This is a genomic window from Marinoscillum luteum (assembly GCF_044005705.1).
GTDB classification, from domain to species: Bacteria; Bacteroidota; Bacteroidia; order Cytophagales; family Cyclobacteriaceae; genus Marinoscillum; species Marinoscillum luteum.
On record NZ_JBIPKE010000005.1, the window covers coordinates 1 to 50,749 of the forward strand.

General features: G+C 45.3%; 35 protein-coding genes. 5 read left to right on the forward strand and 30 right to left on the reverse strand.

The genetic code is table 11. From position 1 onward, the window contains the following. The 24 genes from ACHKAR_RS00235 to ACHKAR_RS00350 all read right to left on the reverse strand — a co-directional run. Positions 1-5,223, reverse strand: a 5,223-nt coding sequence (locus tag ACHKAR_RS00235) for a beta strand repeat-containing protein (protein WP_395415688.1), incomplete at its 3' end; no start/stop codon positions are given. A gap of 220 nt (positions 5,224-5,443) precedes the next feature. Then, the gene (locus tag ACHKAR_RS00240) at positions 5,444-7,009 is read right to left on the reverse strand and encodes an OmpA family protein (RefSeq protein ID WP_395415689.1); all 1,566 of its coding nucleotides are present in this window, start codon (positions 7,007-7,009) and stop codon (positions 5,444-5,446) included. After that, positions 6,969-7,571 carry a tetratricopeptide repeat protein gene (locus ACHKAR_RS00245; protein WP_395415690.1) on the reverse strand — a complete coding sequence of 201 codons (603 nt, stop codon included), beginning with the start codon at positions 7,569-7,571 and terminating at the stop codon, positions 6,969-6,971. Before ACHKAR_RS00245 ends, ACHKAR_RS00240 begins: the two co-directional genes overlap by 41 nt. A gap of 159 nt (positions 7,572-7,730) precedes the next feature. Beyond that, on the reverse strand, positions 7,731-8,096 hold the full coding sequence (locus ACHKAR_RS00250) for a DUF2200 domain-containing protein (RefSeq protein ID WP_395415691.1): 366 nt from the start codon (positions 8,094-8,096) through the stop codon (positions 7,731-7,733). A gap of 43 nt (positions 8,097-8,139) precedes the next feature. Continuing rightward, positions 8,140-9,042, reverse strand: a complete 903-nt coding sequence (locus tag ACHKAR_RS00255; RefSeq protein WP_395415692.1) for an NAD-dependent epimerase/dehydratase family protein — start codon at positions 9,040-9,042, stop codon at positions 8,140-8,142. A gap of 164 nt (positions 9,043-9,206) precedes the next feature. Next, a complete protein-coding gene (locus ACHKAR_RS00260) occupies positions 9,207-11,204 on the reverse strand; it encodes an OmpA family protein (protein ID WP_395415693.1) in 1,998 nt (665 codons plus the stop codon). Next, positions 11,201-13,795, reverse strand: a complete 2,595-nt coding sequence (locus ACHKAR_RS00265; protein WP_395415694.1) for a ligand-binding sensor domain-containing protein — start codon at positions 13,793-13,795, stop codon at positions 11,201-11,203. Before ACHKAR_RS00265 ends, ACHKAR_RS00260 begins: the two co-directional genes overlap by 4 nt. Beyond that, the gene (locus ACHKAR_RS00270) at positions 13,785-14,765 is read right to left on the reverse strand and encodes a hypothetical protein (RefSeq protein ID WP_159584382.1); all 981 of its coding nucleotides are present in this window, start codon (positions 14,763-14,765) and stop codon (positions 13,785-13,787) included. The genes ACHKAR_RS00265 and ACHKAR_RS00270 overlap by 11 nt, the downstream gene beginning before the upstream one ends. Continuing rightward, positions 14,762-15,298, reverse strand: a complete 537-nt coding sequence (locus ACHKAR_RS00275) for a PKD domain-containing protein (protein ID WP_395415695.1) — start codon at positions 15,296-15,298, stop codon at positions 14,762-14,764. Before ACHKAR_RS00275 ends, ACHKAR_RS00270 begins: the two co-directional genes overlap by 4 nt. 151 nt (positions 15,299-15,449) lie before the next feature. Beyond that, a complete protein-coding gene (locus ACHKAR_RS00280) occupies positions 15,450-16,745 on the reverse strand; it encodes a TRAP transporter large permease (RefSeq protein ID WP_395415696.1) in 1,296 nt (431 codons plus the stop codon). After that, complete coding sequence (locus tag ACHKAR_RS00285) at positions 16,732-17,202, reverse strand: TRAP transporter small permease (protein ID WP_159584388.1); 471 nt, start codon at positions 17,200-17,202, stop codon at positions 16,732-16,734. Before ACHKAR_RS00285 ends, ACHKAR_RS00280 begins: the two co-directional genes overlap by 14 nt. After that, positions 17,192-18,169 (reverse strand): TRAP transporter substrate-binding protein, encoded by a 978-nt coding sequence (locus tag ACHKAR_RS00290; protein WP_159584390.1) that lies wholly within the window; start codon positions 18,167-18,169, stop codon positions 17,192-17,194. Before ACHKAR_RS00290 ends, ACHKAR_RS00285 begins: the two co-directional genes overlap by 11 nt. Positions 18,170-18,221: 52 nt before the next feature. Then, on the reverse strand, positions 18,222-19,238 hold the full coding sequence (locus tag ACHKAR_RS00295; RefSeq protein WP_159584392.1) for a sugar kinase: 1,017 nt from the start codon (positions 19,236-19,238) through the stop codon (positions 18,222-18,224). A 103-nt stretch (positions 19,239-19,341) separates the two neighbouring features. After that, on the reverse strand, positions 19,342-20,736 hold the full coding sequence (uxaC, locus tag ACHKAR_RS00300; protein WP_395415697.1) for a glucuronate isomerase: 1,395 nt from the start codon (positions 20,734-20,736) through the stop codon (positions 19,342-19,344). Between the two features lie 111 nt (positions 20,737-20,847). Further along, positions 20,848-21,612, reverse strand: a complete 765-nt coding sequence (locus ACHKAR_RS00305; protein ID WP_395415715.1) for an SDR family NAD(P)-dependent oxidoreductase — start codon at positions 21,610-21,612, stop codon at positions 20,848-20,850. Positions 21,613-21,614: 2 nt separating this feature from the next. Then, positions 21,615-22,451, reverse strand: a complete 837-nt coding sequence (kduI, locus tag ACHKAR_RS00310; protein ID WP_395415698.1) for a 5-dehydro-4-deoxy-D-glucuronate isomerase — start codon at positions 22,449-22,451, stop codon at positions 21,615-21,617. A 186-nt stretch (positions 22,452-22,637) separates the two neighbouring features. Continuing rightward, on the reverse strand, positions 22,638-23,312 hold the full coding sequence (locus ACHKAR_RS00315) for an NUDIX hydrolase (RefSeq protein ID WP_370519078.1): 675 nt from the start codon (positions 23,310-23,312) through the stop codon (positions 22,638-22,640). A gap of 189 nt (positions 23,313-23,501) precedes the next feature. Next, on the reverse strand, positions 23,502-25,256 hold the full coding sequence (locus tag ACHKAR_RS00320) for an Ig-like domain-containing protein (RefSeq protein ID WP_395415699.1): 1,755 nt from the start codon (positions 25,254-25,256) through the stop codon (positions 23,502-23,504). A 6-nt stretch (positions 25,257-25,262) separates the two neighbouring features. After that, complete coding sequence (locus ACHKAR_RS00325; RefSeq protein ID WP_395415700.1) at positions 25,263-26,174, reverse strand: alpha/beta hydrolase fold domain-containing protein; 912 nt, start codon at positions 26,172-26,174, stop codon at positions 25,263-25,265. Continuing rightward, on the reverse strand, positions 26,155-27,465 hold the full coding sequence (locus ACHKAR_RS00330; protein ID WP_395415701.1) for a pectate lyase family protein: 1,311 nt from the start codon (positions 27,463-27,465) through the stop codon (positions 26,155-26,157). The genes ACHKAR_RS00325 and ACHKAR_RS00330 overlap by 20 nt, the downstream gene beginning before the upstream one ends. Positions 27,466-27,585: 120 nt before the next feature. Continuing rightward, on the reverse strand, positions 27,586-30,804 hold the full coding sequence (locus ACHKAR_RS00335) for a T9SS type A sorting domain-containing protein (protein WP_395415702.1): 3,219 nt from the start codon (positions 30,802-30,804) through the stop codon (positions 27,586-27,588). Between the two features lie 81 nt (positions 30,805-30,885). Next, positions 30,886-32,436 carry a DUF5123 domain-containing protein gene (locus ACHKAR_RS00340; protein ID WP_395415703.1) on the reverse strand — a complete coding sequence of 517 codons (1,551 nt, stop codon included), beginning with the start codon at positions 32,434-32,436 and terminating at the stop codon, positions 30,886-30,888. Between the two features lie 12 nt (positions 32,437-32,448). After that, a complete protein-coding gene (locus ACHKAR_RS00345; protein WP_395415704.1) occupies positions 32,449-34,236 on the reverse strand; it encodes a RagB/SusD family nutrient uptake outer membrane protein in 1,788 nt (595 codons plus the stop codon). Positions 34,237-34,253: 17 nt separating this feature from the next. Beyond that, on the reverse strand, positions 34,254-37,484 hold the full coding sequence (locus tag ACHKAR_RS00350; RefSeq protein ID WP_395415705.1) for a SusC/RagA family TonB-linked outer membrane protein: 3,231 nt from the start codon (positions 37,482-37,484) through the stop codon (positions 34,254-34,256). A 554-nt stretch (positions 37,485-38,038) separates the two neighbouring features. Here ACHKAR_RS00350 and ACHKAR_RS00355 point away from each other — a divergent pair. Beyond that, positions 38,039-38,983 carry a pectinesterase family protein gene (locus tag ACHKAR_RS00355; protein WP_395415706.1) on the forward strand — a complete coding sequence of 315 codons (945 nt, stop codon included), beginning with the start codon at positions 38,039-38,041 and terminating at the stop codon, positions 38,981-38,983. Here the strand turns inward: ACHKAR_RS00355 and ACHKAR_RS00360 are convergent, their stop codons facing one another. Continuing rightward, positions 38,984-40,180 carry a DUF4861 family protein gene (locus tag ACHKAR_RS00360; RefSeq protein ID WP_395415707.1) on the reverse strand — a complete coding sequence of 399 codons (1,197 nt, stop codon included), beginning with the start codon at positions 40,178-40,180 and terminating at the stop codon, positions 38,984-38,986. 276 nt (positions 40,181-40,456) lie between these two features. Here ACHKAR_RS00360 and ACHKAR_RS00365 point away from each other — a divergent pair, with 276 nt between their 5' ends. From ACHKAR_RS00365 to ACHKAR_RS00380, 4 genes are all read left to right on the forward strand, one after another. Continuing rightward, positions 40,457-41,494 (forward strand): LacI family DNA-binding transcriptional regulator, encoded by a 1,038-nt coding sequence (locus tag ACHKAR_RS00365; protein ID WP_159584419.1) that lies wholly within the window; start codon positions 40,457-40,459, stop codon positions 41,492-41,494. Between the two features lie 99 nt (positions 41,495-41,593). Continuing rightward, positions 41,594-43,009 (forward strand): tagaturonate reductase, encoded by a 1,416-nt coding sequence (locus ACHKAR_RS00370; RefSeq protein WP_395415708.1) that lies wholly within the window; start codon positions 41,594-41,596, stop codon positions 43,007-43,009. Continuing rightward, complete coding sequence (locus tag ACHKAR_RS00375) at positions 43,009-44,670, forward strand: UxaA family hydrolase (protein WP_159584424.1); 1,662 nt, start codon at positions 43,009-43,011, stop codon at positions 44,668-44,670. Before ACHKAR_RS00370 ends, ACHKAR_RS00375 begins: the two co-directional genes overlap by 1 nt. 29 nt (positions 44,671-44,699) lie before the next feature. Continuing rightward, a complete protein-coding gene (locus tag ACHKAR_RS00380; protein ID WP_395415709.1) occupies positions 44,700-45,890 on the forward strand; it encodes a glycoside hydrolase family 88/105 protein in 1,191 nt (396 codons plus the stop codon). A 34-nt stretch (positions 45,891-45,924) separates the two neighbouring features. Here ACHKAR_RS00380 and ACHKAR_RS00385 read toward each other — a convergent pair whose 3' ends face one another. The 5 genes from ACHKAR_RS00385 to ACHKAR_RS00405 all read right to left on the reverse strand — a co-directional run. Next, on the reverse strand, positions 45,925-46,875 hold the full coding sequence (locus ACHKAR_RS00385) for a pectinesterase family protein (RefSeq protein WP_395415710.1): 951 nt from the start codon (positions 46,873-46,875) through the stop codon (positions 45,925-45,927). 13 nt (positions 46,876-46,888) lie between these two features. Continuing rightward, entirely contained in the window at positions 46,889-47,665 is a 777-nt protein-coding gene (locus ACHKAR_RS00390; RefSeq protein WP_395415711.1) for a rhamnogalacturonan acetylesterase, read from the reverse strand. Between the two features lie 4 nt (positions 47,666-47,669). Further along, a complete protein-coding gene (locus tag ACHKAR_RS00395) occupies positions 47,670-48,428 on the reverse strand; it encodes a rhamnogalacturonan acetylesterase (RefSeq protein WP_395415712.1) in 759 nt (252 codons plus the stop codon). Continuing rightward, positions 48,425-50,092 (reverse strand): glycoside hydrolase family 28 protein, encoded by a 1,668-nt coding sequence (locus ACHKAR_RS00400; RefSeq protein WP_395415713.1) that lies wholly within the window; start codon positions 50,090-50,092, stop codon positions 48,425-48,427. Before ACHKAR_RS00400 ends, ACHKAR_RS00395 begins: the two co-directional genes overlap by 4 nt. Before the next feature lie 220 nt (positions 50,093-50,312). Next, a partial coding sequence (locus ACHKAR_RS00405) for a carbohydrate kinase family protein (protein WP_395415714.1) occupies positions 50,313-50,749 on the reverse strand: 437 nt, incomplete at its 5' end.

Sequence of the window (50,749 nt, forward strand, 5' to 3'; positions counted from 1 at the left end):
TGTCCCATCAGGGGTGATCTCTACAGTGTAGGTACCATCGCCATTGTCAGTGAAGTCCGTCGCACTTCCATTGGCTACATCTACTTCACCAATCACAAAACCGGTTACCACCTCACCAAAGTCTACGGTAACATTGTAAGGCGTCGTACTGTTGACTGCTACAGGTTGTCCACTGATCGTAGCAGCAGGGGCAACAACATCTTCAGTGATTATTTGCTGTGCAGTAGTAGTACAACCATTGTCTGGATCGGTGATCGTTACCGTATAAGTGCCTGGATCACTTACAGTGGCTGTGGCGGTTGCCGCACCTGAATCGATCGTGCCATCACCTGTTGTCCATGCATAAGTCAAATTACTGGTACCACTGTTGTCTGTGGCACTCGCTGTAAGGTCGGCAGTGGTTGTCGTATTGGATAATATAGTAGTAGTGGAGCTAATGCCCTCACCACTCGGCGCTGGCTTGTCTTCAGTAATAACCTGGGTATCGGTTACCGAACAGCCATTGTCAGGATCGGTGATCGTCACTGTGTAGGTGCCTGCTGCACTCACTACCGCTGTGGCGGTTGCCGCACCTGAATCGATCGTGCCATCACCTGTTGTCCATGCATAAGTCAAATTACCTGTCCCACTATTGTCTGTGGCACTCGCTACCAAATTGGCAGTCGTCGTACAGGTAACTTCGGTGGTGCTTGGGGTAATGCTCTCTCCACTTGGGGCAGACTTGTCTTCGGTAATAACCTGGGTATCGGTTACCGAACAGCCATTGTCAGGATCGGTGATCGTCACTGTGTAGGTACCTGCTGCACTCACTACCGCTGTGGCGGTTGCCGCACCTGAATCAATCGTGCCATCACCTGTTGTCCATGCATAAGTCAAATTATCTGTCCCACTGTTGTCTGTGGCACTCGCTACCAAACTGGCGGTCGTCGTACAGGTAACTTCAGTGGTGCTCGGGGTAATGCTCTCTCCACTCGGGGCAGCACCCACTGTCGTGGAAGTACTAGAAGTAGCACTAGCTGCTGTACAACCGGAACTCGTGTAATTAACACTTACAGTTTTGCTTCCGGGTGTAAGATACTGCAGGGTCACAGTGTTATCAGATGCAGTACCTCCGGAGGTGATGGTATAGTCAGTACTTTCAGTTCCTGGAAAAGTCCAGACATAACTTGACTCTCCCGATTGTGTGGTATAAGTAACGTCCGCTCCTGTACAAGCCGCTGCTCCAGGTTGGGCTGTAAACGTCACAGTAGGTCTCAAACTTACCGTAGTAGCCGAACTGGAAGTGGCGCTAGCCGCACTACACCCCCCAGCATTCTCATAATTCACTGCTACTGTCTTGCTTCCCGCTGTAAGATATTGCAGCGTGACAGTGTTATCTGATGAAGTACCTCCAGAGGTGATGGTATAGTCCGTGCTTTCTGTGCCCGGAAAAGTCCATGCGTAATTACTCTGCCCTCCCTGAGTTGTATAAGTGACATCAGTTTCAGTACAAGCAGCAGCACCAGGTTCCGCTGCAAATGTCACTGTAGGCAAAGCTGAAACAGTTATAGCATCCGTATTGCCTGAAGATGCACTTGTAGAATTTCCACTTAGCGTAATCGAATTAATCGTAAGGTTCGTAGTACCTGCTGAAGTTAGTACTGGTGTATTAAATGTCCCACTATTCGTACCACCACTAACAGTCATCGCCACATCAGTAGCAGCCTGTGGATTGGTAGTAGTAAGTGTATAATTTATTGTGTATGCTCCATCAGCCAGGCTCGTGGCACTAACGGTAACCGTTGATGCACTTCCCGCACAAACATCAGTAGCCGTAGTGCTTAAACCCGTAAGGTCCGGACCTGCCCCTGAAACTGTAATGGTAACAACATTACTTAAATCGGAGCAATTGTAACTCCCAGCTGTGGTTATGGCTTCTCTTACAAAATAGGTTGTTTGGGTTAAGCTTCCCGGACTATACGTATTGGAAGTAGCTCCACTAATATTGGTATAGCTGGCTCCATCTGTACTGGACTTCCATCGATAGGTTATGGCTGTTCCGGTTGCGTCAACTGATGATGTTAATGCTGCGGGGGTGTTTCCACTAGTTATTGCCTGATCATTTGCGATCGTTCCGGGGTTAATTGCCAAAACGGTTAAGGTCACACCTGAAGAGGTTACCACCCCGGCATCATACCCGGTGACCAGTACCTGATATAAATAACCATCCATGCCAGTTACATCAGAAATCGCAAGATTAGCGGTAGTTGCCCCTGAATAAACCCCACCATTGGTTACATTAACATAGCCACTTCCCGTATTAACCTGCCATTGGTAACTTTGAGCATTAGAAGCACTTACAGAGAAGGAAGTGCTTTCACCTGAACATTTGGTGGATGCAGCCGGCTGGGAATTAATAACCGCCGCAGCTCCTGCATTATAAATCGTTATTGAAATGTTATATACGCTCTCGCAAGAAGTGGCTCCGGTTATGGTAAGCTGGCCGGTATAAGTGCCCGTTGCGGCAGCACCCGGTACGGTGACACTGATCGGAGAAACAGGCAACGTCGTTGAAGCCACATCCACAAAACTTTCATTTTCCGCAGAAATGGGAAAAGCTATCGAATAATTTGTAGGAGAATTTTGAGCATTGGTATAAGCAAAGCTGGCCGATGTGGAGCCGCTCACCACAGAAACATTCGTGGATGTGAGGTCCACTGTTGGCGAAGGCAGTTGATTATCAAAATCAACACTATTAGAAGAAATAGCATAACAACTGGCATCAAGGAGCCTAAATGCTTTTACGTATACCTCGATCAAATCCGAAGTGAGTACATCACTGTATAAGGTAATAGCGGAGCCATTGCCTATGGCTTGCTGACCGACTGAAACCCCGGTGTTATCGACCATTTCGTATATAACCAACGACTGAGAAGTCGTTAAAGTGAGCTCACCCTGAGTACCATAACAATAAGAAAGATTGGTATCGGAAAAAACAGGTTCAGAAGGCGCACTACAAACCACCTCTACTCCTGTGCTTGGTGAGCTTTCACAACTTGCACCAGTAGTGGCCGTAACAGTCACCTCTGCTCCTGAGTACAGGCTGTAAGACTCGATTCCTGTAATCGTCCACTGTCCTGTTGTGACTGCACCCACAGTAGCTGTCTTGCCGGAAATTTCTGCTCCATCCACATATAATTTGATCAAATCCCCATCTACACCCGTACCAGAAATACTGGAAGAACCTTCGACAATGGGATCAGTGGTTATCGCTATTGCATTGCTATTGACAGCTAAAACCGTGACAGGATCAGAATTGGTAGTTAAGGAGCCAATGGTAGCTCTCGCTGTAATAACATTTGATGCAGAAAAACTACCACTTGCCGACCAGGTTCCGGAGGTAACGGTGGTGGCGCTCCCTTCGGCCACCCCATTTTTATAGAGTTGAATACTTGTCCCATCCGCATCAACCGACGTACCCGTGATGGTTAGCGCTTGAGTGCCTGTGACACAATAAGTACCAGTAATCGTTGGTTTTTTAGGTGTGACAGGATCAGCCTGAACCGTTTTTGCTGCTGAAGTAGCCGGACAGGATGTAGCGGTGTTGACTGCCACTATTGTTAAAGATTGACCTGCTGCAAGGCCTGAAACTGTCAGGTTTTGAGCACTTCCTGTACCTGTGGCGGTGAAACTGCTCGCCACACCATTCACCCAAAGCCTGAGTGATGCGCCACTTGCTCCTGTTATGGAAATGGTAGTGGTGGACTTGTAAACAGTGGCTGTATTGATAGTGGGTACTGTAGAAGCCGTACAGTTATTGTTTTGAACCGCAGAAGGCAGTGAGTTACAGCCCGACAAACTAATCACTACATAATAAGCACCATCTGGTACTTTGACACTACCAGAACCATGGGTATAGGTAAAAGTAGTCCCTGTTGCCGAGAAAGGGTTTGAGGTAGTCCCCCCGGTCAATAGAGTTCCATTAGCTTTATAAATGTATACATCGTGGGTTCCTGTCACTTTGGTTCCAGTAAGGACCTTATCACCATTACCAATTGCATCTAAAGTGGGAGTAGCTGGTGGCGTACAGGAGGTAATCACTGTTTTGGAACTACAGTTGGCTATAGAAGCTCCTTCATCTGGGGCGGTAGCCGTTGCCGTGATAACATCTCCATTGACTAATCCCGAAACTCCAGTCAAGGTCCAGGATTCATTATCCACTGTGGTAACAATAGGCGAACCTAAGACTGATCCATTTTTATAAACCTGAATGCTGGTCCCGGCGAGTTCGGTTGTAGTTCCACTAATGGAAGTAGAAGAAACTGTTACTGGCCCGGTAAGCGTTGGGCAGTCTGACCGGTCCTTTGGGGTGACCCCATTCTGAATATCGTCAGCAGATGTGGGCGTATAATTATCAATAATATCTACCAGGCACCCAAATAGGCTTCCACAAGCTGAGTCGTCCACTCCTCCAAGGTCAGAGGTGGCGTTGTTACAAAGTGCTGGTGAGGGATTCATCTGCGTGATAATAACCATTCGTAATGGTGTGCTACTGGTGATCCCAAGCCCGAGCCCTTCAAGATCTGAAAAAGGGATGTAAAAGTCGTAAAATGAGTTGCGGGTACCCGTAATGGTCGAAAGGGTAAAGGATTTCTGATAATTTGTGTGTCCCGTATGAGAAACAGCTGCAGCTCCGGGGCATCCTCCGTCTACATTGTAAACGTACACTCCAAAATTAGTTTGCAAATTAACCTCCACTTCAAACCCCGGATTACTTGTCGTTGCAGTGGGGTCTGCGTTGGGTCCTGTAAAACCAAACTTCTGATCGGTATCGATCAGAATACTATATCCTTTTGAGTTGGGTGCACTGCTTCCTATTCGTAACCTGAACATCAGGTTATTGCTCGCATCGAGGTAGTATTGGGCTGGATCCTCTACCCCACTGTCCACAAAGTCTGAGAACCCACCGGATGGACCTTTCGTCAAATCCGCAACTGGCTCAGCACCAGGAAATATCATTTTTTGATAAGGGATTTCACTTTCCGATTGATCGCTGTACACAAATCCTTTGGTGGGCGCATTGATATTGATGGAAACGAACCCGTCTCCGTCCGGATCCAACACCGCGTTTCCGGGAGAGGTTGCCGGATCATAAATGAGTCCTGGAGTCTGAGATAAGGCTCCGTAGAAGATCCCGAATGTAAAAACAACAGTGAGTAAAGATAGCTTGTTGAAGTGCTTCATATGGTAAAGAGATCAGAATCTCGAGTGTACATTTCCAATAGTAAAGGTACAGCCTCTAATGTGATGAAATCAGAGCTTTTTGATGACTTCACTTAAAAACTAGACAAAGAGATGCTATGTACCGCCCAATGTGTTAAATCCATCGCCCAATACAGCTCTAATCCTGCTGAACCGAAATAGTGTGAGTCACAACTCACAAAAGACCTCACAAGACATCATTCTACAGGATCCTAATCTCTGTTCTACGGTTTTCCTGATGTTCCTCGGCTGAACAGTTCACCCCATTTACGCAACGATTGACTGGTTTGGATTCCCCATAACCTTTCGGAGTGATCCTTGTTTTGTCGATTCCTTGATTGATCAGGTACTGAGTAGCAGACTCTGCCCGCCTCTGTGAAAGTCGTAAGTTATAAGCATCCGACCCACGTGAATCTGTATGTGAGCCAAGCTCTATTTTGAGATGGGGATTGTCTGTCATGAAGCCAACCACTTTATCCAGCTCCACCTCGGATTCATCCCGCAAATCAGCGCTATTCACATCGTAGTAGATATGATCCAGGCGAATACTTTCCCCTACCACCACCTTCTTGAGACGTACCTCGTGCGCTTCATTCCCCTGATAAGTCTTGGCTACTTGAAAGGTGTCACGTTTGGAGTAAAATCCATCTGCGGCAGCAAACAATTCATAAGTTTCTCCGGGTGTGACTTCATAAACATGCTCACTTTTCGAAGGCTGAAGAGTCTTATGAGCGTCAATCGATTTTAAGTAATACACAGCATGGCCGATTTCCTGGCCCGACTCATCCAATACTTTGATCTCCAAATCAGGTACAAAAAGGAATAATTCTATTTTCTTGGCGCCTTTAAAATCAGGGTCGATATGAATCCTGAGGCTATCCTGAACCAGTAACCCACTTTTAACCGGAAAAGCTATTAACGTACCTGTATAGGTTGAATTGATAGAGAAGGTATTGGACATTCCGGTATTCACAGACTCAAAAACCCTACCCAGAGAGTCTAGAAATATTACATTTGATTCGTCCACAGGCGCATCGCTTACTAGGTCCTTAACCACTCCCGAAAGTGTATAAAACTGAGACTGAAATGAATAGATATCATCATTTCCCATACGATCCGATGAAAAATAGCCACTACTGAATGTTTCATCGGTGATTAGTCCAAAATCATCCTGGCTACTGTTAATTGGTGCTCCCAGATTTACCGGTTTCTCGGAATCACCCCAGGGATTGATAACAAACACATCCAATCCACCAAGTCCTGGCCAAAAATCGCTAGCAAAATAAAGTCTCTCCCTCTGAAGGAACGGAAACATTTCGTTTCCTTGGGTATTAATCCTTTCACCAAGATTGACAGGCACTGACCAACCAGAATCCTGAGCTACAGAAAAGTATAGGTCAGTTCCTCCAAAACCTCCAGGTATGTCAGAAGCGAAAATGAGTGTGTCTCCGGTAGGATTTATCGTCGGGTGACCAAAAGAATAACTCGTGATATTGTGTTCGAATGGTTGTATATCCACCCAAGACTGATTCTCTGAACGAGTGGCAAAATAAAGTTGGAGTTTAGAAATCCCATCTTCCTGTCTGCCGAGCTTGTTCTTGATCACATGATTTCTGGTGAATACTATCTTTTGATCCTCATTATAGAGTTGACCGGGACCTTCATGATACGCACCATTTAAGTCCGCAATGGGTGTAACATCATCCAAAGAGTCACCCGGACTAAAACTATAGAAATTCAGTTGCGTCCCAGCTAAAATTGAAATCAATCCATCTATTTTTTTGCCTGGCCGATAAATAGGCTATACGATCTCCATAATACATAGGACCAAAATCACTTCTTTTGCTGTTTATCCTCAAGCTGGTCACCTTATACAGCATACTGCTTGCAAAAAACTCATCCAACCTGGCTAAAGACTCTGCCCTAAAATCCCGCGCTTTCCCTTCATTTAACTTTCTAAGAACCTCTGCGGTCTCCTCATACTTGGCATTTTTGCTCAACTGTTGGGCCAGAGCATAGTAGATATCGTCTGATTGAACACTATCTGTCTGCACCAACTTCTTAAGCCAACGCTCAGCTTCTACAGAATTATTCAGCTTTAAATAACACCTGGCAATCTGACTAATAACCTCAGTCTGAGTAGAGTCCTGTAAGAATGACTCCATGTATAAATTCTTAGCATTGACGTAGCTGAACTTGTCAAACTCCAAACCTGCTCTTCTGTTGACATTGAGAATAGGAAGATTCTGAGCCTGAGCAAAATCATTGAGAATAAATAAGACAAGAATAAATAATAATCTGCGGGTTCCCTGGTTGGATATTGAACTCATGGCTGAAAGATATGAGTTTATTGCTATGATTAAAAACGCTGCGAACCGGTTATTCATCGGACTGCTCGCTACCAATGGGCTTACACAGTAACAAACAGTGGTAGGCCATGAAAAGAGCGCACAGCCAATGATAACCGACCCATCATTGCCAAATGGCTGTCAGGAAGCGCGAAGAATTTTTTCCATTTTCTTACCCTTTGCCAACTCATCTACCAGCTTGTCTAAGTAGCGCACCTGCTGGGTAAGAGCATTCTCAATTTCCTCTACCCTATAGCCACAGATCACCCCTTTGATGAGGTGGGCGTTGGGGTTCAAAGTGGCCGCCTGAAAGAATGTTTCAAAGGTTACCTTTTCCTCAATGAGTGCGTTCAGCTTGGCTTCATCATAGCCAGTTAGCCATTCAATCACCTGATGCAATTCATCCTTGGTTCGACCCTTTTTCTCCACCTTGGTGATGTAATGAGGATAAACTGAAGCGAAGGTCATTTTTGCTATGCGTTCATCGTGATGTGCTGTACTACTCATAACATTATACTTTAAGTTGAATAAATGTATCCATCAACCAGCTTTACTCCCACTTCAGGTATTTCTGCCAGTGATGTTGTTCTTTGAATCCTAGTACCTCCCGGATTTTTCGATTGGAAAACAAGGCCTCATGCCCCACCAATTCCCGTGTAACCGGCACTCCAGGAAAAAACCTTTCTGCCAACTCTTTACTAGGAATAATGGCGCCATTGTGATCGTTTCCGGCATTGAAAACCTGATAACCCAGGCCGTCCTTTTTCAGACATAAATCCACAATCTGTCCCAGATCACGGGCATCAATATAGCAGAACGCATTCCTGCGCCGCACTTCGGGTTTTTTGAAATACGCAGGAAAAAGTTCAGCGTATTCGTGAGGTTCAATCACATTGCCGATGCGTAGGGCATAAATATCAAAGCCTGACCGGCGCTGGAAGGCACGGGCAGTCTTCTCATTGACCACCTTGGATAAGCCATAGCTATCCATGGGGTCCACATCATAGTCCTCATCCAACGGTAGTGAATGAGGGTTAGTCTGACCGTCAGAAAAACAAACACCATAAGTCGTCTCTGAGGAAGCAATCACAATCTTCTTTATGCCAAGCTTTACAGCCGCTTCTATCACATGGTAAGTGCCCATGGTGTTCACCCTGAAAGTTTCATTATCTGGATGGATTAGAATACGGGGTACCGCAGCAAAATGTACCACAGCATCAAACTTAGGAACACCACCGCCCGGCTCCAGTTCATCCAGCCCGGCATACGAACTCATGGCGTTAAACATTTGCCCGGAATCTGTAATGTCAGCAATCAGATTGTCCACCCCGGGATGGTCCAATGGCTTGAGGTCTACATTCAACACCCGGTGTCCCTGATCCAGTAAATATGGTATCACATGCTTTCCGGCTTTACCCGATCCTCCGGTGAAAAATATACGTTTCTTAGTCATGCATCTCCTGAATTAATAGAGAAGCAACTTACTCACCAGTGAAAATAAAGCCAAGATTATCAGGAAATAAAGCGAACATGGGTCCGTCCGTTCCGGTCACAGCAGAGATATTAATTGCGCATACTTCACCATCCGACAGGCCTTGGTAATGAGTTAGATAACGATCACTCAATCCCAATGATCAAAAATTCTGTTCTTCTATTCATCTGATGCTCCGCCTCAGAGCACTCTCTTCCAGTGCAATCAACCACGGGTCGGGTAGCGCCATACCCCTGAGGAATGAGTTGCTTATCAGCTACCCCTTGTGAGATCAGGTAATCAAATGCGGCATTCACACGCATCTGAGACAGATTGAGATTATACTCATCACCTGCGCGACTATCCGTGTGTGAACTCATCTCCACTACCACCCTAGGGTGGTCCAGTAAAAAGCCTTTGAGTTTGTCGAGTTCTGTCACAGCCTCTGGTCTCAGGCCATACTTATCCAGGTCGTAGTAGATTGGTTGAACCCTAAAATCCATACCCATATAGTCTTCATGCACATTGAGGCCTATATCCGCACCAGGCAAATTGGCCAGAGAATCATACATGCGTAGCAATGCATCTATGGCAATTGGAAACTTCATTTTCACAGATGGCTCCTGGTGCAGCCTGATGATGACATCAGCTTTATAATCAGAACCCACCAATACCTCTTCCGACAACAAATAGCCAAATTTCCCGGATTTCACCGCCCACACTAAACCAGGAAGTATGGGCACCTCAAAAGCTCCATCCGAATCCGATCTGGTGTATATTTCGGTCTGGCTGACGGTATCCAGCAAGAAAACATCTGCCTGAACAATGGGCTGCCCTGTTCGGGCATCCAGTACAAAGCCTCTTCTTTCACCCTCACTTCTTGTAAATGAAAACTCATATACGTCATCTCTATTGGAGTCTATTCTGGCCGAGGTAAAATATCCATGACTGAAATCATCATTGGCCACCAGGCCAAAGTCATCACGCGAGCTATTGATAGGATACCCAACGTTGACAGCCTCACCCGTTGGTTCGTAATCTGAGCTAAGATCAATTGAAAAGATATCCAGGCCGCCAAGGCCGCCCATTCCATCTGAGGCAAAGAAGAGCCTTTGACCCACAAGTGTAGGAAACATCTCCCGCCCTTCAGAATTCACTGACAATCCAAGATTCTTAGGAGTCATCCACTTACCCTCTTCTTTATACGAAATATAGAGGTCAGTCTCGCCAGCTCCGCCGGGCATGTCTGAGGTAAAAATCATTATACTCCCTTCATCATTCAGTGCTGGATGCCCTACGGAGTAGCTGTCCGAATTGTGCTCATACGGGGTTATGCTTTCCCATTGTTGCTTCTGCTCGTTATAGGTCGAAAAGTAAATTTTGAGCCGAGTCACTCCCTCATCATCCCGCTTGATTCGCTTGCCACTGAAGTTGTTTCGGGTAAAGGCTATTCGGGTATCTCCATCGTAAAAATCAGCAGGTCCTTCGTGGTATTTGCTCTTCAGACTCTCATGAAAGTAAGTAATCTCACCGGTAGTATTATCTAAATAAAACAAGTCCAAAAATCGGGATTCATCCCAATTGAAATCTACTTTCACCCACTCCCTATCCAGCGTTCGGGAAGAAACAAACAGTAATCCTCCTCCATACATGACCGGGCTAAAATCAAGTCCCGGAGTATTGCAATCGAGTCTTCTGATGGTATAGTTGGCTGAGTCTGTAAAAAAAGACGAAAGATGCTGTAGGGCATCAAGCTTAAGGGGTGTGCGCGCATCATCACTGAGTGCATTCTTATAGTTTTCGTACCAATACTCGGCTTCCCGATAGTTGTTATTGCTCAAAAGAGCTTCAGCAAAATAATAATGGTAAATAGGGGGAATGTGGGGCTGATCGGCTACAGTCCTCAAGTAGCGCTCCACGCTATCGGGCAGGTTCAAGTAGCGATAGCAGTCGGCTATTCGCAAGGTGAGGCGCAGGCTATCTTTGGTGTCTTTAAGTGTTTCCCGGTATAAATCCGCTGCTTTGGCATAAGAAAACTGCTCAAACGCCCTATCTGCTGCTCGCTCTGTACGAATGGTAATCGTCTGTCCGGTTACCAGGATCGACATCACGCAAATAAAGGATAATGTTAAGATTGGTTTCATGCTTCAACTTGATTTGTCGCTGAGAGTTCTTTTTTGGCCTCCACCGCCTGTGCTCTTAGTTTGAGGTAATGTGTTAATCTTATTTCGATAGGTAGCAAGCACAGCGCCAGTACGAGGTTGACTGCCACCTGGAAAATAGGGGTCTCTCCAGACACAGTAGTGAGATATGGCTCCAGTTCTGTATGCACATACTCAAATGCGATAAAGACACTTATGTAAACCATCAGTCGGATGGCAAACTGATTTTGTAGCCTTCCTGAAAGAAAATATGTGAGCCAGACGATCAAGGTAATTGCTGCAATCTGGAGCAGGTAAAACCACCACATTTCCCAGTAGGGGTAATTCACTCTGAAGGTAATAGCTGTGTATTCATCATCCCACAGGGCCTCATGATCAGACTCCCGCACCCGAAAAGTGTAAGTACCAGGATCCAGATTGGTATACGTAGCATAATTACTCTTCTCCACGGGTGACCAGCCTTTATCAAACCCAACGAGCATATACTGATAATAAATAGCCTCAGGGTTTCGTAGGTTGATAGATACAAAATCAAAAGTAATGTGATTTTCATCGTAGGGGAAGGTCAAATCGGAGGGTAGGATATCGTCCAGCTTGGCCTTACCACTATATTTAAGGAGATCAGTCGCGTTATAGAACAGACGAAGGTCTTTTATATGCGTATGTCGTTTGGCTATTTTAAAATTAAAATGGGGCAGGTTCACTTTTGTCACTCCGTAAGGATTCCCGAAAAAGATATTGCCATGTCTGTCTTTACAAACCGAATTGAGCTCAGCTTCGGTTTCTCCCAGTTCGCCGGGATGGTGAAAGGTTCTGATGAGGTCATACCCTGGTTGAATGAGACTAATACCAAGCCTATGCCCCACCCAAATCTGGCCGATATCATCTACCACCGCAGCGTTGCAGTAGTTGGAGAGTAATCCATCCTTTGCTGTAAACTGTTTAAAGTTCTCACCATCAAACCGATAAATTCCTGACCCCTCTGTGGTGATCCATATATTCCCATCGGCGGACTGTGTGATGGTATTGATATCAAATGCAGGGAAGATCTCATCTTTGGAAAGAAATTGCATTTCACCGCCTTTTGGCAAAAGCGCCAGCCCGGTGGCGTGGCTCCCAAACCATACGTTGCCCGCCTGATCCGGGAATATTGCAAAAATTTCATTGTGATAGAAACCTAATCGGGTATTATACAAATTGATAAGCTCTCCCGATGGCTTGATGTGGTAAACACCGTTTCCAGCTGCTGATATCCACAGATTACCATCGTTGTCCTTTACTATTTCCCTTATCAAATGATGCTCCATCACATCCTTGGGTGCCAAACCTATTCTTTCAATTGTTTTTTGTAAAAGGTTGACCTTGATGACCCCATCTCTGGTCCCGGCCCAAACCACTTCTCCATCCACCAAAATAGAGGTAAATGAATAGTCTTGCGTGTATTTGAGGGGCTCAAAGATCAGGCTATCCCGCATGGCTTTATGATACGCATGCACGAGCCCCTGCTCGGTGGCCAGGATCAGCTCATCCTCTCGATAGTTGGCAATGCTATGGATTCCCTGCACTGCGAGTGGCTTGTAAAGTTCATAGTGATGAAAGTAGGCCCTGTTTAGCTGTACCAGCCCCCTTCCGAATGTACCTACCCAGATCTCATTTTCATGGTCTACATACACCTCCCCTACCTGATTACTCTCAAATCCATTTTGCTTGTTAAAAAACGTGATGGCCGTTACTTCTATTCCATTGAGGTCTACTTCAACCAAACCGTGATTTTTAGTACCCACCCAGAGGGTATTGAGGTCATCCTTGGCTATAGAACTCACTTGCACGTGAGCCGGAAACCCTTCCACAGGTTTGATGTCCCTGGACTCCAAAAAGTGTGAGTAGAGCCCATCATTGGTCCCCAACCACACCAAATTTTTCACATGATCATCCTGAAAAATAGAGTTGATTTGTAATCCCTTGGTACTTTCCAGAAATCCAAGCGAGGTTAATTGATCTCCTTCGACTTTAAGTTCTAAAAAACCCTCATTGGTAGCTACATAAATGAAGTCTTGGTAGACCATAAAATCATAGCTTATTAACTGATCAAAAATCGAGTGGCTGAAGTGGGTCACTGAATCCTCTTGTACCCGGATCAACCCTTTGTTTTGTGTAAGGCCCCAGATGGTTTTCTCCCCATGAGACCTAAGCCTGTTCACCTTATTGGGCAGATCCTCTTTGGACACAATCTTCCTGTACCTGCCGTGCTCCACAATACTAATCCCACCCTCATAATAGCCCATAAAGAGGTGACCATCTGACGAAACCACAGAAGCAGTCACCAAGTTGTTGATAGCGCTATCTTTAGCATTGAGATTGAGCATTTGTTTGCCGTCAAACCTGTACAGGCCGTCATCCCCACCAACCCACAAAAAACCATCCTCATCCTGGATGATGGTATAGATAAAAACACCATTGAAATCCCGATCAGCATTGTACACCAGCATCGAAAAATCTCTGGGTCCTGAATAGAGTGTGGTGAGTATCGTTACAAATCCTAAAACGAATAAAGTAAATTTTTTAGTTATCATCTTCTTCACTTTTATACCTCACGTCTACCTTGTATTTAAATTTGGGCGGCCCTCCTACAGGCACTGAAAAGAAGGCAATGGCTTCCTCATATTGATTGGTAATGTAGCACACCATGTCATTCCTTGAGGTTCGCCCTTTTACTATTTGTAAGTCTACGGTCGTGTTTTTTTCTTCATCGTCTATGAAATGCATGCTCCTTCCCCACTTTTTATTGGCCGAAGCGACAGCCCGATGCCTGTTTTTAGAAATGGAATAAATCAGAACCGAACCTTCGTTATCAAAATCGAAATTATTCTGGGTAATGGAGACTACTCTCTTGTCTATGAATGGATAGAGATGCGCCACTGAACCTTTCGCCTCTGGAAGCCTAAAAGAATATTCATAAGTAAAGGCATTAGCGCCCTCCACTTCCTTGTTTTCATAAGGCTGTGTGCTCAAAAAATATTTATAAAGATTACCATCATCGCCGCTAATGCCCTCCGTCACTACCTTAAAGACCCTGCCACCAAGCTCCGGTGCATCCTCTCCTTCTAATGGGTTAAAGGGCCCAAAAGAATACCAGTCCTCATCATACCTGGACTCATTTCCGAAAGTCTTGGTCGCCAGCATGCTCCCACTTTTATAATTTCCAACCGGATTAATCTGTTTGGCATCTTTGTCACTGTGGGTGCCTTGCCCCCCATAAACCGAGAATTTCGTCCGGCTATTCCACTCTCCATTCTTCTCATCGAGCTGGCCACCTACTTCAGGGTCATATACCCTGATGTACACTGGTTTTGTGAATGTTTCAGGTACAATAAAAAAGAATACTTGACTAAAGTCATCATCTCCCCATCCAGGGTTACTCTCCTGACCAAAAGTGACGAGATAGGTAATTTGCTCAAACTCACTGGGAACCATCTGACCATACCCCATGAGGCAAGATGTTGCCAGAAATAGATTCAATATCACTCTTAATATTTTTCTCATCTGATCACTGTTTTAGATAACTGGACAACCTCTCCACGATAGGTGAATATGGCAAGCAATCTGATTTGGATGGCTCCCTTAATAAAATCTCCTTCAATTTGGTCTCCCATGTAGTACTGACCATCTATATCCCAATAAAACCTGGCCGCTTCAATTTCGGAGGCAGCGCTGAGTTCCGCAGATAGTATTTGTGCTGACTCCTCCACGATATCCAACTCCACGGATGGTCTGATCTCCACGTCCACATAATACTCATCCCGAAAATGTGTCCCAGAATAAGGATCGGTCACTGAGAGTATGGCTTCATAATCGCCGATTTCATCGTAGCAATGCTCCGAAACGATGCCCAGTTTCCTTTGGCCATCACCAAAATCCCAGGAATAGATCAAATTCTTGTTTTCTGACTGCACCGAAGGCCCCAGGTCGAGAATCACACAGTTTTGTAATGACAGATAAGACGGATAATCTCCTCCTTGCTGGACGGTATCAGCCACCGGACTCATCAATTGAAAAAATAGCAGCAGGGTCTTCATTTCTTGAGGTCTAATTTTGCTACAAGTTATCCTTAGAAAAGAAGCCCTCAGACATTACTCGTTGAGCTGGCTCATTTATCAGGTGAAGTCAAAAAAAATACCGATGGTGCCCCATCGGTATTCAAATCTATTGAAGTGTAATATTAGTATATCAAAGGTCAAATATCCCTGGCAGCCACAGGCTCAACTCAGGAATGTAGGTCACCAGCATCAGCACCAGGATCATCACGGCAAATAGCGGAATCAGTGGCTTCAGTACCTTTTGTAAGCTGACTCCAGCTACACTGCATCCCACGAATAAAACGGAGCCCACAGGTGGTGTACACAATCCTATGCAGAGGTTGAGCACCATCACAATCCCAAAGTGAATGGGATCCATACCCAGAGCCGTCACCACTGGCAGGAAGATGGGAGTAAAAATGAGTACTGCAGGTGTCATATCCATAAAAACACCAACGAAAAGTAAAATCAAATTGATAATCAGCAGGATTACTATCGGGTTGTCACTCAACGTTACCAGGAAATTACTCACCTCCTGAGGAATGTTCTCATAAGCCATCACCCACGACATCCCCATAGAAGTACCAATCAAAAGCATGATAATGGCAGTGGTTTTCACCGTATCCAGTAGTACTGAGGGAAGTTCTTTTACCTTTAATTCTTTATAGATGAGGGTCAGCACAATCGTATACAGCACCGCAATGGCAGAAGCCTCCGTGGCTGTAAAAAAACCAGCGACGATACCTCCAATCACAATCACCAGCAAAAACAAACTAGGAACAGCATCCAGCAATTTTCTGGCCCCTACCTTAAATCCTACCCATTCGCCGGTTTTATATTTTCTTTTGAATGCAATGGCTCCGGAAACCATCATCAGGCCTACACCCAGGATGACACCAGGTACATAGCCAGCCAAAAACAAAGCTGCAATGCTCACCCCCCCACTAGCCAAAGAATACACAATGAGGATATTACTTGGCGGGATCACCAAACCAATGGTAGCACTGGTGAGGTTCACTGCTGCTCCAAAACCTTTGTCGTAGCCTTCCTTTTCCATACGGGGTGTCATGAACCCTCCGATAGCTGATGCGGCCGCCGCGGCTGACCCGGAAATGGCCCCAAAAAACATACAGGCGATGATATTGACAAACGCCAAACCACCCGGAAGACTGCCCACCAATACCTTGGCAAAATCCACCAGTCTTCTGGCTATCCCGCCCCGGTTCATCAGCTGTCCGGAAAGAATAAAAAAAGGAATGGCCAATAGCGCGAAGCTATCAAGGCCGGTAGCCATACGCTGCGCAATAGTAGTGAGCGCCGGCATGGCAGGTATACTCACCATTAGCGTGAGTGCGGTAGACAGACCGATGCTCACGGCTATCGGCACACCTATTGCCAACAACAATAAAAAGCTTGCTACAAGGAGTAATATCTCAGTTATTGCCATTGGACTCTGTGTATATAAGGTAATAAATGCTATAATAAATCATCAATGCTCCACTAAGTGGAACCGCCAGGTACACGTATCCCATAGGCAGCTGCAATGCGGAAGAAAGCTGCTCCAGCTCCAGCGTCACATAGACCAGATTGCTCCCGCCTATGATCATGACGAGCAGTGCAAAGAGTGCGACCGAAAAATGAATAAATCGCATCACCCAAATAAATCTGGCACCCTCGAGGGATTTTGGAAGTATATCTATGGCCATGTGCAGCCCCTGGCCCGTGGCATAGCCCGAGCCAATAAGCCCTACCCAGATCAGGAGGAATCCGGCCAGCTCGTCCGTAAACCCACTGGGAGCATTCAGTAAAAACCTGGAAGCTACCTGCCACAGTACGTTGAGCACCATCACAGCCATCAGGAGTACCAATATTTTCTCTAAAAACCTGTCAATCTTATTTTTCATCTGCCAATGCTCTAACCCTCATGATAAGTTCAAATTTTTCCACATCGTCTTTGTAAGCTTCATAGATCGGATTCACCACGGACGAAAAATCCTCCTTCTCGGGAATAATAATTTCCACTCCGGCAGCCTTCACCGCGGCCAGTGATTCCTTTACCGACTCAGCCCATACCACACGCTGGTAACTCACCGACTCAGTAGCGGCCTGCTTCAGCCATTTCTGTTCTTGCTCACTGAGTCTATTCCACCATACCATACTTACCAGCAGCACATCCGGCACACTGGTGTGCTCATCGAGGGTATAGTATTTGCAAACTTCATAGTGCCTGCTGGAATAAAAACTGGGGGGATTGTTTTCGGCTCCATCCACCACTCCCTGCTGCAAGGCCGTGTAGAGCTCACCAAAAGAAATGGGCGTGGGTGACCCACCCAGTTGATTCACCATGTTTACCGCAGTGTTACTTTTCATCACCCTTATTTTCAATCCTTTGAGGTCTTCTGGCGTGTATACTGGTCGGTCTTTAGTGTAAAAACTCCTGGAACCAGCATCGTAGTAGCATAGCCCACGAAACCTGTACTGCTCTCCCTGTCCCAATAGCTCTTCGCCTATCTCGCCATCCAACACCCGATACATGTGCTCCTCACTTTCGAAAATATAGGGCAAACCAAGCACCCTGAAATTAGGAGCAAAATTCTCCAAAACAGCAGCTGACACCTTGGTCATAGCCAGACTTCCTATCTGCAGAAGTTCCAGTGTCTCACGCTCATTGCCCAGCTGACCAGACGGGTAAATGGTCATTTTCATCTTTCCTCCGGAGATTTCTTCCAGCCGCTCGGCCATAAAGACCATGCCCGTATGCACCGGGTGACTCACCGCCAGACTATGTCCGAGTTTAAGCTCTCGGGTCTCAGAAGAAGTGGCGCAGGCAGACACCAGTGCTGCGCAGATTAGAATCAGTAAGTACCTCATTAAGCTCTTATTTCTTTTACTAGGGAGACGGCCACTTTTGTCATATTTTATATTATCTAATAATCTTACCGGAAGTATTCCCTTCCATCAAATCAACCACATTTTCACGAGAGACCATATTCACATCTCCCTCCACGGTGTGCTTAAGCGCACAAGCTGCTGTAGCAAATTTTAATGCCTGAAAATCATCCTGATACGAAAGCAATCCATAGATCAGACCTGCTGCAAAAGCATCGCCTGTACCTACTCTGTCCACGATATGCGTCACATCCAGGGTATCAGTCTTCAGATACCGCTTCCCGTTCCAGACTTTCCCCTGAATACTATTGTGAGAAGCACTGATCGTCTCCCGTTTTTTATCAAAAATCTTTTTTACCCGGGGGCATTTGTCCATCAACGCCTGGGCTGCCGACTGAAACTTCCCGTCTTTCTCAGCTTCCACATCGATCCCGAAAATTTCAGCTATGTCCTGCCGACTGGCCAACACTATGTCACATCCGGCCACTAGTTCCGGCATTACTTCCTGCTGGGTCTTGCCGTAGTTCCAAAGATTTTTTCTTGAATGAATATCTGCGGAGACCATGATTCCCATTTCATTAGCCGTTTTGATCGCTTCTGCACAGCAAGCCAATGCTCCTTCTGAGATGGCCGGTGTGATCCCCGTCCAGTGAAACCAGTCGGCATCCTTGAATACCGCCTTCCAATCAATCATCTCCGATTGGATTTTGGCAAAAGCCGAGCCGTCACGCTCATACACCACCTGACTAGATCGATGAACAGCTCCCTTCTCCAGAAAGTACTTGCCCATCAACTCACCTCCATAAAGCACCCAAGAGGTGTCTAACCAGTGCTGCCTCAGAAACTGTGTCGCAGACCTGCCAATGATATTATCTGGAAACCTCGTAACATGAGCGGCTTGCATGCCCAGATAAGCCAATGACATAGCTACATTAGCTTCACCACCTCCGTATGCCAGCTCCAGATTTGTCGCCTGGGAAAATTTGGCAAAACCCGGTGGGGATAAGCGCATCATCACTTCTCCAAATGTGATTACTCTGCCTTGTTTCATATGTCTTGCTGTCTTTTCATTTAATTTAATGATTCGACACTTACCGCTCAAATATCATTTCGCAGGATACTCCCACCCTTTGTTTATTTTCAAACCCCAAAGGCTAGAAATTAAAATAATTTTTAGCATTGTGATAACAGATATTCTGAACCTGAGCACCCAGCCATTCCATATCGCCAGGCAACTCCCCATTCTCCACATCCTTTCCGATCATATTGCAGAGTATCCGTCTGAAATACTCATGCCTCGGAAAGGAAAGAAAGCTCCGACTGTCCGTAAGCATGCCCACAAATCGACTGAGCAGACCCATGTTGGACAGGGCATTGATCTGCCTCTCCATCCCATCTTTCTGATCCAGAAACCACCAGCCAGAACCATACTGCAGCTTACCTGCAACGGAACCATCATTGAAGTTTCCAATCATAGTGGCCATGGCTTCATTGTCCGCCGGATTGAGGTTATACAGTATTGTTTTCGCCAGTTGATCGGTATTATCCAATCTATCCAGAAAACGACTAATGGCTTTGACCTGTGAAAAATCACCAATGGAGTCAAATCCGGTATCGGGCCCCAGGGTCCGCATCATCCGAGTGTTGTTATTGCGAATGGCTCCTAAATGAAACTGCTGAGTCCATCCTTTGGCATGGTACATCTTACTCAATTCTACCAGAAGCGCCATTTTAAACTGCTGAACCTGATAACCGGAGAGGGTCTCGCCCTTGAGTATCAACTCGAAAAGTTCAGACGGATCTGCCGCCCCCAACTCATAGAGCTGTTCCAACCCGTGATCAGACAAACGACCACCCACTTCATGAAAAAAATCAATTCGTTGTTGCGAGGCTTTTAACAAATCTTCAAATGAAGTAATCCCAAATCCAACCAGTTCTTCCAGTTTTCTCAGATAACTTTTGTAAGCCTTTGGGTTCTCCACCGCATAGAGGTTGTCCGGTCGGAAAGTGGGCAACACCTTAATGGGGAACCCTTCCTGCTGAAGTTGCAAATGATATTCCAGATTTGAAATGGGATCATCAGTGGTACAGACAACTGTTACGTTCATCTTAGCCATGAGGCTCCGCACCGAAAATTCCGGAGTATTGAGTTTGGAAGATGCCTCCTGATAGATCTGCTTGCCTGAAGCTGGCTTCAGAATGTCTTTAATGCCAAAATAGCGCTGGAGCTCCAGGTGTGTCCAGTGATACAAAGGATTTCTGAGAGTATCGGGCACTGTGGCCGCCCACTGCTCAAATTTCTCTTCAGGAGATTTGTTTCCGGTCACAAAGGACTCATCCACACCGTTGGTACGCATGGCGCGCCATTTGTAATGATCCCCTTCCAGCCAGGCCTCAGTGATATTATTGAATATCCGGTCTTCCGCTATGTCTTTTGGAGACAGGTGACAGTGGTAATCGATAATGGGCATTTGCGCCGCATAGTCGTGATAGAGGGTCTGCGCCGTTTTGGTTTCTAATAAAAAATCCTCACCAAGAAATTCTTTCATCTCCAAATTTTAGTGTTCAGTGTTTAGTAAAAGAAGCCGGTGAAGAACTCGTATGAAGTATGAAGAAGTAATACAATTTTATTCCTTCACCGGGCTTCTTTTAAATCTTGATTATCGGCCCATCCAGCCACCATCTACGGTGACGATGGACCCATTCATATAGTTAGACGCACCGCTGGCCAAAAAGACCGCCGGCCCCTTAAAATCTTCAGGATCTCCCCATCTGGCCTGAGGAATTCTGCTCAAAATAGAATCGCTCCGATCTGCATCCGACCTAAGTGCCTTGGTATTGTCTGTAGCAATATAACCAGGAGCGATGGCATTCACGTTGATTCCTTTCGAAGCCCACTCGTTTGAAAGGGCCATATTCAGCTGGCCAATTGCACCTTTACTGGCTGCATATCCGGGCACCGTGATCCCTCCCTGAAAGGTAAGGAGTGATGCAATAAAGATAATTTTCCCTTTACCCTTGGCTATCATATGTTTACCTACCTCACGGGAGATCACAAACTGGGAATTCAGATTCACCTCGATCACTTCATCCCAATACTCGTCTGGGTGCTCTGCTGCGGGCTTTCTCATGATGGTGCCCGCATTGTTCACCAGTATGTCTATCTGGCTATTCTCATCCATCAACTTCCTTAAAAAAGCGTGGACAGACTCCCGATCTGAAAAATCACTCTGATAGGCTTTGAAGGACCTACCACGGGCCTGAATAGCCTTCTCTACTTCACTACCCGAAAGCTCCAATGAAGCCGAGACACCAATAATGTCCGCTCCTGCTTCTGCCAATCCCTCTGCGATGGCCTTACCAATACCCCGCTTGCAACCGGTCACCAGGGCCGTCTTTCCGGCTAAATTAAATGAGTCTAACACCATTATCGTATTGCTTTAACGTCCTGACCATCCATGTCCGTGAAAGCTTTGTTTTCACCCGCCATGGCCCAGATAAAAGAATAATTAGAAGTACCTGCCCCGGAGTGAATAGACCACTCTGGCGAAATCACCGCCTGTTTATTGTGAATGGCGATGTGGCGTGTCTCCTGAGGGTCTCCCATGAAGTGCATGACCAACTGATCATCAGCCAGGTCGAAATAATAATAAACCTCCATGCGTCGAAGGTGCGTGTGTGGTGGGAAAGTGTTCCAAATACTTCCTGTCTTCAGGGCAGTGAAGCCCATCACCAGCTGACAACTCTGAATGCCCCCCTCGTGTATAAACTGGTAAATAGTCCGCTCATTGCAATTTTCCTTTGTTCCCAGATTGACCTCATTGGCATCAGCAAGACCTGCTTTCACAGTCGGGTACTCATGATGAGCAGGGCATGAATTCACAAAGAATTCTGCTGGCGTGGCAGCATTACCGCTTGCAAAAGTGATTTCTTTTTTGCCCTTTCCTACATAAAGACATTCCTTGTTGGCGAGGGTGAAAGACTCTCCATCCACGACCACCACACCTTCTCCTCCGGTATTGATGATCCCCAATTCACGACGCTCCAGGAAGTAGTCAGCTTTGGTAAGGTCCTCGTATACGGGCAGCTTGATGGCCTCCTTAAGGGGCATCACACCGATGGTGACCATACGGTCATACATAGAATAAACCGCAGTGATCTCACCGGGCTGCATCACCTCAGGAATCAAAAACTCTTGTCTGATGTCTTCAGTCGTGTAATTAAGAAAGTCATTGGGATTGGTAGAAAAGCGTATTTGATTCATCCGATAATAAGGTTTTAATAAATGCAAAATTGATCTCAGGGGTCTGTGGCACCGTCTTTCATGTGACATGAGGCTCACCCCTCAAATTTAATACTGTGTAATTTATACACAGTTTAATGAATTCACAATAACTCAACACTTTTTATAGCTTATTTTATCATTATCAAAGAATATCTCCTTAAATATCTATTTCTTGATTCGATAGAGTTCCGGCCCACCCTTCACTCCTATCTTCTTTTCATTGGTAGGAATCACCAACCCTGACTGAAGAATCTTCTTTCGGAAATTTCTCCGATCAAGCGTTTCGTCCAGGATGCTTTCATAAAGATCCTGCAGTTCTTTCAATGTAAACTTGTCTGGAAGCAATTCTCCAAAGATGAGATTTTGATCAAGGCTGCCCCTCAGTTTATGCAGCGCATCTACGGCCAGTTGATCGTGATCAAAGCCCAGTTTTGGAAGCTTTGAAAGTGAATACCATTGTACATCAGACACATAATTCTTAGCGATTACTGGATGGTTTTCTGGTTTGATCAGGGCATAAAAGCACACAGTGAGCACACGCTTCACCGGGTGCCTGTCCACACTACTATACGCCTTCACCTGCTCCTGATGTACATCGTGGATTCCTGTGAGGTTGAATAGCACATTATTCACGGACTCTTCCAGGGTATGGCCCTCATCCATAATACCCCCCGGGAGCATCCACTGATCTTTAAATGGATCAATCGCCCGCTTGACCAAAAGCAGCCTGAGTTCATTGTCCTGAAAGCCAAAAACGGCACAGTCTACTGTGATGGTGCACTCGTACGAGCTAGAGGATACGGTAGTAATGGTTAGTGATTCCAGTGTCTTGTGATTCAGTTAGTGATCGATCAAAATTAAGAAAAAAGATTTCCCACATCCTAATTATACATAATTGACCTGTCTGATGCTTTAAAATCATTCAATGCCACCCATATGAGCAGTTTAATAAAACCCGGCTCCCTTGGAGCCGGGTATGTGACCAACCAAAATGGCTGATCTGCCTTAGTATCCTTAAATATTGGCCTCTTACTTGTGCTCAAAAGCTCCAAGGTCCGGTGCTGAACCGGAATAGTCCAAACCTACATCTACCCCTTTATCTATTAGATCACTATCAGATTGGAGGTGCAGGTATTGCACATCGGGTAGGCTACCATCTGCCTTTCTAGGAGCAGACAGTGCATCCAGATCAATACTTACAAAATCTATCGCAGAAGCCTCCAGACCATCCTGCCAACTGTTATTGGTAATATCAGTGGCTGTGGCTTGGTAACTATCCCCACTACCGCCCGCAAATGACAAACTGTTTTTGATGGTGAGCGATGATGCAATGTTGGAGCTCCCAAAATTGATGTTTCGCCCGTTGCTGTGAGCTGAGCAGTTATACATGATCACTGTACCCCTATTGCTATTGTGATCAAATCCATCTACAATATTGCCGGCGGCAATACAATTGGTATATAGGGCATTGTGTTTCAGAAGCTTATCATCACTACCCCCCGTTTTAAAACCATTACCATCGCCACCACCAATGGTTCCATCTTTTAGCATCCCATTTTTGAATGCCCAGCAATTCACGTAGGTGGTCGTAATGTTATCCGCTCCGCGCAGGTATCCATCCCATCCATCATCGAGGTTTTGCCAGGCTCTGCACCCAATAAATTTGTTGCCATCTCCTGCATCCAGCTTGCAGGCAAAACCATCAGCATTTTCGATGGAGGAATCTGCATTATAAAACGAATCACAATTCAATACGGTGTTGTGGCTTGCGCCATTACCAATCTGAAGACCGGTGTCTGCATTTTCAGAAAAAGTGCAAAACTCTATCAGGTTGTAATTTCCGCTGATAAACATCCCATTGTCTCCCGCACCAAAAACATCAATACCCTTTACATACCAGTAGTCACCGGATAGTTGTAAGCCACGGTTACCGGAGTTTTCGGCCATCGATGAGAAATCAAATTTTGGTCGTTCTGTATCCTGAGGATGGGCAATGAGTGAAATCAAATTACCCTCAGCCCCATCACGGCTTAGGTTAATCTTGGTGGAGAAAGTGTAAGTGCCTCCTCGGATATAGATTTTATCCCCAGGATTTGCATTGACAATCGCATTGAGAATGTCCTCAGCTGTACCCACGATGGTTCCGTCGGTACCTTCAAGCACCCCTGAGATAGAAACAGTTTTCTCACCCACTATTCCTGATGCATCTGTGGCCGATGCTCGCACGGTGACGGATCCATTTTTAATGGGGGTCAAAACACCTGATGCTGAGATGTTTGCCAGGGTTTCGTCCGAAACAGACCACACCACTGTTTGATTGTTAGCATTGATCGGTAAAATTTCAGCACTAAAGGCTTGGGATCTGCCATCAGTAATATTATTTCCTGTTATCGAGATATGCTCCACCAATACCACCGGAGACATTATACCCGAGACATTAAATGATTTCTGAGTGGTTACTCCAGAGCCATCCTTTGCAGACGCTGTGACGGTAACCACCCCATTGGATACAGCAGTCAAGAGGCCATTTTCACTGATAGTGGCCACCGACTCATTTGATACTTTCCATTCAACCATTTGATTGGATGCATTGGCGGGAAGAATAACAGCCGTAAGCTGACTGGTTTCCCCGTCTTCTATAAAATCGCCTTTGATGGAAATGTGGCTAACAAGTATCTGAAGCGGTTCCTCATTTTCCTTGCAGGACACAAAAATGACTAACAAACCAAGTAACAGACCAACTATGAATCCCGAATCAACCACTATGCCTCTTTCTATATCCATTTAAGCTTAATTATCCTGCTCTAAAATTGTATCATTTAAAAATTTGATCACCTCCACCACAGTGGCTTCAAACCACGGTGACAGCAACCAAAAGGAATGAGGTGCATCTTCGAATACCCGAACTGCTGTATAGGTGCCGACTTCTTCCAAAACCTGCATGTATTCCTGTCTTCCATCAAGAAATCTTGGGTATTTACTTGCCAAAAATAAGGTAGGTGGTGTAGAGGCTGAGACATGTGTCAGTGCCGAAGCTTCCTGCCATAACTCAGGCACTTCCTCATAAGTACCTCCAAGCCATTGTGCAGCCATAGATCCTTCCTGTGAATCAGGATGTTTAAAAGCCAAAACTCCATCTATATCAACTATCGCCTGAACGTCGGTCGTAGTTCCCAGGAGGGCCGCCAACTGTCCACCAGCAGAACATCCCAGTACAACCATGCGGTTGGTATGCATACCCATTGTTCTCGATCGATCTCGCATCCATTGCAGCGCATCCTTCAAATCGCCAATAGCCGCGGGATAGAGTGCCTCCATCGACAGGCGATATTCGGGCACCATCACCAAATAGCCCGATTCTGCCAGTCGCTCAGCCATGGGAGTCATTAAGCCGGGCGATCCTGCTCTCCATCCTCCTCCATGAATCATCAAAATAGCGGCGGAAACCCTCTTCTCTTTAGGGATGAAAAGATTCGCCACCAAACTTCGGTACCCCAGATCTTTGTATGCCACATCAAAAGTGGACGTCACCGATTCCGGATCATTAGGTTCAACACCCTGAACATCCAAATTGGGATAATGTCTGAGTACTTTGGCAACTGTATTTGCTACGGTATAGCTTGTATCCCGGGGGACCTGTCCGACTACAACCCATCCTGCGATCAAAAGAAGGATTAATAGACTAGTGCTGAACCAACTCATTCAAATAGACCTCAATGTTCGTGTAATGCTCCATTAATCCAATCTCCGCAGAATCATCTTTTTTCATATTCAGATGCATTCTTTTTTCCCATTTGTCAGGCATACCATCCCGGTCAGTGTCCTTTGGAGCTACTTCTGATTGCAGTACCGGCCAGCCCCCAACCTGAGTTTGTGAGTCAATAATTCCGTTATTCCCAAAAGTTGCTTTTCCTTCACGCACTTCTTCAACAATCCTTTGATCAACAGCATCCCGCCTATAACTAGCTCCGGCAGATTTCAGCACCCATTCAAAAGACGCTTTTGCTGATTGAGGAGTTACTGATGCCACTTCCAAAGGGTTTTCCAACCTGATCTGGCTCACCACGGCGTCCCCTCCATTCACTCCAGCCCAGTTGTTATCAGAAACATGAGGATTTCCAATAAGCTCATTCCCTTCCAAATAAAAATGTCCATAAGGCTCATACGGATCCAAAATTTTATCCACTTTGGATTCGGTAGCCGGGCCCGGCTTGTAAGTGTTATTGATCAAATTATAATTTCCTTCTTCACCGCCGTAACTGTTGTTTGATTTCCAGTTATAAATGACATTGTTACGAAAATCAGCGATTTCAAGCTCGGGTTGCTTGTGATATCGGGCTCCCTGAAAACGCGGATTTCGACTGTTGTGATGTGCTAACAAATTGTGATGAAAACTGGCCTTTTTGCCCCCCCATATCCCACCATATCCATGGGTTCCTTTTTGATGGACAGAATTATTCAGGCTTTCAGAAATGATGCAAAACTGTACAGTTACCAGCTCATTATCATAGATGGAGGCACTTTCATCTGTGCTCCAACTGAAGCTGCAGTGATCAATCATTAAGTTTCGATTGTCCTTGGCACTCATGCCGTCATCCTGCACATTTCGTTCGTCTCCTAACCGGGAACGGATGTACCTGATAATTACATTGTCTCCTTTAACTTTCAGAGGATAATTTTTTAGTGTAATGCCATCACCGGGTGCTGATTGACCAGCGATAGTTACATTGCCATGGTTGATGTCGAGTGGCGATTCCAACTCAATATTCCCTGAAACGGCAAACAAAACAATTCTTGGATAATCCTCACGTAATGCTTCCCTTAAGCTTCCAGGGCCAGAATCGTTAAGGTTTGTAACAACCAATACCTGACCACCACGTCCCCCTGAAGCATACCTACCGAACCCCTCCGCACCCGGAAAAGCAAGATCCTGAGATCGACAGATCAGTTGAACCCCAAAAAACAAAATGAAAAACAATGTACTATATCTCATATCCACTCTACTATCCAAACCTAGGGTTTTGATTCAATAAATTAGAAGCCTATCTGATAGCGGCAATAGCAGGAACACCACAAGGATGTTCCTGCTGATTTGTCTATCACTGCAAACCCCTTATTCTTTCCAGAATTTTCTAGTCACCTTCTTACCTTCATTGGTAAGTTCAATCACATACATGCCCTGCGACAGGTTAGTAAGGTCTAGTTCCACCCCTTCATTGTTTTGCAAGAGCTTATATGAATTCACTCTTACCCCACCCAAGGTGTAAAGTGATAGTTGCTGGTTATTTTGTAGCACTTTACCTTTTATGAAAATTCTATCCGTAGCTGGATTGGGCCACATTTTGAATAGATCATCATCGAAAGTGGCACCTAAAACCACTCCTGCTGCTGTACTTCCTGACAATGAAAAGGAAACGGCATCAACTCCCACACTGCTATGCACAAGACTGCCACTATGGCTACCTTCCGTAGGTGCATTGAGCCTTATGTAAATGGTGGTGCTGGCAACATTTCCATCCAGAGGGGCAAGTGAAAGTGAACTCAACCATAGCTCTCCGTTGAATGAAATCTCAAAACCTTGTGGCACTGAAATTTCGAGTTTGCTAGCAAGATTAGTGGCAGACACCGTATAACTCTGAGGGTCTGATGGTTGATTCAGATTTTGAGAAAAAGCAACAAACTCCCCTGAAGCAATAATCCCAGGATCAGGAATCGTCTCTCCCGTTACAGCCAGCAGTACATCAGTCGCTCCGGTAGATGAATGAACAATATTTCCATTGTATTGGCCCGTTTCAGTTCCGTTCAGCCTCACATAGACGCTGGTGGAGTTAATAACTCCCTCGCTATCCGGGGCAATACTAACCATCCCACTCCAGGTGGTATTGTCGAGGGATACCTCGTAACTATCCGGAGCTGTAATAGTCAGGTCTGCAACCAAGTAGACGGCAGTGACGGAATAAGATTGCGATTCAGAAACCGAGCTAACACTTTCTTTGAATGGCTCAAGCGCCCCGCTCACACTGATTTCAGGCACTATTGTCATTCCAGTTAGGGAAACAGCCTTTGTGGTACTACCACTCACCAAAGTAACAGCTCCATTAAATGCGCCGAGCTCCGTAGAATTTAACCTAACATAGATGGTGGTCTCGGCAACTGTACCTTCGATATTGCTCAACACCAAAGGATCTGTGGTAAATGCATCTGTCTCACTCAGTGAAAGTTCATACCCACTTGATGCCGTAATGGTCAAATCCGTACTAAGATCACTACCCGATACACTAAAAGACTTAGCGGCAGTTGGTGTTCCCAAATGTTGGACGAATTCAGAAAGGGCAGCAGGAGCAGTAATCACCGGTGTAGGCCCCTCATCGTCACCTGTAAACTGCGCTGGCAGTCGTGATTGGGAAGGTGAGTAAGCCCCGGTCACATCATGAAGGACATAATCCACATAAGCCGAGTAAGTCGGACTACCATTTCCATCTCCAAACCGGTAGTAATTAGAGCCTGTTGTGGTAGTGGTAGTGGCAGTGAGTACTGGATAAGGATTTTCATTTAGGTAGATTTTAACAATACCTTCTGTACCACTACTCGCATCTATAGTCATGCGATATACATTCCATTGAGATACGTTTAGCTCCTCAGAGAGGTCCACAGAAGCTCCAGAACGCTGCAAGCTGAGCTCTCCGTTAGACCGGATATTTAGCTGATCCCGAAATCCATTGATGTGCATATCTATGTCCGTGAGACGATCTGCGGTTAGATCCTTTGCTTTCACTCTCATCACGACGGTAGCCGCTGTTGGGACAGGGTCAAAATCAGAAGTTTTGTACATTCCCGAGGCGTCTGCTCCATCTAATGCCAGTAAATTGTTTCCAACACTTACCGGATCAGCTTCTATGGCCCAGATGGTACCCGAGCCGTTGCTGGCACTCCAGGCTGGGTCAGCTGCGTCCGGCAGTTCGTTAGCGTTATAAATAGACCATTCACCCACAGGTGGCTTTGTTACCTCATTGGGCAATCTGGTTTGTTCGGGAGAGAATGCCCCTGTAACATCATAGCTTACATAGTCCACATATGCCGAGTAAGTTGGGCTACCATTGCCGTCTCCGAAGCGGAAATAATTAGAGCTAGTAGTGGTAGTGGTAGTGGCAGTAAGCACCGGATAAGGGTTCTCATTCAAGTAGATCTTTACAATCCCTTCAGTACCACTACTCGCATTGATTGTCATCCGGTATACATTCCACTTATTGACGTTTAAAACTCCGGACAAATCTACGGAAGCGCCTGATCGCTGGAGACTCAACTCTCCAGAAGATCTGATATTCAATTGATCTCTAAATCCATTGATGTGCATGTCGATATCGGTCAAACGATCCGCAGACGGATCTTTGGCTTTGACACGCATCACCACTGTCACACCAGTAGGTGTCGGGTCAAAATCTGAGGTCTTGAACATCCCCGAAGCATCCGCTCCATCCAGCGCCAGTAGATTATTACCTACCCTTACCGGATCTGATTCGATGGCCCAGGTAGTTCCTGATCCATTGCTGGCACTCCAAGCAGGATCGGCCGCATCTGGCAATTGATCCGCATGATAAATGGTCCACGCCCCCACGGGAGGTTTGGTCAAATCATTGGGTAAGCGAGTTTGTGCTGGTGAAAATGCTCCTGTAACATCATAGCTCACATAATCCACATAGGCCGAGTATGTTGGACTACCATTTCCATCTCCAAAGCGAAAGTAATTTGAACCTGTAGTGGTAGTTGTAGTGGCTGTAAGAACCGGAAAGGGGTTTTCATTTAAGTAAATCTTCACAATCCCTTCAGTACCACTCGAGGCATCTATGGTCATTCGGTAGACATTCCACTGAGAGGTATTTAACAGACCCGATAAATCTACAGAAGCACCTGAACGCTGTAAGCTCAGCTCACCAGAGGATCGGATGTTTAATTGGTCCCTAAAGCCATTGATGTGCATATCAATATCCGTCAATCGATCAGCGGTGAGGTCCTTGCCTTTGACCCGCATGACCACAGTCACGGCAGTAGGCACCGGATCAAAATCTGCAGTTTTGTACATTCCTGAAGCATCGGCCCCATCCAACGCCAACAAATTGTTGCCTACCCGAATCGGATCAGACTCTATCGACCAGGTGGTACCTGATCCATTGCTGGCACTCCAGGCCGGGTCAGCGGCATCTGGCAGCTCATCAGCATTGTAAATTGTCCATTCACCAACCGCAGGTTGGTTGGGGTCATCCTGAGACCATGCTCCTGTAACTGACAGGGCACACAGCATTAGGATTGATAATATATTGGATAACAGTTTCATAATATCATTGAATTTTATGTCCATTAGTGAATATCACTGTTCATATTGTTTGATTGAAGGGAAGTATTAGCCCTTTCATTCTTATTGTCTCCAGCGAGATGGTCCTACTTCTTCATCAATCAGGTTCTGATTGGTAATAGTAAAATCTCCATTTGCCGGATCTACAAAACCTGGGTTAGCTTCTGTCGCATCTACTTCACCCGGATCAGTATATTCACCTTCCCACAAACCAATGGTATTGAAGTAGTAATTGTCTCTGTAATTCAATGACACTTCCTCACTGATATCTCCCGCCTGAGACCAGTTTCCATAAATAGCTCCCCCACTACCCTCAATACCTGTTTCTACGAAGAGGCATTTGCTTACTTCCAACGAGGTACCACCTCCAGACATTCTAAAGAACCCTCGGTTGTTACTATTGTCGGCGATACAAGCCCTGTAGAAAGTACAATTCCTAAATGCCACGTCAGCAGCGACTTGCATTCTCAGGAGTGTTCGTATTCCATTGGCGACGGTAGAATTCTCTAACGTAAGAGATCCCACAGCTCCACCCCTAAAGTCGAAACCATCGCCTCCTCCACCGGGAATATCATGGATGTAGGTATCAGAAATGATAATGTCTCCGTAGGTTCCTCCGCTGTTGCTATAGAGGATATTGTTGCTATAGCCACTGATTTCGCAGCCCTGAACAGTAAGGGTACCGAGATTGCACTCTGAGGCAGAAGCATTGAACATTTGACCATAGTCATCTTGTCCTTGTATATTGAGATACCTCAGGGTGATGGAGCTCACTGGAGTACCACAAGAAAACTGCCCAATAATCACTGGCATGTCGTACCATTTCTGCCCTTCGATAACTATGGACTTTGTAATTTCCTTTCCACCAAGGTTATAGGTGCCTGCCGCTAATATGAGTACCGCCCCCTCTTCTGAGGCATCAATAACGCTACTTAGGTCATCATTGGCAGTAACATTGGCCTCTTTCAGGGTAGAAAAAGTCACTGTTCCTCTTCTTTTGGTGCCGTTGTACAAGGTCACGGTATAATCCGTTGCTCCTGAAAGCCCATCGATTCTCGCTTCTCCTGCTGCTACCTGAGCTGCTGAAATCTGCACCAATGTATTGCCTGGCACTATTAACAGATGAGTTACTTCACTCCCTGGCTGCCAAACTACTGTGGCGTAAGTGTCCTGTACATTTTCGCCTGGCAATGGGAGGAAAATCTGCTCCGCATCTGTCCGTGCGGTGACAATAGCCCAGTTAGACTCTTCCAGCCCTTCAGTCACAGCTCTCACTCTGGCCGAGTAGCGGGTCTCACCTGAGAGAGATTCTGTATAGGTGATGGTTCCGGCTGTGGGTATATCGTCTACTATAGCAGTGCTGATGGGATCACCAGAAAACCGAAGGCTATCCTGAAAGAACTCTATAACATATTGGTCAACATCAGGATTTGCGGTCCAGCTAAGCTCTATATCTACCTGGTTACGCACCCGGGCTTCAAGTCCCACCGGGGCAAAGGCCCTCGATTTTGTGAGTTCTGTAATGACCGGATCTATGTCATCCTTGCAAGCCATAGGCACCAGTGAAAGTGCGCATAGCAAGATTCCTGTGAATTTTTTAATTCTGGTATACATATTCATCCTTTTTTAATTCAGTAAATCGTTGGTCAACTGTCCATTGCTACCATCTATAAAGACTTGCCAGATCGGCCAAAACTGGTTCTCATCGGGGTTTCCAACATAGATGGTTTCAATTTTTTCATCATCCAATTCATCCACTACCGCCCAATCAATATTATCACTATATTCACCTGACTTATTGTCTGTTTCACCCCTCTCCAATCCGTAGAATTCCAGGGTTTCGTTATTTTCTGCAAGCCTGTAATACAAGGTGGAGGGCACATTAGCATATTCACCTGACTGACTTCTCAGGTCGTACATCTTTTGTTTCGCCTCGTCAAGTTTTGTCTTTAGCAGATTCCATCTAATGAGGGCCTGCTTGCGTTGCATTTCGCCGCACAGTTCGAGTTTGTGCTCTTCTACGATCGCATCGAAAACAGCTGATCCAGATAAGCCGCCCAGATAAGCATCTACTTGAGTAGGCCAGTCCGCCTGATCGAAAGCGCGCTGACGAATTTCTTTCAAATACGGTTTGGCGGCATCAGGCCCCTCCAGCTCATAAGCTGCTTCAGCAGCCATGAGTAAAATTTCGGCATAGCGCATGTACATAAAGTTGGTTCCGTCATCGTTGGAAGCGGTCACACGAGTGTTTTTCCATTCGTATCGGTATTTACCAAACATCCACTGGTCCAGGCCGGTAGGCTCTTGCTGAGCAATGTCCTCTGAAGGGCTCACGTCTTTCCATTGGTATGGCACACAAGTGACATCTCTACGTGAGTCATTAGGAGCATAATCATAAAACACGAACGGCAACGGACCACCCTGACCTCCTCTGGCCTGACCTGTGTACTTATCCTTACTCAAATGCCTTACGGCAAAAGTGAATAACCACCTTCCTCTCCCTGTGGCAAATGGGATTTCCCAAAGTGATTCCCCTCCGGCTGTTACATCATCTTGGTTGAACTTTCTCCACAAATCCTCAAACGAAGTTTCAAGACGTGCTGTGCCACTTGCTATCACATCTCTGCATTCCTGCAACGCGATTCCATACATGGTTGCGCGATCCAATTCCGGATCAGTACTGAGGCGCACACCGTCCGCATACTGCGAGTACCCACCGGCGGCTAAAGCCAGTCTTGCTCTTAGTCCTTTGACAAAAGCTTTATTTACCCGCTCAACAGAAGCAGTGCTTGATGTTTCGTTTGGCCATGGAACGATTGTAGCGGCCTCCTCCAGATCTGCTAATAGCTGCTTGTAAATAACGTCCCGACTAGATCTCGGTAAGTACAGGGTTTCCGTAGTGATTGGTTCAAATCTTGCTGGCACGTCCCCCCAGGATTTGACCAGGTCCGCGTAATAAACAGCTCGCAAGGTAAGGGCCTCTCCTAGTAAGTAGGCCATATTTTCATCATTCTCTACATCCCCGTAGTTACGCAGCCCACGAATACAAATATTTGCTCGTTCAATACCCGAATACATCATGGCCCAGGCATTGTTAGTCGTATTCATTTGGTCATTATTGGGCTTCGCATTGTATTTCACCAAGTCGTAGTTGTCATCAGGATTATTGGAGTTGTTGTTCCACTCCACATCTGTGTTCATCCCATAATTCGGAAGAAAGCGACCTCTGTATGAGTTAGTCTGTCCAAAGGGTTCCTTAATGCCATCTACGGCACCCTTAGCCAGGGTATAAACCGAAAATATCTTCGATTCATCCAGAGTAGATTTGGCCGGTGCTTCCAGGTAATCCTCACAAGACGTAGTGGTACCCAAAATCAGCACACCGGCAAGAGCTATGTTTAATATCTTTTTCATTTTCAATGTCATTTGGATTAAAATGTAAGATTCATGCCAACAGTAAACTGCCTGCTACGTGGATAAGCTGAATAGTCCACACCCGGTGTGAGTGGGGTTTTTCGTCTGGTAGATACCTCAGGGTCAAATCCCGTATAGTCTGTCAGGATAAACAGGTTGTAACCCGTGATATAGAATCTAAGGTTTTCAATACGGGCTCTTTCAATAATCGCCTTAGGTAAAGTATAACCTAAAGTGAGCGTATTGAGCCTTAGAAAGGATCCATCTTCAACTGCCCAGTCACTAAAGATGTACCGATCCATGTATGGACTCCACATGGTGGTGTTGGCATTCACTGCCGCCAGTTGTGCCGGATCAGTGATCAGTTCGCCGGTATTCCAATCTATATTAGTCCATCTCTCTCCCTCTTTCTGAACGGAGATCAGGTTTCGATACTGATTGTTTTCATTGGCTGAAGTGAACTCCACTTTATTGGCATTATAGATGTCATTTCCATAGCTCCAGTTGAAGGCGGCCGTGAGGTCAAATCCATAAGCGTAGGCGTTGAGCACAAAACCACCGGTATGTTTGGGATTAGCATTGCCTATAAACCTTCGATCATCGATGGTAATGGTGTCATTTCCATCAAGATCCATCAATTTCATCATACCTGGACGTGGCGTTAATATACCATCTGAAGTCACCACACCTTCCTTGAGTACCCACTGTCCGGAGCTCTCATCATATTCTTCGAAATCATCCACTTCGTACCGACCATCAGATACATATCCGTACATCCTGCCAATTGGATCTCCTACTTGGGCCAGGTAGTCGTTGGCAATCTGAGTAGAGGCCCATCCAGTGGTTACTTCCGTGCCCACCAACTCGTCCATCACACCAAGTGATTTGATATTATTTCTATTGAAAGCAATGTTGAAGTTGAAATTCAGACCATAGTCTTTTTTATCCAATGCGATACCATTAAGGCTTAGTTCTACCCCTTTATTCTCCGTTTCACCCATATTTCGGTACTGATATTCATAGCCTGTACCTGCTACAGGGAAACGGATCAGTAAGTCGCGGGTGTTATTTTGATAAGCCTCTATTGTACCGGTTACCCGGCCTTCAAGCAAACCGAAATCCAATCCGATATTTTTAGTTTCCGTGGTCTCCCATTTCAAATCAGGATTGGCCATGATGGTAGAAGCCGCCCAGTAACTATTTACGTCGTTGATGTAAGTGGTATTTCTGGATTCAAATGTCTGTACGGTCTGGCCTCTTGGTATATTGTTATTCCCGGCCAACCCATAACTGGCACGAAGTTTCAATAAGTACATCCATTTGGTCAACCCGCTCATGAAGCTCTCCTCGGTAATCTTCCACCCGGCAGATAATGATGGAAAATACCCCCAAACATTGTCTCCTTTGAATCGGCTAGATCCATCAGCTCTGTATACCGCACTGATTAGGTAGCGATTCTTATAGTCATAATTAGCCCTTCCAAAGAATGATAACAGTTTATCGTCCGGACTAAAATTATTATCTGCGTAGATAGACTGTCCTTGTGTCGTCAGCTTGAAAGCTTCATCTGCACTAAATAATACTGGATAACCCTGAATTTCATATTCCAACTCATTGGTCTGGGTAAATAGCATTTCATGCCCCCCCATCACTTTTAGGTTATGTAACTCCCCCTTGAGGACATCATAAGTCACCGTATTGGTATTCCTGAGTCTTACCTCTTTCCTATCGCTAAAGAGTGCTGACGGCTGATTTGGGTATGCAGGAGAGCGGTCTCTTGCTTTGTAGGTAGTCACCCCGTAAAAACGGTTGTCCTGGTAATTATAGTTATCCACCGTAAAAGAAGTGCTTAGCTGCAATGGATCAATTATTTTCCAGGCAAAGCTCCCTGCGATGTTGTAATTATTCCGTTTTTGCAATCGGTCATTGTCATTCGTGGAAACAATCGGATTTACCAGATCTCCTGAAGTTTGCTCATTGGTATCATCTGATAGACTCACTCCCGATATCGGAATAGGTGCATAAGCTACTGCGTGTTTCAATCTGGAGTCAGCAGAAGATACCTCGTTCTGTTCATTAGCTCCACCTCCGTTGATTTCTGTATCAGAATAACGCAATGAAAAATTCAGATCAATCTTATCATTCGGAGCGTTTTTGAATTTTAAGGTAATGTTGTTTCTCACATAGTCAGAACCAATCATAATGGCCTTATCATCATATCTTGCGAAGTTGGCAGAGTAGTTGAATTTTTGTCCGCCACCGCGGATGCTCAGATCATTACTAAACGTGGTTCCTGTACGGCCGTATATCTGTCTTTGCCAGTCATTGGCTGCTTGTCCTTCATATTGATCAAGGTCACCAAACAATCCGAAGTAGTCCTCATAAGATGAGTAATCACCTTCCTCACTGGCATCCAGCACCGCATATTCATACTGCCATCTGGCATAATCTTCCGGATCAAGCACATCCAGGGTTTTGGCAATCTTCTTCACTGCGTAAAAAGAATTGTAATTCACAGTGACCTTTCCCTCAGTACCACTCTTAGTAGTAATAATTACCACTCCGTTTGCTCCCCGAGAACCATAAATGGCCGTTGATGAAGCATCTTTTAGCACATCTATGGACTTGATATCTGATGGGGATAAATCCGATATAGTGCTTACAGGAAAGCCATCCACAATAAACAGCGGCGAGCTGCTCTGGGTCAGTGAAGCCCCACCTCTCACCCTTATTCTGACTTCTGCGTCGGGTGAGCCCTCAGTGGTAGATATTTGCACTCCGGCTAAACGACCAGTCAATGACTCTGCTACACTTGCCACAGGTACCTTCTTCAAAGCATCTCCTGTTACAGAAACCACTGACCCAGTCAGGTTTGACTTTTTCTGAGTACCATAACCTACCACTACCACCTCATCCAATGCCTGTACATCAACATCCATGGACACGTTGATAATACTCTTCCCAGCAACTGGTATTATTTGGTTAGCGTAACCAATAAAACTAAAGGTCAAAGTTGCATCCTCGGCAACAGTAACCTTGTAGTTTCCTTCAATGTCGGTGATCGTTCCCTCTGAAGTTCCCTGAACTACAACGCTCACTCCTGGCAGGCCCTCTCCTGTTTCTCGATCAGTAATCTTACCTGTTACGGTCAGATCTTGGGCTGTTGCGCTAGTCATAGATACCAGTACCAATACTGGCAAGAAAAGTATCTGTATCCATGATTTGCGAATAGTGATTTTAGTACACATAATTCATCATATTATAGGTTAGTGGATTTATTAAAAGGTAATGTGATTAAAATCTGAACTCACATTTTGTGTAATCGATTGCACTCTGTTATCAAAAAAAAGATTCTCCCATGAGCCTGAAAGCCCAAAATGTAATGTTAACCCGTAGAATTTATTCATAATCTTCATTCTTTTGGTTGAAAAAGTTCCTCTAAACAAATGAATTATTCTGATAAATCCGAATTTAACAATTATTAATTATTCAATATTTACGGAATTAACCATTCCTACAAATCAATTATCTACTCATTTGGCCTATTTATTTTAACGATTTCACAATAACATAGACAAAGCATTGAACATTAACATACAATTAACTCTAATCATTGTGAGTATCTATTCTTACAATAAGTAGATCAACCCATATCCATGTATGTCCATTATTTTTTTCACCTCAATCCGCCCCGATTCAAATAACATTTCGTCTCTCCAATCCCTTTCATTACCGCTCATTTTGTGCTATCCTTTGCACACCATTTGATCTGATCATCATTCACTTGTTCAAATTTTTGAAAATGAGAAAACTCTACCTATTCACCCTCATCATCGTCATATCATTCAATGGATTGGCTCAGTATGCCACTGAAATAGTGGTAGACAAATCTGGACAAGGAGATTTCACCTCCATTCAGGAAGCCATCTATTCGACTAAAGCTTTCCCAGAACAGGACATTACCATTTATATCAAGAATGGAGTCTATCGAGAAAAGGTGACTATTTTCTCCTGGAATAACAAACTCACCCTGAAAGGAGAAAGTACGGATAGTACGAAGATCGTTTGGGGTGACCATTTTGCCTCCATCAACCTTGGGCGAAACAGCACTTTTCACACATTTACTCTCAAAGTAGAGGCCAACGATGTTCGATTGCAAAACCTAACCATTATTAACAGCTCTGGCCCGATAGGCCAGGCAATAGCACTGTATCTGGAAGGAGATAGGATTCAGTTGATCAATTGTAGTATCCAGGGGCATCAGGATACGGTCTATACATCCGGAGAAGGTTTCAGACAATACTTTAAGGATTGTTACATTTCAGGAACTACCGATTTCATCTTTGGGGGAGCCACTGTCATCTTCGAAAACTGCACCATTGTATCCAGATCAAACTCGTACATCACCGCAGCCTCTACCCCAAAATCTTCTCAATTTGGTATGGTGTTTTTGAAATGCAGAATTACTAAAATGGATGAATCGGTGAACAAGGTTTACCTGGGAAGGCCTTGGAGGAGTTATGCCAAAACTGCATTCATTGAATGCTATATGGAGAATCATATCCTCCCCGTTGGTTGGCACAACTGGGGTTCCACCGAAAAAGAAACCACAGTAAGCTATGCTGAGTATGCCTCTAAGGGCCCCGGAGCTCACATGAATGAACGAGCAAGGTGGGCAACAATCCTAAACCCCACAACTGCTGCCAATTACCAACTTGAAGTTATTTTCAATGGATGGATTCCTTAATTAATCAACAGCTAGCACCTGAAGAGGTTGATTGAGGCGAAGTACCTCTTGCCTTAATAATGCCATGAAGCTATCCATAGATTGGATAGGATTGGTACCTTTTTCCCATACTGCCATAAAGTGATAAGTAACCTCCTCAGATGGATTAAACAAAACGACGTGACTTCCTGCTCCATCAACTACCTCACTAATGGAAGGTGTTTCCACAATCACTGCAAGCCCCAGCTTGTCATCATTCAAGCTAAACTTGCCATATGTCGCAAAAATGTGATAATTATCAACCACTTCTTTAACATACTCCTCCCCAACATTCTTAACCAGTCCAGTACAGAAACCCTCTATTGGATTGGTAAACCTGATTGAGTGAGTGGTCAATGCTGATGCTGCCTGAATGCTAATGGCAGACATCAAATCGGTACGACTACCCCCATCGGCCCATCCATAATAGTTAGTACTGATTGCTGACCTCAGTAGACCATTTTTCACAATCTGACAGGTTACTGAATCAACCACCCTAAATCGATGAAGGGTGTCATTTCTGAATTTCCCGATTGAGCCCAGGCCTAAAGTTTTCCCCACCTTCAGCAAGTCCATCCCCCAGTCACTCAATTCGTGATAAGAGTCAAAACCATCCAGACCTACGCTTTGCAAAACTGGCTCCGGTTTCAACTTTCCAAACACATCCATCCCATTTCTCCAATCCAGATAAAAGCGGTAGGCCATTTGATCCGATTCCCAGCCCGGCCCTTCATACCTCACAAAATAGGTGTGATCAGTGTGCTGATCAGGTACCCTTAAAAAATCAAGGTTCACAAATGATCCGCCAATATATTCCTTCTCCGTCCACGCTCCTCCCTGCTTGACGGATAACTCCGCCTGAGTCATTTTAGTAAAATTGGCAGAGCCATTTGAGGTCACTACCTCCAAATTTGCAGTCTCTCCAGGCTCAAGCTCAAGTAGCACCAGAGCTTTCTCAATAATGCCATCTTCATTTTCATCAATAAATTCTGTCGGTACCGTCCTTCCGTTAAGTCGCCCTTTCAATGGTTTTTCTCCATCCACATTCAACGCCACGGTAATCACCTCCTTACGGGCTAAATCCGATGGGTTATGAATAGCAATGGAAGCCATCGGGGCATCACCAGTGCAAGAAAACAGACATGAAAGGCCAAAAAACAGGATAGGAATGAATTTCATTTGTGAAAATAGTAAGGATTAAAGGTCACCGATCCATCGGTACAAATGGGAAATCTATGTGAATTCGTTCAAACGCGCAATCGTTTACACATTTTTAGTGAATTGATGGTCTCAAATTTGTTGTTTCACCAAAAAAATGGTTATTATGAATCTTCAAATTGATTAGCTTCAGGAAATTGTGAAGTATGGTTTTATATCTGTAACCAGAAATTCATTACGGCAAACAGAGCCACAATTAGTGACTACATTCGCACTGTCTGTACAAATAACAAAAGCTTGAAAGGAAAAAAGACCACCATTCATGAGATTGCAAAAGAGCTGAATACCACCGCATCTACGGTATCCCGAGCTTTGAATAATAACCCGCGCATAAGTGAAGAAACCAAGAAGAAGGTTTTTGCAATGGCTGAAAAGCTGGGCTACGAACCCAATACCATGGCGGCCTCACTGCGCAAAGGACGATCGCAAATCATCGGAATCATCGTACCTTATGCGGACAGGATATTCTTCTCATCGGTCATACGGGGCATAGAAGAGGAAGTGAAAAAGTCCGGTTATAATGTAATCATTTGTCAATCTTACGAGAAAATAGACAATGAAATAGATGACGTCAATGCCCTCCTATCCGCTCAGGTAGCAGGTATTATTATCTCCTTATCCCGAGAGACGAGTACCTATGACCATTTGAAAAAAGTCATTCAAAAAAACAAAACACTGGTACTTTTCGACCGTACAACGGACGCGCTTAACACCTCATGTGTAGCCATTGATGATTATCAGGGTGCCTATTCCTCTGTCAGTCACCTGATCGAAAATGGCTACAAAAAAATAGCATTCTTTTCTGGAAACAAGAAGGTGAGTATTTTTAGAGAACGTTTCAGGGGCTATTTGGCAGCATTGAAAGACCATAATTTACCGGTAGTGGATGACTACATTATTGAAGTACCCAGTGATGTAGAGCAAGGCAAACTGGTGACAGAGAAACTCATGTCCCTCCCCGTAAAGCCAGATGCCATTTTTTCTTCTTCTGATTTTTCGGCGCTGGGAGCCACCAAATGGCTACTGCAAAACAATTACCGCATACCGGAGGATATCGGGATCGTGGGATTTGGTAATGACCCATTCACCCAGTACCTGGAGCCGACGATCTCCTCCGTAGACCAAAAAGGTAAGGAAATGGGCAAAACGGCGGCTCAGGTTTTTCTTGAACAAGTGGAGGGGCGAAACTCGATCCATCGCAAGGTGCTCTTAAGCCCGGAGCTTATCATACGGGAATCCTCAACCAAACGATCCATTAACAAAATGGTAATTTAATCTCGGTATTTGGATTACAGGATGAAAATTTTATAACTTGTGCAATCGTTTACGCAGATTTACCAATTCTGTGAGAAACATCAAACAAGATCTGGAACAATGAAAAAATTGAGCACTACAGAACGAATCACACAGCATCCCATTAAGGTTATTCAATTTGGAGAAGGGAATTTTCTTAGGGCTTTTGTAGAATGGATGATTGAGTTACTCAATGAAAAGTCTGATTTCAACGGTAGTGTGGCTATTGTTCAGCCCCTCCAAAATGGCCTCATACACCTACTCAAGGAGCAGGGTGGACTTTATCACCATGTAAGGCAAGGTATTGAAAATGGAGAGACAATAGATGAAGTAAAGCTGATCCAGTGTGTATCCGAGGTTATCAATCCTTTCGAGGAGCAGGCTGCGTATTTCGCTCTGGCAGAGATTCCTTCTGTGCAGCTCATTTTCTCTAATACCACGGAGGCAGGTATCGTACACGAAGCTACGGACCGGCCTGAAGCAGGTCAGATGGCCAATACATTCCCAGGTAAGCTCACACAGTTATTGAAACACCGCTATGACCATTTTCAAGGAGATAAAGGCAAAGGTGTGGCCATGATCCCTTGTGAGCTAATTGAGCAAAATGGAACCAAACTTAAAAAATGTATAGCCCAATATATTGATCTCTGGAATTTAGGTGAGGGTTTTAAGACGTGGGTGAACGAAACCTGTGCATTCGCCAACACACTTGTGGACAGAATTGTACCCGGGTATCCAAAAGATGAGATTGAAGTCATCACGGAGCGCATTGGCATCAAGGATCAGTTGGTGGTCAAATCCGAGTCCTTCCACCTGTTTGTCATTGAAGCTCCTGAGTTTGTGCAGGAACTCTTCCCTGCCCATCGCCTGGGACTGAATGTGAAGTATGTGAAAGATATCACCCCCTACCGGACACAAAAGGTGCGCATCCTGAATGGAGCCCATACTTCTATGGTACCTATAGGTTTGCTATATGGGCTGGAGACAGTCAGTGAAACCATTGATGATACTGAAACTGGTAAACTGATACGCGAAATTATTTTTGATGAAATTGTAGCTACCATTCAAATCCCGGGAGAAGATCCCAAGGAATTTGCAGATCAGGTGATCTCGAGGTTTAGAAATCCTTTTATCAGACATGAACTGATCTCTATTTCTTTAAACTCCATCGCCAAATTCAAGGTGCGGGTGCTCCCGACCATTCTTGACTACCTAAGGATCAAAGGTCACCTGCCAAACAAGCTCATCTTCGCTCTGGCGTGCCTGATTCATTTGTACCTGCGAGACACTGATCGGCTCAAGGACGACGAAACGTATTTGAATTTTTTCGAGTCTCTCAAATCAGATGAGCCAGAAACACTGGTGAATAAGGTATTGGCCAATTCATCCCTCTGGGATCAGGACCTTACAGCAGTAGACGGCCTTTCAGATTTATTGACCACCCATTTTAAAGCCATTGCTTCAGAGCAAATGAAAGAGGTACTTCTTAATATGTAATGATGATACGAGCAATAACCATCCACGAAAAAGACGACCTGGCTGTAGCACTGACCGACCTGCCTAAAGGAGCTGAGGTGACAGTCAATGGCAAGGCTATCACACTGCAACACACCATCAATGCCAAGCATAAATTTGCCATGAAAGACTTTCATGCAGGTGATGAAGTACACATGTATAATGTGACAGTGGGCAAAGCAAAAGAAACCATCAAAACCGGTGAGGCGGTGACCACTTCCAATCTTGCTCACCAGTCAGAATCTTTCAGTGCCGAAGACAAGAGCGCAAACGCCTTTCAGTGGACCTCACCAGATGTCTCTCCATGGAAGGACGCCACCTTTATGGGTTATCATCGCAAAGATGGTCAGGTGGGAACAGCCAACTATTGGTTAGTATTCCCATTGGTCTTCTGTGAAAACAGAAACATTGAAACCATCAAAAAAGCATTTGATAAAGCCCTGGGTTTGGAAAAACAAGACCCTTATGTGGCCCTGGTTGAAAATATGGTTGACCGCTTCAGGAAAAATGAGCTAAGCGATGCTTCCGTCTTGGACTTCAAACTGGACACAACTACTCACATCTCCAAAGCACGAGTGTTTGAAAACATAGATGGCATTCGATTTCTGACTCATCAGGGTGGATGTGGCGGTACCCGCCAGGATGCTGAGACCCTCTGCCGACTGTTATCTGGCTATGTAAACAACCCTAATGTAGCCGGAGCTACGGTACTGAGTCTTGGGTGTCAGAATGCTCAGGTGCAAATGTTCACCGATGCCTTGCACAGTATCAACCCGACCATCGATAAGCCGATCATTATACATGATCAGCAGGATACAGGAAAAGAACAAGAGTTGATCAAAAACTCCATCACTGAAACCTTTATGGCCCTCATAGAGGCAAATAAGCAAACACGTGAACCCGCTCCCCTCAGTAAACTGACCATCGGTCTGGAATGCGGCGGATCAGACGGATTCTCTGGTATCTCTGCTAATCCGGCCATCGGCTATACCTCGGACCTGGTGGTCGCCCTGGGAGGTAAAGCCATCCTTTCGGAATTTCCCGAACTGTGCGGGGTGGAGCGGGAGCTCATCAACAGAATGGACACTCAGGAATTGGCGGTCAAGTTTGTGGACATCATGCGCCGTTACGAAAAATCTGCGGTAGAAGCAGGATCTGGCTTTGACATGAACCCCTCTCCGGGCAACATCAAGGATGGGCTGATAACCGATGCAATGAAATCAGCCGGAGCCGCCAAAAAAGGAGGTACGTCCCCTATTACGGACATATTGGACTACACAGAATACGCACATAAACCGGGACTAAATCTCCTATGCACCCCAGGAAATGATGTGGAATCCACCACAGGATTGGCCGGTTCAGGTGCCAATATCATTCTTTTCACTACTGGCCTTGGCACGCCTACAGGCAATCCCATTTCTCCGGTACTGAAGCTTTCATCCAACTCCAAACTGGCAGCTAAAATGCCCGACATCATAGACATAGATACAGGAAAGGTGATCACCGGAGAAAAAACCATTGAAGAAATGGGCAGTGAAATCCTGAATTACATTATAGAGGTGGCCAGTGGCCACAAAACAGCCAAATCCATGGACCTGGAGCAGTATGACTTCATTCCATGGAAAAGGGGTGTTTCCCTCTGACTTTATCTATCAAAAGAATAACCCACACCATGAAGAACATACTTTACCTAATTGGAATAGTCCTGCTGGCGAGCTGTACCCCGCCCAAAGAAACTGCAGAGAACCAAACTGAAACTCCTCTATATGTGCGAATGGCAGACTCTGAGATGAAACGCACGCCGGATCCAAGGCTTCTGGATTTCAGGGATAAACCAAAATGGGAATATACCAATGGACTGGTATGCCTTTCTTTCTTCAAAGTTTGGGCACGGACGGGAGAAGATAGGTTTTTGGATTACGGCAAGTACTACATGGACTCTATGATCACGGACGAAGGAAAAATTCTCACATACAAACTCAGTGATTATAACATCGACAGAATCAACCCGGGAAGGTTCCTGATAGAGCTCAATCAGCTCACTCCAAAGCCTGAATACAAAGTAGCCATTGAAACACTGCGTGAGCAGATGCGTGAGCATCCACGCACCTCAGAGGGAGGATTCTGGCACAAAAAGCGCTACCCTTCTCAGATGTGGCTGGACGGACTCTATATGGGTAGCCCGTTTCTGGCACAGTATGCCATGTTATATGATGAACCCGCATTATTCGATGATGTCGCCAACCAGTTTATGCTGATAGACAAACACGCCTACAGTAAAGAAACGGGACTTTACTACCACGGCTGGGATGAAAGCAGGGAACAAAAGTGGGCGGATCCTGAAACAGGTTTGTCTCCAGAGTTTTGGGGACGGGCCCTTGGCTGGTTTTCGATGGCTGTGGTGGATGTACTGGACTATTTTCCGGAGGATCACCCAAAGCGAGACAGCCTATTGATGATTGTCAACAAAATAGCCCTGGGAATTCAAAAACATCAGGATCCAGCCTCCGGAGTGTGGTGGCAGGTGCTGGACAAAGCAGGAAAAGAAGGAAACTATCTGGAAGCCTCGTGCTCCAGCATGTTTACCTACTTTCTGGCCAAGTCCATTCAAAAGGGATACCTGGATAGCAGCTATGCACCTATGACCAAAAAGGCTTATGCTGGTCTGATAAAGGAGTTCATCAAAGAAAATGAAGATGGCACGATCAGCCTCACCAATGTTTGTGGTGTGGCGGGATTAGGTGGAGACCCCTACCGAGAGGGAACTTATGAGTACTATGTAGGTGAGATCAGACGAGACAACGACCCGAAGGGTGTTGGGCCCTTCATCATGGCGTCACTCTGGATGGAAAAATTTCAGTAGCCAATCTTTAGAATCCAGATGGGTGAGATTTTTCCTACTCCTCATCCGGGTTCCAATCTCTCATTACGTTTTTGAGTGAATATTTCTCAGCCTCTAGATCGGTAAGGATATGTGCCCACTGAGCTCGCTTGTCGGGCTGATATCCTGCTCCCCGGTTTGCATATTCGGCATAATAGGCCGTTTTTTTCTTTTCTTCCGACCTCCAGGGGTCCCACCCCTCAGGATGCACCACCTCTCCCAATTCGCAATTCATAAAAACAGTTTGAGCATAAGGTCGCCAGGGTCTGCCCAGAAATACCGTACCCGCCTCCGCCAATCCTGTTATTTTACAGTTGTTGAACACAAATCCAAATGGGGTTTCTTGTTCAGTAGATGCTGCCGTGATGTAGCCATTGCGCTTGGAAAAAATCTCGCACCCTTCAAAAAAGGCAGTAGACCACCCGAATATAAAGTCCACAGTCCCCTCGATGTAACAATTTTTATAATACTGCCGGCTATCCTTTCCATGTGGGTAAAGGGTGTCTTGATTACCAAGAAAACGGCAATTTTCAAACTTTACCCGATCACCATCTACTCGCACCGCTACGGCCTGACTACCCTCACCAAAAGAATTCTCGAAAGTCAGATTCTTGGCTTCAAAGCCATCCCCGTAAATAAAGAATGAAGCGGATCCGGAGGTTCCGATTTCTTCTCCAAACATATTCTTCCTACTGGCATAATCGTCAAAAGTCAAAATGGTTTCAGCTGCACTTTCGCCGATCAATGACACGTTAGTCTTGGACGTAGGTAAGATCAATTTCTCTTTATAAACCCCAGATTTAACATATATGATCGTTCGGTTTTTGCGCAGGTGAGGTACCGCATCTATAGCGGCTTGTACAGTCTGAAAATCACCGGCCCCATCCTTGGCCACCACAAAATCATAATTTTGAGCTGACAGCCCCAACGAGGAGACAATCAATCCCATCCATAAGATATTTTTCATTTTTTCAGAGTTTTCATCGCTTCAAAAACCAACCCGGCCACCACCTTCGCACCCTCGGGTTGAAAATGCGTGTTGTCCTTTGACCGTTAGGATAAGCCTCATACACTCCAGAATCCAGGTTCATAAAATAGTTTTGGGTAACATATTCCCTTCCTACTTTAAAGAAAGCATTCATACTCAGCTGGTTCAGGTCTATGAACAAACTACTCATTTCCCTGGCCACTTCCAGAGCTGCATCAGGATATTCACCATGCACATTCTGAAGACGATTATTCTCCCATGGGTAATTGCGAGCCACAGGTGTCAATACGATCGGAGTGGCCCCTTTTTGTTTGCTTTGCGCTATGAATAGCCTTAGAAATTCCTTGTAACCTTCAATGTCAACATAACGCTCAGTCTTCTTTTCGGCAGCATCATTATGTCCAAACTGCATGATCACCAAATCACCGGGCTTCAGCGACTCATAAACACTGCGCCACCTCCCCTCCTGAAAAAAAGTGCGTGTACTACGCCCCCCTCTGGCCCGATCATCCACCACCACGGAGTCCGCAGAGAAGAGATCTGCAAAAACAGAAAGATCCGTGGAAAAGTAAGGCTGAAATACCTGCCCCCAACCCGTAACGGGGTATCTGGTTTTGTAATAGTCTTTTCCCTCCTCGTAGTTATCGGCATAATCAGCCATAGTAGAGTCACCAATCAGATAAATGGTGACAATACGTTCCTCCTCCTGGGCACAGCCCAAAAGCAAAAAAATCGCCAAAACAAAAGTCCCTTTTCTTAAATACCTCAAGATTTTATCTCGTTCCTGCCACTATATGATTCTTAAGCTCAAGGTTCAGTTCTCTGATCTCATCCAACACCAATTGAGCCATTTTTCTCGCTCCCAGTTCGTTGAAATGTGTGTCATCTGATTTCCCTTGAGGATAGTTGGGGTGTTCACCCGCATCCAGATGATGGTAAAGCCACTTCGATTCCGTTTCTCCCAAATTCCTCACCAGCTCCATGGACAGAGTAGTCATGTCAATCAGAGGCACATCATCTGATTGGGCTACCTCCCGCACCAGCTGCGCATAATGCTCATGGGTATCAACAAGTTCTCCATTTTCAAATGACCTTCTGCTCACCGGGGTGAGCAATACAGGCAATGCTCCTTTTTTTCGGGTGTCCATGACATATCTCCTTAAATTGGCCTGAAACTCTTCAGGGGTGGTGTAACGCCCCACTTTGGAAGGCACTTCATCATTGTGCCCAAACTGGATAAAGACATAATCACCACTATTCATCGTTTTGAGTACTGCCTCCCATCGACCTTCGTCCATAAACGATTTAGTACTCCTGCCATTTTTAGCTCGGTTGTCAACCTTAATAGACTCATCGAAGAAATGGACAAAGGGCATCCCCCATCCCGTTTCAGGGAAAGCATTGACCTCCTTTTCTGCGCAAGTTGAGTCCCCAATCAAATAAATTACTGTTTGCTGCTCCTGCAGAAGTCCAAAGCTCATCAGCAGGCCTGCAAAAAGCGGAATAGCCCATTTCCAAATAACTCTGATCATTTCAATTTCACTGCCTTTTTATCTACTTCCTTACCGATGACCACCTCTGTTTTGCAATCGCTGTAGTCAGACGCTACCAGAGACACTTTGTCGGTCTTAGCTCCTAAAACCTGTACCAGACCTACGCCTGAGGTCTTCCCTTCGAAACCGGAAATGGAAATATTCCTGGTATTGTAAATGGTCAGAGGATACCCTTTTTCAGTCACCACAGTGACATCTTTAAAAGTAACACCGTCTGCATCAACCATTGAAATTCCATTTTGAGCTTCTATGTATACACTTTCGAGGTTGATGTTTTTGAGATTCATCTCAGGCAGTCCCTGAAAATATCCAGCAGTACCCGAGCCTACAGCAGTCACATTTTTGATGTAAATATCCTTGAAAGATGGAGTTTCCTCCGTGATAGGCACCATCTCCTCGTCCACTACGGCCGCCTCCTGATCTTCCTCCAGTACCGGCGATTGCCCTCCATAAAAGAGGTTAAACCTAATGGGTTCCGTGGGAATGTTAATCATGTCAATGTCCGATATGAAAATCTTCTCTACCACTCCACCACGTCCTCGGGTGCTTTTAAACCTCAAACCAACATCAGTACCCATGAATGTGCACTTGGACACATGGATGTTTTTCACCCCCCCAGACATTTCGCTGCCCACTACAAACCCACCATGCCCATGGTAAACAATGTTGTTCTTAATGATCACATTTTCGGTGGGTATACCGCGTTTACGTCCGTCTTCATCTTTACCAGACTTAATACAAATAGCATCATCACCTACATCAAAGGTGTTGTTATAAATCAATACATTTTTACAGGATTCCAAATCCAGTCCATCACCATTTTGAGAGTACCAGGGATTACGCACATTCAAATTGCGCAAAATGACATTCTCGCACATCAGTGGGTGGATGTTCCAGGCAGGAGAGTTTTGAAATGTTGGCCCATCCAGCATCACATTTTTGGAAGTCTGTATACTGATCATTACCGGGCGTAGAAAATCCTTAAAAGCCGCAAAATCAGCTACTGAAGAAGTCTCTGGAACATTGAAAAATCCCGCTGTGGCATCCGCACCTACTTTATAACTGGCTGACGGGTACCAGTTTTTCCCATCATCACTCAGGACCCCACCACTCTTCACCAGTTCCTTCCAATGGCTATCTGTTACTTTGCTCTTCTTAACACCACGCCAGGCATCCCCATTACCGTCTATTGTGCCATTACCCGTAATAGAGACATTGACCAGATCCTTACCATTGATAGGGGACAAACAGCGATAAGTCTCCAACCCTTCAAAACTTACAGCCACCAGAGGATAATCATCCTTATCCCTGGTAAACAGGAGCAGCGCACCATCTTCCAGATGCAAATCCAGGTTACTACGGAGGGTTATGGGGCCTGTAAGCCATATGCCTCGTGGTACATTGACATGACCACCGCCTTTAGCCACCACCGCATCTATTGCCTTAGCAAACGCTTCGGTGTTCTTGGTAAGGCCATCTCCAACACCACCAAAGTCCGAAACGCTAACAGAATAATCTGGAATGACCGGTGGATTTACCTGTGGCATCTCAAATTCTACATTTTCATAAATGGAAGTTTGATTTTGTTGAGCCAATAGAATGTTGGCAGATAAAAGTGCTAAAAGGAATAGTTTCTTTTTCATTGTGCAATCGATTGTACATTTCGAAGTTAATAAAATCCTCGTCTTATGGAAGGATTAGAAATGTAAATTCTTAAAAAAACATTGTATTCCGATAAGTGCCAAACACCGAAAACTCGCAACCTCTAAAGCAGAACACTTAGATGAAATTCCTTTGATTCCTGATTTGATCCATCATAAAATATATGTGTTCATGGGAACTCCAGATGATATGCCTATTTGTTCAACCCGCACTCAATACCTCAATTTTTCGCCTGAATTTCTCTGGATAGATCGGAATGGCCCCGCTTTCGGATACCACAAAGCCACCAACCATGTTGCCAATGCGCGCTGATTTTCTCGCATCACGGGTACGGAGATAGGTATTGAGAAAGGCCGCACAAAATGCATCCCCTGCACCCACACTATCCTTCACAAGCATCATTTTAGCACTTACCTTGTAATGTTCGCTCCGGGTGCGAATCACACAACCCTGCCCTCCACCAGTGATAATCAGCAAATCGATGTTTGGATAATCCACAAGAAGCCGAACCGTGAAATCGTCCTGACTCATCTCCGCCTCATAGAGCAATGAGCTCAACACCCTCACCTCTTCATCATTCATCTTGGCTATCGTACAGTAGCCAAATGAAGACTCAATCACCTCTTTGGTATAGGCAT

Coding starts and splice junctions, on each gene's coding strand:
- ACHKAR_RS00245 (WP_395415690.1), bottom strand. CDS start 7,571: ATGAGTTCAATATCCAACCAGGGAACCCGCAGATTATTATTTATTCTT.
- ACHKAR_RS00250 (WP_395415691.1), bottom strand. CDS start 8,096: ATGAGTAGTACAGCACATCACGATGAACGCATAGCAAAAATGACCTTC.
- ACHKAR_RS00255 (WP_395415692.1), bottom strand. CDS start 9,042: ATGACTAAGAAACGTATATTTTTCACCGGAGGATCGGGTAAAGCCGGA.
- ACHKAR_RS00260 (WP_395415693.1), bottom strand. CDS start 11,204: ATGAAACCAATCTTAACATTATCCTTTATTTGCGTGATGTCGATCCTG.
- ACHKAR_RS00265 (WP_395415694.1), bottom strand. CDS start 13,795: ATGATAACTAAAAAATTTACTTTATTCGTTTTAGGATTTGTAACGATA.
- ACHKAR_RS00270 (WP_159584382.1), bottom strand. CDS start 14,765: ATGAGAAAAATATTAAGAGTGATATTGAATCTATTTCTGGCAACATCT.
- ACHKAR_RS00275 (WP_395415695.1), bottom strand. CDS start 15,298: ATGAAGACCCTGCTGCTATTTTTTCAATTGATGAGTCCGGTGGCTGAT.
- ACHKAR_RS00280 (WP_395415696.1), bottom strand. CDS start 16,745: ATGGCAATAACTGAGATATTACTCCTTGTAGCAAGCTTTTTATTGTTG.
- ACHKAR_RS00285 (WP_159584388.1), bottom strand. CDS start 17,202: ATGAAAAATAAGATTGACAGGTTTTTAGAGAAAATATTGGTACTCCTG.
- ACHKAR_RS00290 (WP_159584390.1), bottom strand. CDS start 18,169: ATGAGGTACTTACTGATTCTAATCTGCGCAGCACTGGTGTCTGCCTGC.
- ACHKAR_RS00295 (WP_159584392.1), bottom strand. CDS start 19,238: ATGAAACAAGGCAGAGTAATCACATTTGGAGAAGTGATGATGCGCTTA.
- uxaC (WP_395415697.1), bottom strand. CDS start 20,736: ATGAAAGAATTTCTTGGTGAGGATTTTTTATTAGAAACCAAAACGGCG.
- kduI (WP_395415698.1), bottom strand. CDS start 22,451: ATGAATCAAATACGCTTTTCTACCAATCCCAATGACTTTCTTAATTAC.
- ACHKAR_RS00320 (WP_395415699.1), bottom strand. CDS start 25,256: ATGGATATAGAAAGAGGCATAGTGGTTGATTCGGGATTCATAGTTGGT.
- ACHKAR_RS00325 (WP_395415700.1), bottom strand. CDS start 26,174: ATGAGTTGGTTCAGCACTAGTCTATTAATCCTTCTTTTGATCGCAGGA.
- ACHKAR_RS00330 (WP_395415701.1), bottom strand. CDS start 27,465: ATGAGATATAGTACATTGTTTTTCATTTTGTTTTTTGGGGTTCAACTG.
- ACHKAR_RS00335 (WP_395415702.1), bottom strand. CDS start 30,804: ATGAAACTGTTATCCAATATATTATCAATCCTAATGCTGTGTGCCCTG.
- ACHKAR_RS00340 (WP_395415703.1), bottom strand. CDS start 32,436: ATGTATACCAGAATTAAAAAATTCACAGGAATCTTGCTATGCGCACTT.
- ACHKAR_RS00345 (WP_395415704.1), bottom strand. CDS start 34,236: ATGAAAAAGATATTAAACATAGCTCTTGCCGGTGTGCTGATTTTGGGT.
- ACHKAR_RS00350 (WP_395415705.1), bottom strand. CDS start 37,484: ATGTGTACTAAAATCACTATTCGCAAATCATGGATACAGATACTTTTC.
- ACHKAR_RS00355 (WP_395415706.1), top strand. CDS start 38,039: ATGAGAAAACTCTACCTATTCACCCTCATCATCGTCATATCATTCAAT.
- ACHKAR_RS00360 (WP_395415707.1), bottom strand. CDS start 40,180: ATGAAATTCATTCCTATCCTGTTTTTTGGCCTTTCATGTCTGTTTTCT.
- ACHKAR_RS00370 (WP_395415708.1), top strand. CDS start 41,594: ATGAAAAAATTGAGCACTACAGAACGAATCACACAGCATCCCATTAAG.
- ACHKAR_RS00375 (WP_159584424.1), top strand. CDS start 43,009: ATGATGATACGAGCAATAACCATCCACGAAAAAGACGACCTGGCTGTA.
- ACHKAR_RS00380 (WP_395415709.1), top strand. CDS start 44,700: ATGAAGAACATACTTTACCTAATTGGAATAGTCCTGCTGGCGAGCTGT.
- ACHKAR_RS00385 (WP_395415710.1), bottom strand. CDS start 46,875: ATGAAAAATATCTTATGGATGGGATTGATTGTCTCCTCGTTGGGGCTG.
- ACHKAR_RS00395 (WP_395415712.1), bottom strand. CDS start 48,428: ATGATCAGAGTTATTTGGAAATGGGCTATTCCGCTTTTTGCAGGCCTG.
- ACHKAR_RS00400 (WP_395415713.1), bottom strand. CDS start 50,092: ATGAAAAAGAAACTATTCCTTTTAGCACTTTTATCTGCCAACATTCTA.